48 protein-coding genes and 3 pseudogenes (1 of these 51 running past the window's edge) are annotated in these 56,003 nt (G+C 74.6%); 18 read left to right on the forward strand and 33 right to left on the reverse strand.

The window, feature by feature from the left end:
* Positions 1-166 precede the first annotated feature (166 nt).
* The 11 genes from ACFY0X_RS26230 to ACFY0X_RS26280 form a co-directional block, all read right to left on the reverse strand.
* Positions 167-901, reverse strand: a complete 735-nt coding sequence (locus tag ACFY0X_RS26230; protein WP_387758050.1) for a sirohydrochlorin chelatase — start codon at positions 899-901, stop codon at positions 167-169.
* Positions 902-911: 10 nt separating this feature from the next.
* Positions 912-1,829 carry an ABC transporter permease gene (locus tag ACFY0X_RS26235; RefSeq protein ID WP_387758052.1) on the reverse strand — a complete coding sequence of 306 codons (918 nt, stop codon included), beginning with the start codon at positions 1,827-1,829 and terminating at the stop codon, positions 912-914.
* Complete coding sequence (locus ACFY0X_RS26240; protein WP_387758055.1) at positions 1,816-2,619, reverse strand: ABC transporter ATP-binding protein; 804 nt, start codon at positions 2,617-2,619, stop codon at positions 1,816-1,818. Before ACFY0X_RS26240 ends, ACFY0X_RS26235 begins: the two co-directional genes overlap by 14 nt.
* A gap of 150 nt (positions 2,620-2,769) precedes the next feature.
* Positions 2,770-3,930, reverse strand: coding sequence for an aliphatic sulfonate ABC transporter substrate-binding protein (locus ACFY0X_RS26245; RefSeq protein WP_387758057.1), 1,161 nt, complete (start codon positions 3,928-3,930; stop codon positions 2,770-2,772).
* 244 nt (positions 3,931-4,174) lie between these two features.
* Complete coding sequence (locus tag ACFY0X_RS26250; protein WP_387758059.1) at positions 4,175-5,497, reverse strand: sulfate adenylyltransferase subunit 1; 1,323 nt, start codon at positions 5,495-5,497, stop codon at positions 4,175-4,177.
* A gap of 2 nt (positions 5,498-5,499) precedes the next feature.
* On the reverse strand, positions 5,500-6,438 hold the full coding sequence (gene cysD, locus ACFY0X_RS26255) for a sulfate adenylyltransferase subunit CysD (RefSeq protein ID WP_387758060.1): 939 nt from the start codon (positions 6,436-6,438) through the stop codon (positions 5,500-5,502).
* Positions 6,435-7,016, reverse strand: coding sequence for an adenylyl-sulfate kinase (cysC, locus tag ACFY0X_RS26260; protein ID WP_387758319.1), 582 nt, complete (start codon positions 7,014-7,016; stop codon positions 6,435-6,437). The genes cysD and cysC overlap by 4 nt, the downstream gene beginning before the upstream one ends.
* A gap of 77 nt (positions 7,017-7,093) precedes the next feature.
* Positions 7,094-7,795 carry a phosphoadenylyl-sulfate reductase gene (locus ACFY0X_RS26265; RefSeq protein ID WP_387758062.1) on the reverse strand — a complete coding sequence of 234 codons (702 nt, stop codon included), beginning with the start codon at positions 7,793-7,795 and terminating at the stop codon, positions 7,094-7,096.
* Complete coding sequence (locus ACFY0X_RS26270) at positions 7,776-7,958, reverse strand: hypothetical protein (protein WP_360347684.1); 183 nt, start codon at positions 7,956-7,958, stop codon at positions 7,776-7,778. The genes ACFY0X_RS26265 and ACFY0X_RS26270 overlap by 20 nt, the downstream gene beginning before the upstream one ends.
* A complete protein-coding gene (locus ACFY0X_RS26275) occupies positions 7,955-9,679 on the reverse strand; it encodes a nitrite/sulfite reductase (RefSeq protein WP_387758063.1) in 1,725 nt (574 codons plus the stop codon). Before ACFY0X_RS26275 ends, ACFY0X_RS26270 begins: the two co-directional genes overlap by 4 nt.
* A 198-nt stretch (positions 9,680-9,877) precedes the next feature.
* Complete coding sequence (locus ACFY0X_RS26280; RefSeq protein ID WP_310593185.1) at positions 9,878-9,961, reverse strand: putative leader peptide; 84 nt, start codon at positions 9,959-9,961, stop codon at positions 9,878-9,880.
* Positions 9,962-10,138: 177 nt separating this feature from the next.
* On the opposite strand from ACFY0X_RS26280, the gene ACFY0X_RS26285 reads away from it, so the two are divergent.
* The 3 genes from ACFY0X_RS26285 (at position 10,139) to rsgA (ending at position 14,738) form a co-directional block, all read left to right on the forward strand.
* Positions 10,139-11,587, forward strand: a complete 1,449-nt coding sequence (locus ACFY0X_RS26285; protein WP_387758065.1) for a YihY/virulence factor BrkB family protein — start codon at positions 10,139-10,141, stop codon at positions 11,585-11,587.
* 511 nt (positions 11,588-12,098) lie between these two features.
* On the forward strand, positions 12,099-13,259 hold the full coding sequence (locus ACFY0X_RS26290) for a cytochrome c oxidase assembly protein (RefSeq protein WP_387758066.1): 1,161 nt from the start codon (positions 12,099-12,101) through the stop codon (positions 13,257-13,259).
* A gap of 342 nt (positions 13,260-13,601) precedes the next feature.
* On the forward strand, positions 13,602-14,738 hold the full coding sequence (rsgA, locus tag ACFY0X_RS26295) for a ribosome small subunit-dependent GTPase A (RefSeq protein ID WP_387758068.1): 1,137 nt from the start codon (positions 13,602-13,604) through the stop codon (positions 14,736-14,738).
* 63 nt (positions 14,739-14,801) lie between these two features.
* On the opposite strand, the gene ACFY0X_RS26300 is transcribed toward rsgA, so the two are convergent.
* Positions 14,802-15,260 carry an ASCH domain-containing protein gene (locus ACFY0X_RS26300; RefSeq protein WP_387758070.1) on the reverse strand — a complete coding sequence of 153 codons (459 nt, stop codon included), beginning with the start codon at positions 15,258-15,260 and terminating at the stop codon, positions 14,802-14,804.
* A gap of 158 nt (positions 15,261-15,418) precedes the next feature.
* Between ACFY0X_RS26300 and ACFY0X_RS26305 the strand changes: the two genes are divergently transcribed.
* Complete coding sequence (locus tag ACFY0X_RS26305; RefSeq protein WP_387758072.1) at positions 15,419-17,047, forward strand: DNA-3-methyladenine glycosylase 2 family protein; 1,629 nt, start codon at positions 15,419-15,421, stop codon at positions 17,045-17,047.
* On the forward strand, positions 17,044-17,553 hold the full coding sequence (locus ACFY0X_RS26310; RefSeq protein WP_387758074.1) for a methylated-DNA--[protein]-cysteine S-methyltransferase: 510 nt from the start codon (positions 17,044-17,046) through the stop codon (positions 17,551-17,553). Before ACFY0X_RS26305 ends, ACFY0X_RS26310 begins: the two co-directional genes overlap by 4 nt.
* A 30-nt stretch (positions 17,554-17,583) precedes the next feature.
* Here ACFY0X_RS26310 and ACFY0X_RS26315 read toward each other — a convergent pair whose 3' ends face one another.
* On the reverse strand, positions 17,584-18,105 hold the full coding sequence (locus ACFY0X_RS26315) for a GNAT family N-acetyltransferase (RefSeq protein WP_387758075.1): 522 nt from the start codon (positions 18,103-18,105) through the stop codon (positions 17,584-17,586).
* Between the two features lie 113 nt (positions 18,106-18,218).
* Entirely contained in the window at positions 18,219-18,737 is a 519-nt protein-coding gene (locus ACFY0X_RS26320) for a MarR family winged helix-turn-helix transcriptional regulator (RefSeq protein ID WP_387758077.1), read from the reverse strand.
* 216 nt (positions 18,738-18,953) lie between these two features.
* On the opposite strand from ACFY0X_RS26320, the gene ACFY0X_RS26325 reads away from it, so the two are divergent.
* Positions 18,954-20,492 carry an MFS transporter gene (locus ACFY0X_RS26325; protein ID WP_387758079.1) on the forward strand — a complete coding sequence of 513 codons (1,539 nt, stop codon included), beginning with the start codon at positions 18,954-18,956 and terminating at the stop codon, positions 20,490-20,492.
* A gap of 194 nt (positions 20,493-20,686) precedes the next feature.
* Here ACFY0X_RS26325 and ACFY0X_RS26330 read toward each other — a convergent pair whose 3' ends face one another.
* From ACFY0X_RS26330 to ACFY0X_RS26340, 3 genes are all read right to left on the reverse strand, one after another.
* Positions 20,687-21,421, reverse strand: coding sequence for a DUF305 domain-containing protein (locus tag ACFY0X_RS26330; protein ID WP_387758080.1), 735 nt, complete (start codon positions 21,419-21,421; stop codon positions 20,687-20,689).
* Positions 21,418-22,083, reverse strand: coding sequence for a DUF3105 domain-containing protein (locus ACFY0X_RS26335; RefSeq protein WP_387758082.1), 666 nt, complete (start codon positions 22,081-22,083; stop codon positions 21,418-21,420). Before ACFY0X_RS26335 ends, ACFY0X_RS26330 begins: the two co-directional genes overlap by 4 nt.
* A gap of 102 nt (positions 22,084-22,185) precedes the next feature.
* Positions 22,186-22,665, reverse strand: a complete 480-nt coding sequence (locus ACFY0X_RS26340; RefSeq protein WP_387758083.1) for a hypothetical protein — start codon at positions 22,663-22,665, stop codon at positions 22,186-22,188.
* 376 nt (positions 22,666-23,041) lie between these two features.
* On the opposite strand from ACFY0X_RS26340, the gene ACFY0X_RS26345 reads away from it, so the two are divergent.
* A complete protein-coding gene (locus ACFY0X_RS26345; RefSeq protein WP_387758085.1) occupies positions 23,042-24,676 on the forward strand; it encodes a cell division protein in 1,635 nt (544 codons plus the stop codon).
* 463 nt (positions 24,677-25,139) lie between these two features.
* Here the strand turns inward: ACFY0X_RS26345 and ACFY0X_RS26350 are convergent, their stop codons facing one another.
* The 4 genes from ACFY0X_RS26350 to ACFY0X_RS26365 all read right to left on the reverse strand — a co-directional run bounded on the left by ACFY0X_RS26350 (position 25,140) and on the right by ACFY0X_RS26365 (position 29,330).
* Positions 25,140-25,739: a TetR/AcrR family transcriptional regulator gene (locus ACFY0X_RS26350; protein WP_387758086.1), complete on the reverse strand. Its 600-nt coding sequence runs from the start codon at positions 25,737-25,739 to the stop codon at positions 25,140-25,142.
* A 95-nt stretch (positions 25,740-25,834) separates the two neighbouring features.
* Entirely contained in the window at positions 25,835-26,884 is a 1,050-nt protein-coding gene (locus ACFY0X_RS26355) for an agmatine/peptidylarginine deiminase (RefSeq protein WP_387758088.1), read from the reverse strand.
* Positions 26,885-26,901: 17 nt separating this feature from the next.
* Positions 26,902-28,623, reverse strand: coding sequence for an urease subunit alpha (locus ACFY0X_RS26360; RefSeq protein ID WP_387758090.1), 1,722 nt, complete (start codon positions 28,621-28,623; stop codon positions 26,902-26,904).
* A complete protein-coding gene (locus tag ACFY0X_RS26365) occupies positions 28,620-29,330 on the reverse strand; it encodes an urease subunit gamma (protein WP_387758092.1) in 711 nt (236 codons plus the stop codon). Before ACFY0X_RS26365 ends, ACFY0X_RS26360 begins: the two co-directional genes overlap by 4 nt.
* A 739-nt stretch (positions 29,331-30,069) precedes the next feature.
* Between ACFY0X_RS26365 and ACFY0X_RS26370 the strand changes: the two genes are divergently transcribed.
* Together ACFY0X_RS26370 and ACFY0X_RS26375 are read left to right on the forward strand one after the other, a co-directional pair.
* Positions 30,070-30,456 (forward strand): ATP-binding protein, encoded by a 387-nt coding sequence (locus ACFY0X_RS26370; protein ID WP_387758094.1) that lies wholly within the window; start codon positions 30,070-30,072, stop codon positions 30,454-30,456.
* A gap of 457 nt (positions 30,457-30,913) precedes the next feature.
* Positions 30,914-33,139 (forward strand): SpoIIE family protein phosphatase, encoded by a 2,226-nt coding sequence (locus ACFY0X_RS26375; protein ID WP_387758096.1) that lies wholly within the window; start codon positions 30,914-30,916, stop codon positions 33,137-33,139.
* 50 nt (positions 33,140-33,189) lie between these two features.
* Here the strand turns inward: ACFY0X_RS26375 and ACFY0X_RS26380 are convergent, their stop codons facing one another.
* The 5 genes from ACFY0X_RS26380 to ACFY0X_RS26400 form a co-directional block, all read right to left on the reverse strand.
* Positions 33,190-34,320: a DUF2637 domain-containing protein gene (locus ACFY0X_RS26380; RefSeq protein ID WP_387758098.1), complete on the reverse strand. Its 1,131-nt coding sequence runs from the start codon at positions 34,318-34,320 to the stop codon at positions 33,190-33,192.
* Positions 34,321-34,534: 214 nt separating this feature from the next.
* Positions 34,535-35,518 carry a (2Fe-2S)-binding protein gene (locus ACFY0X_RS26385; RefSeq protein WP_387758100.1) on the reverse strand — a complete coding sequence of 328 codons (984 nt, stop codon included), beginning with the start codon at positions 35,516-35,518 and terminating at the stop codon, positions 34,535-34,537.
* Positions 35,519-35,678: 160 nt separating this feature from the next.
* Positions 35,679-36,521, reverse strand: a complete 843-nt coding sequence (locus tag ACFY0X_RS26390; RefSeq protein ID WP_387758102.1) for a hypothetical protein — start codon at positions 36,519-36,521, stop codon at positions 35,679-35,681.
* Between the two features lie 227 nt (positions 36,522-36,748).
* Positions 36,749-37,597, reverse strand: a complete 849-nt coding sequence (locus tag ACFY0X_RS26395; RefSeq protein ID WP_387758104.1) for a hypothetical protein — start codon at positions 37,595-37,597, stop codon at positions 36,749-36,751.
* 174 nt (positions 37,598-37,771) lie between these two features.
* Complete coding sequence (locus ACFY0X_RS26400; protein ID WP_387758106.1) at positions 37,772-38,413, reverse strand: NTP transferase domain-containing protein; 642 nt, start codon at positions 38,411-38,413, stop codon at positions 37,772-37,774.
* 274 nt (positions 38,414-38,687) lie between these two features.
* Between ACFY0X_RS26400 and ACFY0X_RS26405 the strand changes: the two genes are divergently transcribed.
* Positions 38,688-39,449 (forward strand): HNH endonuclease family protein, encoded by a 762-nt coding sequence (locus ACFY0X_RS26405; protein WP_387758108.1) that lies wholly within the window; start codon positions 38,688-38,690, stop codon positions 39,447-39,449.
* A 91-nt stretch (positions 39,450-39,540) separates the two neighbouring features.
* Positions 39,541-41,127, forward strand: coding sequence for an alpha/beta hydrolase (locus tag ACFY0X_RS26410; RefSeq protein WP_387758110.1), 1,587 nt, complete (start codon positions 39,541-39,543; stop codon positions 41,125-41,127).
* Positions 41,128-41,192: 65 nt separating this feature from the next.
* Here ACFY0X_RS26410 and ACFY0X_RS26415 read toward each other — a convergent pair whose 3' ends face one another.
* Both ACFY0X_RS26415 and ACFY0X_RS26420 read right to left on the reverse strand, forming a co-directional pair.
* Positions 41,193-43,607, reverse strand: coding sequence for a glycosyltransferase family 39 protein (locus tag ACFY0X_RS26415; protein ID WP_387758112.1), 2,415 nt, complete (start codon positions 43,605-43,607; stop codon positions 41,193-41,195).
* Between the two features lie 73 nt (positions 43,608-43,680).
* Positions 43,681-44,802: an alpha/beta hydrolase gene (locus ACFY0X_RS26420; RefSeq protein ID WP_387758114.1), complete on the reverse strand. Its 1,122-nt coding sequence runs from the start codon at positions 44,800-44,802 to the stop codon at positions 43,681-43,683.
* 247 nt (positions 44,803-45,049) lie between these two features.
* Here ACFY0X_RS26420 and ACFY0X_RS26425 point away from each other — a divergent pair, with 247 nt between their 5' ends.
* The 4 genes and pseudogenes from ACFY0X_RS26425 to ACFY0X_RS26440 all read left to right on the forward strand — a co-directional run bounded on the left by ACFY0X_RS26425 (position 45,050) and on the right by ACFY0X_RS26440 (position 48,603).
* Positions 45,050-46,027, forward strand: a complete 978-nt coding sequence (locus ACFY0X_RS26425) for a hypothetical protein (RefSeq protein ID WP_387758115.1) — start codon at positions 45,050-45,052, stop codon at positions 46,025-46,027.
* A gap of 413 nt (positions 46,028-46,440) precedes the next feature.
* Positions 46,441-46,881, forward strand: a pseudogene (locus ACFY0X_RS26430) (trypsin-like peptidase domain-containing protein); the annotation flags it as partial.
* Between the two features lie 204 nt (positions 46,882-47,085).
* Positions 47,086-47,814 (forward strand): annotated as a pseudogene (locus ACFY0X_RS26435) (putative Ig domain-containing protein); the annotation flags it as partial.
* Positions 47,815-47,937: 123 nt separating this feature from the next.
* Complete coding sequence (locus ACFY0X_RS26440; protein ID WP_387758116.1) at positions 47,938-48,603, forward strand: HAD family hydrolase; 666 nt, start codon at positions 47,938-47,940, stop codon at positions 48,601-48,603.
* Here ACFY0X_RS26440 and ACFY0X_RS26445 read toward each other — a convergent pair.
* Complete coding sequence (locus ACFY0X_RS26445) at positions 48,591-49,334, reverse strand: SDR family NAD(P)-dependent oxidoreductase (RefSeq protein ID WP_387758118.1); 744 nt, start codon at positions 49,332-49,334, stop codon at positions 48,591-48,593. The two genes, ACFY0X_RS26440 and ACFY0X_RS26445, sit on opposite strands and share 13 nt — an antisense overlap.
* Positions 49,335-49,437: 103 nt before the next feature.
* Here ACFY0X_RS26445 and ACFY0X_RS26450 point away from each other — a divergent pair, with 103 nt between their 5' ends.
* Positions 49,438-50,292, forward strand: coding sequence for a helix-turn-helix transcriptional regulator (locus ACFY0X_RS26450; RefSeq protein ID WP_387758120.1), 855 nt, complete (start codon positions 49,438-49,440; stop codon positions 50,290-50,292).
* Here the strand turns inward: ACFY0X_RS26450 and ACFY0X_RS26455 are convergent.
* A complete protein-coding gene (locus ACFY0X_RS26455) occupies positions 50,268-51,167 on the reverse strand; it encodes a LysR family transcriptional regulator (RefSeq protein WP_387758121.1) in 900 nt (299 codons plus the stop codon). The genes ACFY0X_RS26450 and ACFY0X_RS26455 overlap by 25 nt on opposite strands.
* A 68-nt stretch (positions 51,168-51,235) precedes the next feature.
* Between ACFY0X_RS26455 and ACFY0X_RS26460 the strand changes: the two genes are divergently transcribed.
* Both ACFY0X_RS26460 and ACFY0X_RS26465 read left to right on the forward strand, forming a co-directional pair.
* The gene (locus ACFY0X_RS26460) at positions 51,236-51,982 is read left to right on the forward strand and encodes an SDR family NAD(P)-dependent oxidoreductase (protein ID WP_387758123.1); all 747 of its coding nucleotides are present in this window, start codon (positions 51,236-51,238) and stop codon (positions 51,980-51,982) included.
* 103 nt (positions 51,983-52,085) lie between these two features.
* Positions 52,086-53,006 (forward strand): aminoglycoside phosphotransferase family protein, encoded by a 921-nt coding sequence (locus ACFY0X_RS26465; RefSeq protein ID WP_387758124.1) that lies wholly within the window; start codon positions 52,086-52,088, stop codon positions 53,004-53,006.
* On the opposite strand, the gene ACFY0X_RS26470 is transcribed toward ACFY0X_RS26465, so the two are convergent.
* From ACFY0X_RS26470 to ACFY0X_RS26480, 3 genes and pseudogenes are all read right to left on the reverse strand, one after another.
* Positions 52,973-53,104 carry a hypothetical protein gene (locus tag ACFY0X_RS26470; protein ID WP_387758125.1) on the reverse strand — a complete coding sequence of 44 codons (132 nt, stop codon included), beginning with the start codon at positions 53,102-53,104 and terminating at the stop codon, positions 52,973-52,975. The two genes, ACFY0X_RS26465 and ACFY0X_RS26470, sit on opposite strands and share 34 nt — an antisense overlap.
* A gap of 71 nt (positions 53,105-53,175) precedes the next feature.
* On the reverse strand, positions 53,176-55,020 hold the full coding sequence (locus tag ACFY0X_RS26475; RefSeq protein ID WP_387758126.1) for a CocE/NonD family hydrolase: 1,845 nt from the start codon (positions 55,018-55,020) through the stop codon (positions 53,176-53,178).
* 219 nt (positions 55,021-55,239) lie between these two features.
* A pseudogene (locus ACFY0X_RS26480) lies at positions 55,240-56,003 on the reverse strand (hydrolase) (its annotated part continues 190 nt past the right edge of the window); the annotation flags it as partial.

The following is a 56,003-nucleotide window of genomic DNA, read 5'->3' on the forward strand; positions in this document are numbered from 1 at the left end:
GGGGGTCCATATGGGGGACTGGTGGGGCGCCCCCGCCCCAACCCCCCCGCCCCCCCCCCGGCCCGCCCCCCCCCCCCCCCCGGGGGCGGGGGGGGCCCCGGCCGCCCGCGCCGTCGGCACTTCCGTGCGCCGTCACCTGCCCGAATGAAGGTGACTGGGTCGGCGTTCAGGCGGTGAGGGCCGGGCGGGCGGAGGCCGAGCGGGCCTCGTCGTAGCGCTCCAGGAGCAGGGCCGCCAGTTCGGGGGCGGGCCCGAGGACGGCGGCCAGCACGTCCGCGCCCGACTCCTCGGCGGCCGCCGCGATGCGGTCCGGGAGGAGGCCCGGGGCGAGCAGGTAGGGGGCGACGGCCGTGCGGGTGGCGCCCGCGGCGCGCAGGGCGGCGAGGGCGTCGGGGACGCGGGGGCCCGCGGCGGAGGCGTAGGCGACCTCCACGGCGGCCCAGCCGCGGGTGCGCCGCCACTCGGCGGCCACCGCGCGGGTCGCGGCGTCGGCCGCGGGGTCGGACGAGCCCGCGGCGGCGAGCACCACGCCGGTACGGGCGCGGACGGCGGGGGAGGAGACGTCCAGGCCGGCCCCGGCGAGGCGGCGGTCCAGGGCGGCGAGCAGCAGCGGCGAGGGCCCGAGCACGTCCGCGACCGGCAGCCGGGAACCGGTGGCGCGCAGGGCGGCGGGGATGTCGTGCTTGGCGTGGAACGCCCGGTTGAGCAGCAGCGGCACCGCCACCGCGTTCGCCAGCCGTCCGACCACCTGCGGGATCCGCGGCGCGCAGTGGTCCAGGTAGGCGGTGGCGACCTCGGTGCCGGGCCGCTGGGCCCGCACCTCCTCCACGAGCGCGGCCACCGTCGCGGCGTGGCGCGGGTCGCGGCTGCCGTGGGCGATGAGGAGGAGGGCGGGCGTCATCGGCGGTGCCTCACTTGGTGGTGGCCAGCAGGCCGCGGTTGCGCAGCACCCGGCGCTCGACCGGGGTGAACACCAGCAGCTCGATGGCGATGCCGACGAAGAGGATGAGGATGATGCCGAGCAGGACGCCGGACATGTCGGAGAACTCGCGCTGGTCCTCCAGGAACCGGCCCAGGCCCCGGCCGAGGTCGGGGGAGGAGGCGACGAGTTCGGCGGCCATCAGCGAGCGCCAGGAGAACGCCCAGCCCTGCTTGAGTCCGGCCAGGTAGCCGGGCAGCGCGGCGGGGATGAGCACGTGCCGGGCGCCGGTGAGGCCGGTGGCGCCGATGGTGCGGCCGGCCCGCAGGAACAGCGGCGGCACCTGGTCGATGCCGGCCACCAGGCCGTTGGCGATGGAGGGGACGGCGCCGAGCAGGATGACGGCGTACATCATCGAGTCGTTGATGCCGAGCCAGATGACCGCGGCGGGCACCCAGGCCACCGAGGGCAGTGACTGCAGGCCCTGCAGGACGGGGCCTATCGCGGTGCGCACGGGCTTGATGCGGGCGACGACGAGGCCGATCGGGGTGCCGATGACGACGGCGAGGAGGAAGCCGGACAGGCCGCGCCAGACGCTGGTCCAGATGATGGAGAGCAGGGTGCCCTGGTACCAGAGGTCCTGCGCGGAGCGCCAGACATCCGCCGGGCTGGGCAGCTTGTAGGAGGACGTGAGCTCCAGGCTGTACGCCCCCTGCCACAGCGCGACCACCACGAGCACGCCGATCAGCGGCGGCAGCGCCTTGGTCCGCAGGGCCTGGCCGAGCGAGCCGCGCTGCGCGGTGACGGCGTCCAGGGCGTCCAGGCCCGCGCCGACGTCGGCGGTGTCGCCGGTGGCACCGCCGGCCGGGGCGCTCTTGTCGAGGACGGGGGTGGTGTCAGTGCTGGCCATGGCGACGGATCTCCCCACGCAGTTCTTCGGTGATCTCGATGGACAGGTCGGCGACGCCGGAGGATTCGATGCGGCGCGGCTGGGGCAGGTCGATCCGCCACTCCCGGGCGACGCGGCCGGGGCGGGAGGAGAGCAGGACGACGCGTTGGGCGAGCCGGACGGCCTCGCGCACGTTGTGGGTGACGAACAGGACGGACAGCCGGCGTTCGGCCCAGATCCGGGTGATCTCGTCGTGCAGGACGTCGCGGGTGATGGCGTCGAGGGCGGCGAACGGCTCGTCCATCAGCAGGACCTCGCTGCCCTGGGCGAGCGCGCGGGCCATCGCGACGCGCTGGCGCATGCCGCCGGACAGCTCGTGCACCCGCTTGCCGTACGCGCCGTTCAGCCGGACGAGTTCGAGGAGGCGCTCGGCCTCGGGGCGGCGCTCGGCGCGGGGCAGGCCGGCGAGCTTGAGGGCGAGTTCGATGTTCTTCCCGGCGGTCAGCCAGGGGAAGAGGGCGTGCTCCTGGAACATCAGGGCGGGGCGGCCGCCGGTCACCTCGATGTCGCCGGCGGTGGGCCGGTCGAGGCCGGCGACCAGGTTGAGCAGCGTGGACTTGCCGCAGCCCGAGGCGCCGAGCAGGGTGACGAACTCGCCGGGGGCGACGTCGAGGGTGATGTCGTCCAGGACGTGGGTCTGGGCTCCGGGGCGGCCGAAGGACTTGTGCACGTGCGAGATCCGGACGGCGGGCGCGCCGCCGTGGGCGTCGGCGCGGGGGGCGTCCGCCGAGGTGGTCAGTGCCGGGGTCATCCGGGCACCTCCTGGTGAGTGGTCTGCGGGGCTGCGGGTCGGGGCCGGGGCCCGGGCCCCGGCCGTCCGGGTGGGCATCGATCGGGATCGACCGGGACGGGCGGGGCACGGACCGCGGAGTCGGGGAACGGGACGCGGGTGCTGCGGGCGCTACTTGGCGCCGAGCCCGGCGTCCGCCACGGCGGCCTGGCCCTGGGCGGCGAGGACCTTGTTCAGCAGGGTGAGGTCGTAGATGCCGTTGAGGTTGGGCTTCTTGAGGAGCCCGGCGGTGACGGCGTGGTCGGCCTCGGCCTGCAGGGTGTACGCCAGCGGGTCGTCCAGGAAGTCGATGTCGGCCCAGGCCGGGTCGAGGATCGCGGGCTCCAGGGCGTTGCCCGCCTCCTTCTTGATCGCCTCGTTGGCGTCGGCCTTGGCCTTCTCGGAGTCGGCCTTGATGAAGGCGTTGGTCTTCACCGAGCCGCGCAGCACGGCCTCCACCACGTCCGGGTGCTCCTTGAGGAACTTCTGCGAGACGATGATGTTGGTGATCACGAACTTCTTGTCCGGCCAGACGTCCTTCTCGTTGAGCAGGACCTTCGCGCCGAGCGTGACCAGCTTGGAGGCGGTGGGCTCGGGCACCCAGGCGCCGTCGATCGAGCCGGACTTGTAGGCGTCGGGGGTGACCTTGTTGTCGGTGCGCACCACCGAGACGTCACCCGCGCCGGAGGCCGCGTCGACCTTGTAGCCCTTGCCCGCGAGGTAGTTGAGCAGCGCCACGTCCTGGGTGTTGCCCAGCTGGGGGGTGGCGATCTTCTTGCCCTTGAGGTCGTCCAGCGAGGAGACCTTGTCCGGGTTGACCACCAGCTTGACCCCGCCGGACGCCGAACCGCCGATGATCTTCAGCGACTTGCCGTCGGACTTGGTGAAGCCGTTGATCGCCGGGGAGGGGCCGATCCAGCCGATGTCGATCGAGCCGGCGTTCAGTGCCTCGATCTCGGCGGGCCCGGCGTTGAAGACCTGGGTCTTGACCTGGGTGGAGCCCAGCTCCTTCTGGAAGAAGCCCTCCTGGAGGCCGACCAGCGGGGTGCCGTGGGTCAGGTTGGCGAAGTAGCCGATCTTCACCGTGTCGGCCGACAGCTTCGCGCCGGAGGCACCGGCGGTGGCCGCCGCGTTCGCCTTGTCGTCGGAGGACTTGTCGGCCTGGGAGCCGTAGCCGCATGCCGACAGCAGGGCCACCGCGGTGAGTCCGGCCGCCGCGGCCGCCGCGGTGCGTCTGATCCGGCCGGCGTTCGGGCGGACGCGGGTATGCGAAGGTGCCTGGTTCGGTGCCATGGTGAGTCCTGTTCGCGGACGGACCGTCAGGAGGCGGTCCCGGGTGGACGGTCGGGAAGGTGGTGCGCGCGGCACATGGGTGCCGGGGCAAGCCGGGCGGCTGTGGGGGGAGACAGCCCGGTGACAGGGCGTTCTCAGCCCTGTCGGCCCGCACATCGGGTCAGGCCGCCCTGGCCGCTGCCGAGGACGCCGCTGCCGATGCGGCCGCCTTCCTTGTCCATGCCCGAGAACGCCTCGCTGGGCATCAGACCCAGTCCTCCTCGTCGGGTGCGTCGGTGGTGCGTACGGTGTCGAAGGCCTCGCCCGCCATGCCGGCGGTGAGGGTGGTGCCGTCGGCCGGGTCGATCAGCAGGAACGAGCCGGTGCGGCGGTTGTCGGAGTAGGCGTCCAGCGCCAGCGGCTCGGCGGTGCGCAGCACCACGTGGCCGATGTCGTTGACGTTCAGCCCCTCGGCGCCGGAGCGCTGTTCGAGCGTGTCGATGTCGATCCGGTAGGAGATCTCCTTGACCAGGGCGCGGACGGTGCGGGTGGTGTGCTTGAGCAGCACCTTGTCGCCGGCGCGCAGCGGCCGCTCGTTGAGGTGGCTGACGGTGGCTTCGACGTCCTTGGTCGGCGCGGGGGGCCGGCCGGCGGCGATGAGGTCGCCGCGGGAGATGTCGAGGTCGTCGGTGAGCCGGACGGTGACGGACTGGGGTGCCCAGGCGATGTCGGTCTCCCGGCCGAGGGCGTCGATGCCGGCGACGGTGCTGGTCAGGCCGGAGGGCAGGACGGTGACGGGGTCGCCGACGCGCAGCACGCCGGAGGCGAGCTGGCCGGCGTAGCCGCGGTAGTCGGGGTGGGTCTCGGTCTGCGGGCGGATGACGTACTGGACGGGGAAGCGGGCGGGTTCGTCGCTGGGGTCGCTGCCGACCGGCACCGTCTCCAGGTGCTCCAGCAGGGTCGGGCCGCCGTACCAGTCCATGTGCGCGGACGGCTCGACGACGTTGTCCCCCGCGAGTGCGGAGATCGGGACGGCGAGGACGTCGTGGATGCCGAGCGAGGCGGCGTAGGCGGTGAACTCGGCGGCGATGGCGGCGAAGACGGGCTCCGCGTAGTGGACGAGGTCCATCTTGTTGACGGCCAGCACGACGTGGGGCACGCGCAGGAGGGCGGCGACGGCGGCGTGCCGGCGGGTCTGTTCGACGACGCCGTTGCGGGCGTCGACCAGGACGACGGCGAGTTCGGCGGTGGAGGCGCCGGTGACCATGTTGCGGGTGTACTGCACGTGGCCGGGGGTGTCGGCGAGGATGAAGCGGCGCCGGGGGGTGGCGAAGTAGCGGTAGGCGACGTCGATGGTGATGCCCTGCTCGCGTTCGGCGCGCAGGCCGTCGGTGAGCAGGGCCAGGTCGGGGGTGTGCTGGCCGCGGTTGCGGGACGCGTGCTCGACGGCCTCCAGCTGGTCGGCGAGCACCGACTTGGAGTCGTGCAGCAGTCGGCCGACGAGGGTGGACTTGCCGTCGTCGACGGAGCCGGCGGTGGCGAAGCGCAGCAGCGAGGTGGCGGTGGTGTCCTGGATGGTGGTGGTCATGGTTAGAAGTACCCCTCGCGCTTGCGGTCTTCCATCGCGGCCTCGGACAGCTTGTCGTCGGCGCGGGTGGCGCCGCGTTCGGTGAGGCGGCTGGCGGCGATCTCGGCGATGACGGCCTGGATGGTGGTGGCGTCGGAGTCGACGGCGCCGGTGCAGGACATGTCGCCGACGGTGCGGTAGCGGATCAGGCGCCGCTCGACCGGTTCGTCGTCCCGGGGGCCGCCCCACTCGCCGGCGGTCAGCCACATGCCGCCGCGGGCGAAGACGTCGCGCTCGTGGGCGTAGTAGATCCCGGGCAGTTCGATGCCCTCGCGCTCGATGTACTGCCAGACGTCCAGCTCGGTCCAGTTGGACAGCGGGAAGACGCGCACGTGCTCGCCGACCGCGTGCCGGCCGTTGTACAGCGACCACAGCTCGGGGCGCTGGCGGCGCGGGTCCCAGGCGCCGAACTCGTCGCGCAGGGAGAAGACGCGCTCCTTGGCGCGGGCCTTCTCCTCGTCCCGGCGGCCGCCGCCGAAGACCGCGTCGAAGCGGTTCTTCTCGATGGCGTCCAGCAGCGGCACGGTCTGCAGCGGGTTGCGGGTGCCGTCGGGGCGCTCGCGCAGCACGCCGCGGTCGATGAAGTCCTGGACGTGGGCGACGTGCAGGCGCAGGTTGTGCTCGGCCGCGACGCGGTCGCGGTAGGCGATCACCTCGGGGAAGTTGTGCCCGGTGTCGACGTGCAGCAGGGCGAAGGGCACCGGCGCGGGCGCGAAGGCCTTGAGGGCCAGGTGCAGCATGACGATGGAGTCCTTGCCGCCGGAGAACAGGATCACCGGGCGTTCGAACTCCCCCGCGACCTCGCGGAAGATGTGCACCGACTCGGCCTCCAGCGCGTCCAGGTGGGACAGCGTGAAGGGGTTGTCGTCGGTGCGCACGTGACGGTCGGTCGCGGTGGTCATGCCAGGCCCCTCTCGGTCAGGAAGGCGTGCAGCTCGGCGGCGGACTCGGCCACCTCGCGGCCCTGCGTGTGGATCCGCAGCTCCGGGGTCTCCGGTGCTTCGTACGGGTCGTCCACGCCGGTGAGACCGGAGATCTCCCCGGCCGCCTGCTTGGCGTACAGGCCCTTGACGTCGCGTTCGGCGCACAGCTCGACCGGGGTGGCGACGTGGATCTCCAGGAACGCGGTGCCGGCCGCCGCGTGCCGCTCGCGGACCGCGGCGCGGGAGTCGGCGAACGGGGCGATCACCGGGGCGAGGACCTTCACGCCGTTGGCGGCGAGCTTCTCGGCGACGAAGCCGATCCGGGTGACGTTGGTGTGCCGGTCCTCGCGGGAGAAGCCGAGGCCCTTGGAGAGGAACTCGCGGATCTCGTCGCCGTCCAGCACCTCCACCTTGTGGCCCTCGGCGCGCAGCCGCTCGGCCAGCGCGAAGGCCAGGGTGGTCTTGCCGGCGCTCGGCAGCCCGGTCAGCCACACGGTGGCGCCGCGCTCGCAGGGTGCGGCCGCGGGGGCCGCCTCTGCGGCTCCGTCGACTGCCAGGGTGTTCGCTGTCACGGGTCTTCCTCACGTGTGGGGGTGTGGTGGGCCGGGCGGGCCGGGCGCGGGGTGGGGGCCGGTCAGAGGTGGATGCCGCACTCGGTCTTGCCGGAGCCGGACCAGCGGCCGGCCCGGGCGTCCTCGCCCTCGGCGGGCTTGCGGGTGCAGGACAGCGGCGAGCAGCCGATCGAGGTGTAGCCCTCCCATAGCAGCGGGTTGAGGAGCACGCCGTTGGCGGCCACGTAGGCGTCCACGTCCTCCTGCGTCCACCGGGCGATCGGAGCGATCTTCACCTTGCGGCGCTTCGGATCCCAGGACACCACCGGGGTGTTCGCCCTGGTCGGCGACTCGTCGCGACGCAGTCCGGTGGCCCAGGCGTCGTACCCGGCCAGGCCGCGGTTGAGCGGCTCGACCTTGCGCAGCGAGCAGCACAGGTCCGGATCGCGGTCGTGGAGGTTCGGCCCGTGCTCGGCGTCCTGCTCGGCGACCGTTCGCAGCGGGGTGAGCGTGATGACGTTGACCGGCATGGTCGCCGCCACCGCGTCACGGGTGCCGATGGTCTCCGGGAAGTGGTAGCCGGTGTCCAGGAACACCACGTCCACCCCCGGGAACACCGAGGAGGCCAGGTGCGCGACCACCGCGTCCTCCATCGACGACGTCACGCAGAACCGCTTGCCGAAGGTCTCGGCGGCCCAGGTCAGGACCTCCTGCGCGCTCGCCTCCTCCAGCTCGCGCCCGGCCCGGACGGCGGCCGCCTCGTGGTCAGTCGCGGTGCTGCTCATGTGACGCACCCCCGTGGTTGGTCGGTGACAGCAGTCCGAGGAACTTCAACTGGAAGGCGCGGCGGCATCCGTGGCACTCCCAGGCGCCGTGGCCGGCCTCGGAGGGACGCAGGTCCTCGTCCCCGCAGTACGGGCAGAAGAACGGCGCGGCCCGCTCGCTCACGACAGCTGCTCCTCGGTCGCCCGGGCCGCCCACTGGGCGAAGCGCTCGCCCTCGGTGCGGTCGGCCTGGTAGCGGGTCAGCACGCGCTCGACGTAGTCGGGCAGGCCCGCGCTGGTGACCTTGAGGCCGCGGACCTTGCGGCCGAAGCCGGCCTCCAGGCCGAGCGCGCCGCCGAGGTGCACCTGGTAGCCCTCCACCTGGTCGCCGTTCTCGTCGGTGACCAGCTGGCCCTTGAGGCCGATGTCGGCGACCTGGATGCGGGCGCAGGCGTTCGGGCAGCCGTTGATGTTGATGGTCAGCGGCTCGGCGAAGTCCGGCAGGCGCTGCTCCAGTTCGTCGATGAGCGTGCGGCCGCGCTCCTTGGTCTCGACGATGGCGAGCTTGCAGTACTCGATGCCGGTGCAGGCCATGGTGCCGCGGCGGAACGGCGAGGGGGCCACCCGCAGGTCGAGCTCCTCCAGGCCGGCCACCACGGAGTCGACGTGCTCCTCGGCGATGTCGAGGATGAGCATCTTCTGCTCGGCGGTGGTGCGGACCCGGTCGCTGCCGTGGGCGGCGGCGAGGTCGGCGATCCGGCCGAGCAGCTTGCCGTCGACCCGGCCGACGCGCGGCGCGAAGCCGATGTAGAACTTCCCGTCCTTCTGCCGGTGGACGCCGACGTGGTCGCGCCAGCGGGCGGCGGGCTCGGCGGGGGCCGGGCCGTCGACCAGCGGGCGGGCGAGGTACTCCTCCTCCAGCACCCGGCGGAACTTCTCCACGCCCCAGTCGGCGACCAGGAACTTCAGCCGGGCGCGGTTGCGCAGGCGCCGGTAGCCGTAGTCGCGGAAGATGCCGATGACCCCGCCGTAGACGTCCGGCACCTGCTCCAGCGGCACCCAGGCGCCCAGCCGCACGCCCAGCTTGGGGTTGGTGGACAGGCCGCCGCCGACCCACAGGTCGAAGCCGGGGCCGTGCTCGGGGTGGACCACGCCGACGAAGGAGACGTCGTTGATCTCGTGCGCGACGTCCAGCAGCGGGGAGCCGGAGACCGCGCTCTTGAACTTGCGCGGGAGGTTGGAGAACTCCGGGTTGCCGATGAAGCGGCGCTGGATCTCCTCGATGGCGCTGGTGCCGTCGATGATCTCGTCCTCGGCGATGCCGGCCACCGGGGAGCCGAGGATGACGCGCGGGGTGTCGCCGCAGGCCTCGGTGGTGGACAGGCCGACGGCCTCCAGCTTCCGCCAGATCGCCGGGACGTCCTCGATCCGGATCCAGTGGTACTGGATGTTCTGCCGGTCGGTCAGGTCGGCGGTGCCGCGCGCGTACTGCTCGGAGACCTCGGCGACCGCCCGCAGCTGGGGGACGGTCAGCCGGCCGCCGTCGATGCGCACCCGGAGCATGAAGTACTTGGCGTCCAGCTCGTGCGGGTCGAGGATCGCGGTCTTGCCGCCGTCGATGCCCTCCTTGCGCTGGGTGTAGAGCCCCCACCAGCGCATCCGGCCGCGCAGGTCGGCCGGATCGATCGAGTCGAAGCCCCGGTGCGCGTAGATCGTCTCAATACGTGTCCGCACATTGAGACCGTCGTCGTCCTTCTTGAACTGCTCGTTGGCGTTCAGCGGGGTGTAGTGGCCCATGCCCCACTGGCCCTCACCGCGGTGGCGGGTCGCCTTGCGGGCCGCCACCGGGCGGCGCTCGGCGGCTCGGTCGGCCGGGGGCTCGACGGTCTCGGGGAAGGTGGCCATGGTGAAGTCCTTCTGGGCAGGTGGCGCTGGCGCCGGATGGGTCGCGGAGCGTGCTCGGCCGTTCGGTGCTGCTCTGACCTGCGGATTCATCAAGGCCTTGAGCGCAGTGACCGGGACCGGGCGGGCGCCTGCGTATCCGCTGCGGCGGGGATGGCGGGGAAGGGCGGCGCCGGGTGCGGTGGTGCGGCGGGGTGGGGCTCAGGTCACCGGACAGATGGCGCTGGACACGCGAAGGAGATCGACGTGGAGTCGACCTACTAGGGTGGTTCCGGCGCTAGGCATGGCAAGAGATTCGCACGGCGCGGGACTCGCGGTCCACTAACATCCGAATGCTGGACGCTGAGGTTTCGTCATGTGGGACATCCGGATGTTCCCGCCGCTCCCCGCCCGGACGTCCGGGCACCCGCCCGCACCACGGGGAGATCAACCGCGCGGCCCCGGCCCGATACGGTTGGCCCTGTGCAAGCAGCAGGCGATACGAGCAGAGCGAACGCCGAGCGGCCCTCCCGGCGAAGGGGCAAGGGCTCCCGGCGCGCGGCCAAACAGGCCACCTGGCGCCGCACGGCGTGGGAGCTGGTGAAGGACACCACCAACACCTGCGTCGAGTACCGGGTCACCGGGCTCGCCGCGGAGGCGGCCTTCTTCACCCTGCTGTCGATCCCACCGCTGCTGCTCGGCCTGGCCGGCACCCTCGGCTACCTCGACGAGTTCCTCGGCGCGGGCACCATCGACCGGCTCAAGCACGACATCGTCTCGGCCTCCGGGACGGTGCTGTCGGACTCCTCCGTCAAGGAGGTCGTGGTCCCGCTGCTCAACCAGGTGTTCGACCACACCCGGCCCGACCTCGTCTCGATCGGCTTCCTGCTGTCGCTGTGGTCCGGCTCCAGAGCGCTCTACATCTTCATCGACACCATCACCGTCATGTACGGGCTCGACGGCAAGCGGGGCATCGTCAAGACCCGCCTGATGTCGCTGGGCCTCTACCTCGGCGCCCTGGTGATCGGCTCGCTGGTGCTGCCGCTGCTGATGGCCGGGCCGGGACTGGTGGAGAACGCCGTGCCGGGCGTGGCCGGGCTGGTCGGCGCTCTCTACTGGCCGGTCGCGATCGTGCTGCTGATCGTCTCGCTGACCACCCTCTACCACCTGGCCGTCCCGGTCTCGACCCCGTGGCGCGAGGACATCCCCGGCGCCCTGGTCGCCCTGGTGGTGCTGGTCTTCTGCAGCGTCGGCCTGCGGCTCTACCTGGTCAGCTCGGTCGAGGGCCCCTCGGTGTACGGCTCGCTGGCGGCGCCGGTGGCGGTGCTGCTGTGGATCTTCGTGGTGGCGCTCGCGGTGCTCATCGGCGCCGCGATGAACGCCGCGATAGACCGCCGCTGGCCCACCCTGGAGACCGCCGACGCGCGCGCCGAGAACGAGCGCGCCCACGAGGAGGCGGCCGCCGCGGTGGTCCGCGAGGTCGCCGCCCGGCGGGCCGTCGAACGGGCCCGGCGGGCGCGCGAACTCGGGCTCGCCGAGGGCGTCGAGGAGGAGTGGGGCGAGGACGAGGGCGAGGGCGAGGACGTGGACGCGCCCTCCGAGTACCCGGAGCGGTGGGCCGACGTGCTGGCCGCCGAGAACGTGCGCGGGCGGCTCACCGCCCGGGGCGGGCCGCATCACCGGCCCGGGCCGCCGCCGCCGGACAGCGACCGGCCGGCGGGGCCGGCGGCGGGAGGGCAGCCTGGGGAGCAGGCGGGGAGTCAGGCGGGGGCGCAGCCGGGTGGGGTGCAGCCGGGCGGGGCTCGGCCCGGGCCCGTGCCGGGGCCGCCGCAGGGGCCGTCGCAGGGACCGCCGGGGCGGCAGGTGCCGGGGTATCCGCCGCGGCCGCCCCGGCCGCCCCGGCCGCCGTGGCCGCCGTGGGACGAGCGGTAGGCGGACGGCAGGAACAGGGGCAGGGCCTCTTCCGCGCATGCGGGGGAGGCCCTGTTGCGTCGGTGGGGGTGCGCACGGTGTCGGCGGTGGGCGGGTCGGCGGTGGCCGCCCCGTCCGGCGCGTCCGGCGCGTCCGGCGACAGGCCGCGCAACGGCAGCTCGGGCGGCATCTGCCGGGGAGAGCCAGGGCGGCGGCGACGTGCCCCGGCGGACGGACTGCGACCGCGGGGGCCGGCAGGGCCGGCTCGGTGGCGCCGCTACCCGGCGGCCTTCGCCGGGTGCCGTGGTCCGTACCTCTTGCCGGCCCCTTGCCGAGCACCAGGCGGGTCTCGCCGACGGGCAGAACTTTGCCTGGGCAAAACACTGTTGGGGCCCGGTAAAGCTTTCCTCAGGTCCGGGTATTGAGCCGGGGCCCGGGTGCGGCGGGGCAGCGTCGGCGGGACACCATGGCCGGGCGCCGGGGTACCCCGGCGGCGGGTGCCCGACGGTCCGGGACCGCCGGAACGAGCGAGGTGAGCGGGCGGATGGACGCGGTGGTGGACGGCGTGGCGGGCGGTCCGGTGGGCCATCTGGTCGGCGGGCCCGCTTCGGCGCTCGCCTACAGCGGGCCGCCCCCGTGGCAGTGGTCCGACCTGGCGACCTCCTGGACGGCCGAGCCGCTGGTGCTCGCGCTGTCGGTACTGCTCGGGGCCTGGTACCTGGCGGCGGTGCGCAAGGTCGACCGGGCGGCGGTGGAGCGGGCCCGGTCCGGCGGTGACCGGTTCGGCGGTGACCGGTTCGGCGGTGACCGGTTCGGTGGCGGCCGGTCCGAAGGCGGCCGGTCCGGCGACGGGCGCTGGCAGCCCACCCGTACCGCCGCGTTCCTCGGCGGGCTGCTGCTGTGGATCTGGTGCACCTGCTCCGGCCTCGGCGTGTACGACCGGATCCTCTTCACCGACCGGGCCGTGCAGGTCGTGCTGCTGCTGATGGTCGTCCCGCTGCTGCTCGCGCTCGGCGCGCCGGTCTCGCTGCTGGTCGAGGCGGCGCCGGCGGTCCGGCGGGGGCGCCTCCTGCGGGCGCTGCGCAGCCGCCCGTCCAAGGTGCTGATGTTCCCGGCGGTCTCCACCGCGCTGCTGATGGCGCCGCCCTGGCTGCTCTACTTCACGCCCTGGTACGAGTGGTCGGTGTCCAGCGGGCTCGGGAACGCGGTGCTGCACCTGGCGCTGGTGCTGCTGGGCCTCGCGTACTTCTGGCCGCGCCTGCAGCTGGACCCGGTCGGGCACGAGTACCCGCACCTGGTCGGGCTGTTCATCACCTTCGCCGAGGTGATCTTCGACGCGGCGCTGGGGATCGTGCTGATCTACGGCGGACACCTGGTCGCCGAGCAGTACTACCTGGCGCTCGGGCGTCCGTGGGGCCCGAGCCCGGCACAGGACCAGACCTGGGGCGGCAACGCGTTCTGGGTGCTGGGGGACCTGGTCGGGCTGCCGTTCCTGGCCGCGCTGGTGCGGCGGATGGTGGTGCGGGGGCGGGAGGAGGCCGAGGCGGTGGACGCCGAGCTGGACGCCCGCTTCGCGGCGGCGGCCGCGCGGGCGCGGGCGGCGGGGCGGCCGGAGGAGGAGACGGAGACGGAGGCGGAGATGCGGCCGTGGTGGCTCGACGACCCGAACCTCAAGCACCGGTACGGGGGGTAGGACGCGCGGGCCGGCGGGTCGACTGGCGGCGGCCGGGTGCACGTGGGTTGGGCGGGCCAATTTTGGTCCGCCAAGGCCTTCCTGACGCCCCCCGTGCCGCATTTCCGCAGGTCAAAAATAGGTTGGCCCGGATCCCCCGGTCCGCTAGCGTGTGACACGTCCGGTTCGGGGGCCATTGGGCCGCCCGAGGAGTAGAGAGCAGGAGGTGAACCCCGTGGTCGTTGTCGCCCCGATAGCTGCCCTGGGCAGCACTCGCGTTCACCTCCTTTTCCCGGCCGCCGGCTGAGCCCTTCGCGCCAGCCGTAGCCCGCCGGGACCATCTCCTCCCGAAGGGCCACTGCGTTGTTCAACGCTGCCTCCGTTCCGTCGTTCTCTTCTTCCTCTTCCTCCTCCTCGTTCTCCGACGAGGCCTCCGCGCTGACCGGCTACGGCTGGACGGCCGAGCTCGCGGAGCTGTTCACCCCGCTCGGCGAGGCCGGGCTGCTCCCGGCCCGGATCGTCCGGGTCGACCGCGGCCAGTGCGACGCCGTGATCGCCGACCCGGAGACGGGCGAGCCCCGTACCGTCCGGTTCGACACCCGGCCGGTGGGCGACGCCGACATGATCAACTGCCCGTGCACGGGCGACTGGGCGGCGGTCGACCTGTACGCCCAGCCGATGGCCTCCGTCGTCGCGCTGCTGCCGCGCTCCACCGCGATCATCCGCAAGGTGGCCGGCAAGCGCTCCGACGGCCAGGTGCTGGCCGCCAACGTGGACACCGTGCTGATCGCGTCCTCCCTGGCGACCGATCCCGACCTCGGGCGGATCGAGCGCTTCCTCGCCCTGGCCTGGGAGTCCGGCGCCGAACCGCTGGTCGTCCTCACCAAGGCCGACCTCGTCGACGACGCCGACTTCATCCGGGCCGACGTCGAGGCGGTCGCTCCCGGCGTCACGGTGCTCGTGGTGAGCGCCGAGACGGGCGAGGGCATGGACGTGCTCCGCGCCTGCACCCCCGGCACCACCGCGGTGATAGGCCAGTCCGGTGTCGGCAAGTCCACGCTCACCAACGCGCTGGCCGGCTCCGTGGTGATGACCGTCCAGGAGGCCCGCGAGGTCGACCAGAAGGGCCGCCACACCACGACCACCCGCGAGCTGATCCCGCTGCCCGGCGGGGGCGTGCTGATCGACACCCCCGGGCTGCGCGAGGTCGGCCTCTACGGTGGCGAGGGCGTGGACCTGGCCTTCGCCGACATCGCCGAGCTGGCCGAGGAGTGCCGCTTCCACGACTGCGGTCACCGTACCGAGCCGGGGTGCGCGGTGCAGGAGGCGCTGGCCGACGGCACCCTGCCGCAGCGCCGGATGGACAGCTACCTCAAGCTCCAGCGCGAGAACGAGTGGATCGCCTCGCGCTCGGACGCCCGGGTGGCCAAGGAGCGGCTGCAGAAGTGGAAGACGATCACCAAGTCGATGCGAGCCGCGGGAGGTCCGGTGAAGCGCTGAGCCCCGGCACCGGCCGGCCGCCGCGCAACGGCCGCCGGCCGGCCTCCGCCGGGCCCGCCCGGCTCAGCGGAGGTCGGCCACCACGCGGAAGCGCTGCAGGACCACCGGAGTGGTGTCGTCCACGGTGAACCCCGGGTCATCGAGGGCGTCGAGCATCTCCGGACTGCGCCAGAACCGCTCGTGCACCGCACGCCATTCGGCCACGCTGGTGCACCCCTCGCCCTCGTCCAGGGCGTGCTGGAGGTCGACCTCCGCGAGCGGGACCACCCGGACGTCCGTGGTCTCGATCACGGCGACCCTGCGCTCGTCCGAGTCGACGACCGCGGAGCGCTCCCCGGGCAGCGGCAGGGGATCGCCCTCGTGCTCGTAGTCGGCGACCAGGCCGGTGGTGCTGGTCTTGGCACCGTCGAGGATCGCGGCGACCAACTGGTCCCGCAGCGGACCGGGGAACGCGAACTCGGCCGGAGGCAGGGCGACGACGCGCGGGTCGTCCGGACCGGTGTAGGGCTGCTGGTCGCTCATGCCGCGAGAGTAACGGCGCGACGGCCGGCGGGCTCGCGAATTTCGGGCCGGGCGGCTCGTCGCGGGGAGCCGCGGGTTCCTCGGGTTCTCGGGTTCCCCGGGCGAGGTGGGTGGTGGGTGGGGGAGGGGGAGGGCCCCCGGAGGAGCGATCAACGGCGATGTCCGATTCCCGCCAGTCACCCCCCGCCCCGTGCCGCAAACTGGACAACGTGATCGACGACGACATCCGGTACCGAGCCGTGGACAGCCGCGACTCCCGCTTCGACGGGGTCTTCTTCACGGCGGTCACCTCCACCGGCATCTACTGCCGTCCGAGCTGCCCGGCCGTGACCCCCAAACGCGTCAACTGCGTCTTCTACCCCAGCGCCGCGGCCGCCCAGGGGGCCGGCTTCCGCGCCTGCCGCCGCTGCCGCCCCGACTCCGTGCCGGGCTCGCCCGAGTGGAACCACCGCGCCGACCTGGTCGGCCGGGCGATGCGCCTGATCGGCGACGGCGTGGTGGACCGCGAGGGCGTCGCCGGTCTGGCCGGCCGCCTCGGCTACAGCTCACGCCAGCTGCAGCGCCAGCTGACCGCCGAGCTGGGCGCCGGCCCGATCGCGCTGGCCCGCGCCCGCCGCGCGCAGACCGCCCGCCTGCTGCTCCAGACCACCGAACTGTCCGTCACCGACGTCGCGTTCGCGGCCGGCTTCGCCTCCGTGCGCCAGTTCAACGACACCGTGCGCGAGGTCTACGACCGCACCCCCAGCGGCCTGCGCGCCGAGGTCGCCGCCGGCCGCCGCACCGCGACCCCGGCCGGTGGGCTGACCCTGCGCCTCGCCTACCGCGGTGCGCTCGACAGCGAGCACCTGATCGACTTCCTCGCCCTGCGCGCCGTTCCCGGTGTGGAGGAGGTCGTCCCCGGCGCGCGCCCCGGCGTGCGCGTGTACCGCCGCACCCTCGCGCTCCCGTACGGCCATGGCATCGCCGAGGTCGACGGCCTGGCGCCGGGGGAGCCCCGCACCCGCGGTTGGCTCGACTGCCGCCTGCTGCTCGCGGACCTGCGCGACCTGCCGACCGCCGTCCAGCGCCTGCGCATCCTCTTCGACCTGGACGCCGACCCGCTCGCGGTCGACGACCAGCTCGGCGCCGACCCGCTGCTCGGCCCGCTGGTCCGCGAGCGCCCCGGTCTGCGCTCGCCCGGCCACGTGGACCCGCACGAGCTCGCCGTCCGCGCCGTCCTCGGCCAGCAGATCAGCGTCGTTGCCGCCCGTACCCTGGCCGGACGGCTCGCCGAGAAGTACGGCACCGCGCTGCCCGAGCCCAGCGGCGGTCTGCGCCTGCTCTTCCCGACCGCGGCGGCCCTGGCCACCGCCGACCCGGAGGACTTCGCGATGCCCGCCGCCCGCCGCCGCGCGCTCACCGGGCTGTGCGCCGCGCTGGCGGAGGGCGTGGTCCGACTGGACAGCGGGGCCGACCGGGAGGAGGCCGCGGCCGCCCTGCTGGACCTGCCCGGCATCGGCCCCTGGACGGTCGGCTACCTGCGGATGCGGGCCCTGGCCGACCCCGACGTCTTCCTCCCGAGCGACGTGGGCGTCAAGCACGGCCTGCTCCGCCTCGGTGCCGCCGGGGACCCGAAGTCCGCCGCCCGCGCCGCCGAGTCCTGGGCCCCGTGGCGCTCCTACGCCGTACACCGGCTGTGGGCCGGCCCGGCGAGCCCCGGCCTCAGCACCGGCGGCAAACTCAGCAGCACCAGCAGTACCAGCAGCACCAGCGAGACCAGCACCGGAACGGAGAACGGACGAGCATGAGCACCACCGTCTACACCACCATGGAGAGCCCCTTCGGCCGGCTGCTGCTCAGCGGGGTGCTGCCCGAGGACGGCGGACCGGCCGCGCTGGCCACCGTCACCGCGCCCGGTCAGAAGTATGCGCTGGCCGAGCCCGCCGACGACTGGGTGCTCGACCCGGAGGCGCTCGCCGAGCCGGTGGCGCAGCTGACCGCCTACTTCGCCGGCAAGCGCACCGGCTTCGACCTCCCGCTCGCGCCCGAGGGCACCGAGTTCCGCCGCCGGATCTGGGCCGCGCTGGACGAGATCCCGTACGGCAGGACCGTCACCTACGGCGAACTCGCCGAGCTGGCCGGGCAGGAGCCGCGCATGGTCCGGGCGGTCGGCGGCGCGGTGGGCGCCAACCCGCTGCTGATCGTCCGCCCCTGCCACCGGGTGCTGGGTGCGAACGGCGCGCTCACCGGTTTCGCCGCCGGCGTGGACCGCAAGCGCTGGCTGCTGGACCTGGAGGGCGGCGCCCTGTTCTGACCTCCGCAGGCGTTCAGCCGCGCCTTGCGCTCAACTCCGCAGGTTCACCCGCCAGTTGTTGCTGCGCATGAGCCGCCCGGGCGGGAACTCGAAGTCCGTCTCGCCCAGCAGCGTGAACCCGGCCTTCGCGCAGACCGCGTTGGAGGCGGGGTTGTCCACCGAGGGGAAGGCGTGCAGGTGGGGGTGCGCGGCTTCGCGGCGGGCGGCCGCGACCGCCGCGCGGGTGGCGGCGACCGCGATGCCCCGCCCCTGGAAGCCGGGCAGCACGTTCCACCCCATCTCGTGGACGGTCCGGCCCTCCCAGGTCCGGGTGCCGTAGCCGACCGTCCCGACCGCCTCGCCCTCGGGCAGCAGCACGATCCGGTACATGCAGCCGAGCCCGGACGGGACGAAGTCCAGGTAGCGCCGGTGCCGTACGAGCAGCTGCTCCGGGCTCTCCGGCCCGCCGACGTGCTTCTTCATCTCCGGCGTGTTGACCCGGCGCAGCAGCGCGAGGTCGTCGTCCGTCCAGGGCTCGATCCGTACCTCTGCCCGTACGTCTGCGGTGGTCATGCCGGGGACGGTAGCGCCGGACGGACCCCGGCCACCAGCGGTTTATCCAGCTTCGGGTCCTGTCCGGCTGCGGCCCCCTGTTCGGCCGTGACTTCCCGCTCGGCCGCAGCCCGCTACTCGGCCGCAGCCCCCTGTTCGGCCCCGGTGCCCGTCCGGGCGAGGGCGCGGGCGAGCTGTTCCAGCGCCGGCAGGGCGTCGACGACCGCCGCCCGGTCGGCCGGGTCCAGGGTGCCGAGTGCGGTGGCGATCCGCCGCTCGTGGGCGTGCTGCCAGTCGTCCAGCTGCCGCCGGCCGGCCGGGGTGAGGGCGATCCGGGCGGTGCGACGGTCGCCGGGGTCGGCCTGGCGGTCGACGAATCCGGCGTCGAGCAGCTTCCCGACCAACCCGCTGACGGTGTTGGGCGCGAGGCGCTGCCGCGCGGCCAGCTCGCCGACCCGCAGCGGTGCGGCGGCCAGCGTCTGGAGGAGTTCGACCTGCGCCATCGGCAGGGACTCCCACGGGTAGTCGGTGCGGATGCTGCTGCGCAGCGCGCGGCGCAGCCGGGTGACGGTGTCGGTCAGCCGCCGGGCGTGCTCGACCGCCGGGTCGGTGCTTCCGGTGGCGGAGTCGGGAACGTGTGGTGACGACGGCATGGCGGACAGCGTATCTCCTGGTGCGGGGCGGTCCGGCGGCCGGTTCGGGGCCCGCGGACGCGCCTGGCCGCGCCTGCTCGCGGCTCCGTCGGGGGTTCCGCCGCGGGCTCCGTGGCAGGCGTCCGTCCGGGGCACCGTCCGTGCCATGGAACGCGACCCGTCGTAGAGCGATCTGCTCGTAGCAGGAACATATCTGTATCCGATATATTCGTGCACATGAACGCCGCCACCCTTGCCTCGCGGCTGCTCACCGAGCGGCCCCGGCCACGCGGCATAGCCGGCTGGCGCCACGCCCACTGGCTCGCCGTCGCCACGGTCTGCCTCGGAGCCTTCCTCGGCCAGCTCGACGCGAGCGTCATCGCCCTGGTCTTCCCCGCCATCGGCCGTGACTTCGACGCGGGGTTCGCCGCGGTCGAGTGGGTCGCCCTGGCCTACCTGCTGGTCCTGGTCGCCCTGCTGGCCCCGATCGGCTGGCTGTCCGACCGCGTCGGCCGCAAGACGATGTACATCGGCGGCTTCGCGGTCTTCGGCCTCGCCTCGCTCGGGGCCGGATTCGCCGGCGGCCTCTGGGCCCTCGTCGGCTGCCGCGCCGTCCAGGCGGTCGGCGCCGCGATGATGCAGGCCAACAGCGTCGCCCTGGTGGCGCGCGGCGTCCCCGAGCGCGCGATGCGGCGCGCGCTCGGCATCCAGGCCTCCGCCCAGGGCCTCGGCTTGGCGCTCGGACCCAGCCTCGGCGGACTGCTGGTCGAGCACGCCTCGTGGCGCTGGGTGTTCTGGGTCAACGTGCCGATCGCGGTCTTCGGCATCGTGGCCGGCTGGTACCTGCTGCCCCGCACCCGCACCTGCGCGTCGGCCGCCCCGGCCGTTCCGGCCGCCGTCCCGGGCCCCCGCCTCGCCGGCGCCGGCCACAGCGAAGCCCGACTCTCCGAAGCCCGACTCTCCGAAGCCCGCCACAGCGAAGCCCGCCTCTCCGAAGCCCGACTCGACGGGCCCCGCGAGGACGGCCGCTTCGACTTGCCCGGCATGCTGCTGCTCACCGGGGCGACCACCGCGCTGCTGCTCGCCCTGTCCACCGCCTCCGGACTGCCCCTGCCCGGCTGGGCGGTGGCCGCCCTGCTGCTCGCCTCCACTGCCCTCACCCTGGCGCTGGTGCGCCAGGAACGGCGGGCCGCCCGCCCGATCCTGGCACCCGGCCTCATCAACACCCCGGGCGTGCGCTCCGGCCTGCTGGTGGCACTGATCGGCTACCTGCTGCTGTTCTGCCCGCTGGTGCTGGGCCCGGTGCTGCTCACCGGCGCGGGGGTGTCGACGGCCCACGCGGGCCTGGTGGTCACCCTGTTGCCCGCCGCGTTCGCGTTCGCCGCGACGGTCGGCGGCGGGCTGCTGCCCGGTGCCTGGCGGGACGCGACCAGGTGCCGCTTCGGCGCACTGCTCGCGGCCGCCGGACTGTTGCTGTTCGCCCTGCTGCCGGCCTCGGTCGCGGCGGCGCCCCCGCTGCTGGTCGCCGGGTACGGGCTGGGCCTGCTGCTGCCCGCCAACAACGCGCTGGTGATGCGGACGATCCCGGCGCAGTGCTCGGCGGTCGGCGGCGGCATGGTGAACATGGCCCGCAGCCTCGGTACGGCCCTCGGCATGGCCCTGTCCGTCCTCGGCGTCCACCTGGCGGGCGCCGAGTCCGGTGGGCGGACGGTCCTCCTCATCCTCGCCGCCGTCGCAGCCGCGGCCGCGCTCCTCACCCGGCCCACCCGGGCCTGAGGGCCACGGCTGGGAGGAACCGGCAGAACGGCGGACGGCCGGGGCGCGGCGGGGACGGTACGGGACCGTCCCCGCCGACGCCCCGGCCGTCCGGGGAGAGCGCGGGGCACACGGAGCACACGGACCTGCGGAACGCCCGCAACGCCCGGAGCGCGCCCGAGGCGCCCCAGCCGCCGAGCGTGCGGAGCGGCCGCTCAGGAAGCGGGTACGCCGGGGGCGGCGCCGCGCTCCTTGAGCATGTCGGTCATCAGCTGGAGCTCGGAGGTCTGGCCGACCACCATCGACTGCGCGAGCCGCTTCTCCGTCTCGTTCCCGGCCTTGTCGACGTAGCCCTGGGCCATCTCCACGCCGCCCTTGTGGTGCTCGATCATCAGCTGGAGGTAGTACACCTCGGCGTCCCGCCCGCTGAGCGTGCGCAGCTTCGCGATCTGGGTGTTGGTGGCCATGCCGGGCATCAGCGAACCGTCGTGGGCCTGGTACTCGTGGCCCATCTTCATCCACGCCATCGGCGTGGCGGTCGCGTGCTGGGACAGCCCCCACTGGTCGAGCCAGCCCATCATCATCCCGCGCTGGTTGGCCTGGGTGTTGATGATGTCGAAGGCCAGGGTGCGGGTCGGCTCGTCGGCGGTGCGGTCCCGGACGACGAACGACAGGTCCACGGCCTGCTGGTGGTGGGTCGCCATGTCGCGGGCGAACCCGGCCTCGGGGGAGTCGTCGGCCGGGACGGACAGCGTGGACGAGCCGGACGCGGAGGTCCCGCTCGCCACCAGGGCCGGCACCCCGAGCGCCAGCGCCACGGCGGCGGCCAGCGCGGCCGGCCACCACATCCGGCGGCGGCGCGAGGGCCCGCCCTCCTCGACGGCGTCCGCCTCGGCGTGCGCGGCGTCCTCCGTCAGGGCCCCGTCGGGGCGGCCCGGCTCGGCGGTCACATCTGCCCCATCGTGCAGGAGGCGCCCGGCTCCTGGGTCTGCTTGCCCTGGACGTACTTGGTGAAGAACTGCTCCACCCGCGGGTCGCTGGCGCTCTCCACGATCAGCTGGGTGCTCCAGGCGTTGAGGGTGATGGTGCCCTCCTCGTCCGGGTACGGGCTCATCAGCGAGTACGGGGTCTTCTTGACCTTGTCGGAGAGGGTCTTGAGGTCGTCCGGCGTGGCCTTGCCGTTGTACGTCACCCAGACCGCGCCGTGCTCCAGCGAGTGGACGGCGCGCTCGTTCTCGACCGGCTGGTCGTAGACGTGGCCCATGCAGTCCAGCCAGATCGCGTTGTGGTCGCCGCCGACCGGCGGGGTCATCGGGTAGGTGACCTTGTCCTTGACGTGGGTGCGGCTGAGCTCGCCGAAGGTCTTCACGCCCGGGATGTCCGCGTTGGCGGCGGTCTCCTTGTCCTTCTTCTTCTGGTTCTGGTCCATGACGACCCAGGTGCCGGTGGCTATCGCACCGATCACCAGCACGCCTGCCGCCACCGAGGCGAAGATCTTGTTGCGGCGGTCGCGGCGCTGCTCGGCGGCGCGCAGCTCGGCGATCCGGGCGCGGCGGTCGCCGCCGGCCTGCTTGCCGCCGGGCTTGTTGGACTGCTTGGAAGCGGAACCCATGGTGGTCGTCCTTGTCCCCGCCGCACCGGGTCGGTGGCGGCGGTCAGCTGGAGTGAGAGGAAGGTCGGATCCGTCGGCGGTCGTGCCGACGGCGGGTTCCACTCAGGACCGGTGGACCTGGAGTTCGTGCAGGTCGGGAACCGGGTGCGAGCCGTCCAGCAGACCGGTCGGCACCACCCGGGGCAGCGCCTCGGGCGCGGCGGGGGTCAGCGGTGACACGGCGGGCTGCGGCTGCGGCGGCGGGTTCGGCAGCTGGGCGTCCTGCGGGCAGTACGGGTGGCTGGAGCAGCCGTTGTTGCGCGGCGGCTGGCCGTCGGCGGTGCAGAGGATCCAGTGCCCCTGCTCCTCGGCCGTCCGGTGGTGGTCCGAGGACTGCGCGGACTTGGTGACCTTCGCGGCGCGGCCGCTGTGGGAGGTCTGCCCGGTGGCGACCTGGACATTGACCACACTGACGACGGTGACGGCGCCGACCGTGGCCGGGGGCGGCGCCGGGTGTCCGGAGCCGTCCGCCGCCTTCGCCGGGCCCGCGCAGGGCAGCAGCGTCAGCAGCGCGGCGAGCAGCAGGACCAACAGCCGACCCACCGGGCGGCCCGCGGACGCGGCCCTCCCCGGTCGGGGTGAACTGGGGGCCGACGCGGTCATGCGCACATTTAATCAGCCGAACGAGTGATGCGATGCCCCCCATTGGCCCCCATTTTCGGCGGCCAGGACACCCGGATGGCCAGGAAACGCCCTGCTCCGGACACATCCGGCAAGCGCGGACGGAACGGAAGCGGTCGAACCGATGACGTATCCGGCGCCGGTCCGGCGAACCGGCTGGTGAGCGCGGTGGCCGGGACCTTCCGGTGGGTGACCGGTTGTCGCCGAAACCCGGACAGGGTCGTCGCGGGTGGAGAACAATGTCGTCAGCCCGGCCCGCCGGGGGCGGCGCGACCACGGAACGACCAGGAGCCGTCAGATGAGCAAGCAGGGTGCACCCGCACAACCGCACCGGCCGGACGACGGCTGGTGGGACGCCGTCTACGACGGTCCGACGGGCACCCTCCCGGACACCCCGCACGCCGACCCGGGGGACGGCAGTGTGGACGACTGGTTCGACACGGCGGTCGGGCTCATCGGGCAGCAGCGGTCGGCGGAGCCGGAGCCGGAAGCGCAGCCTGAACCGGAAGCGGAGGCGAAATCCGAGCCGGAGACGCCCGGTGAGCCTGACGGTTCCGAGGGGCCGACGGGCTCGGCGGGCCCGGTGGGCTCCGAGATCTCGGCGGGCTCGGACAACCGGGACAGCATCGACGACTGGTTCGACACCGCGGTCGGCGTGATCGGAGGCACGGAGGGGATCGGGCGTCAGCGGACCTCCACCGAGACCCACCAGTTCCCGGCCCCCGCCTTCGCCGACGACGCACCGAAGGCGGCACCGAAGGCGGCACCGGAGCCGGAGGCCGTACCGGTCTCGGACCCGGTCTCCCTGGAGAAGCCGACCCCGCCGCCCACCCCCGAAACGGGGCCCGAGCCCGAGCCCGTCGTCGAAGCACAACCCGAACCCGAACCGGAGCCCGAGCCCGTCCACACCCCGGAGCCCGATCCCGATCCCGACCCCGACCCTGAGCCCGTGGTCCAGGCCGCGGCCGCCCCCGATCCCCGCCTGGCCGTCCGCGCACCGCTCGCCGACGGCGGCGCCGCCGTCCCCCACGTCGGCGAACGCCCCCCGACCTACGGACCCGAGCCGACGGCCGTACCCGAGGCGGACCCGGGCGCACTGCGCGCGCTCGTACCGGACACCGTGCTGGACGGCGCCCAGTACGGATCGTCCGTGCTGCGCGCCGCCTCCGTGCGGGGCGACTCCTCGCGCTACCGGGGCGAGCCGCGCCGCGACTCCCTGTTGGTCACCCGTTTCGGCGAGGGGCCCGACGGCCTGCTGCTCGCCGTCCTCGGCGGCTTCGACCGTACGGGCGGGACCGCCGAGGAGGAGGCGGTCACCGCGGCGGCGGTCGCGGCCGCCACCGGGGATGCGTGCCACCAGCTCGCCGCCGCGATCGGGCGCAGCCGGGCCGGACTGGCCGCCGACCTGCGCGACGGCGCCCGCGACCGGCTCCGCTACGGCCTCCAGCGCCTGGCCACCGGCGCGGCCGCCCCGCTGCGCGCCCTGGCGCCCCGGGCGGAGGGGGACGACAGCCCGTCACCGGCCTCGCTGCACTGCCTGATGGTGTCGCTGGACCCGGAGGCCGGCTACCGCGCGGCCTTCGGCGTCGGGCCGGGCGGGCTCTACCTGCTGCGTTCCGGCCACTGGATCGACGCCTACGCGGCCCGACTGCTGCACCACCCGGACGGTCAGCCGCCGGTCCCCGAGGCTCCGGCCCCCGGCCCGCGCCCGTTCCGCTTCCGGCTCGTCCCCGCGACGCCGGGCGACATCCTCCTCCTCTGCGCCCCCGGCCTGGCCCGCCCCATCGCCGACGAGCCGGCCGTCGCCCACTTCCTCTCCTCCCACTGGGCCCACCCGCACCCCCCGGGCACCGTCGACTTCCTCCGCCAGGTCCAGGTCCGTGCCAAGGGCTACGCCGACGACCGCACGGCCGCCGCCATCTGGACGGAGTGACCCCGACCCACCCCGCGACCCCACCCCCGCACGAAAAGTCGGCCCGGCCGACTTCTCACGCCCCGCCCCCCGTGTCCCCTACCGCACACAGGAAGTCGGCCCCACCGACTTCCTGTGTGCGGTGCCCGGGCACGATTCCCGCACCTGCGCGAGAAGTCGGTCTGGTCGACTTCTCGTGTGCAGGCGTTGAGGTTGCCGCCGCCGGGAGGGGGTCGGTGGGTGTTCGGGTGGAACGATATGTAGACCGGTCTGCATATTTTTGCGACGGGGGATGTGAAGCGCTTGCACAGGAAGGCGGCTGGGTCGACTTCCTGTGCGCGGGTGCCTGAGCGGGTGCGAATAAGTAGACCGGTCTGCATATTTGCCCGGGTGGCTGGTTGGGTGCCTGCGCGAGAAGTCGGGGGGCCGACTTCTCGCGCAGGGCCAGGGCCACGGCCACGGCCGGCGCAGGGGCGCAGGTGGGTCAGGTGCGGAGGAGGATGGTGGTGACGGCGGTGGCCTGGGTGAGGGCGGCGGGGTGGTGGGCGTCGGGGAGGCCGATGGCGATGGGGACGGCGAGACCGTCGAGCAGGGCGCGGATCTGCACCGCGCGGTCGGCGGCGGGGCCCGGGGTGAAGTGGCCGGCGGCGGTGCCCTCCTCGATGAGGGCGACCAGGTCGGCCTGCCAGGGTGCCTCGATCTCCTGCTGGCCCTGGCGGATCTCGGCGCTCGCCGGGGAGCGGCCCCACACCTCGACCCAGAGGATCCAGCGCGGGTCGCCGGCCCCCTCCGGCAGGTAGAGGCGCAGGTAGGCGTCGAGGCGCTGCCAGGGGTCGAGGGCGCGGTCGGCGAGGGCCTCGCGGCGGCGGGCGCCGAGCTGGTCCTCGCTCCAGCGGAGGGTCTCCAGCAGCAACTGGTCCTTGCTGCCGAAGTAGTAGAGCAGGTGCCCGGCGCTCATCTGGAGCTGCTTGCCGAGCCCGGCCATGGTGAGTCCGGCGAGCCCGTGTTCGGCGATCGCGGCCCGGGCGGCGGCGAAGACCTCCTCGCGGGGTCGGGCCGGCCGGCGCGGGCGGGGGTCGGCCATGTGCGGATCTCCTCGGTGGCACGGCGCTCGGAAGGCGGCCCGGCGCTCGGAAGGCGGCCCGGGTGGGAGCGCGCGGCTCCCACCCGGGTGGGGCGTCAGAGCGCCTTCGGCTGCTGCTGGGTGATGCAGTGGATGCCGCCGCCGTTGGCGAAGATCTCGCGGGCGTCGACGAGTTCGACGGTGCGCCCCGGGTAGGCCTCGGCGAGGATGTCGGCGGCCTGCTGGTCGCGCGGGTCGTCGAAGGCGCACAGGATCACGGCGCCGTTGGCCACGTAGTGGTTGATGTACGAGTAGTCGACCGGCTCGCCGTCCTCGTCCAGCAGGACGGTGGGGGCGGGCAGTTCGATGACCTCCAGCGGCCGGCCCTGGGCGTCGGTCGAGGCCCGCAGGACGGCGACCAGTTCGCGGCAGACCTCGTGGTCCGGGTGCGCGGGGTCGGGCTGGACGTGGGCGACCACGACGCCGGGGCGCACGAAGGAGGCCACGATGTCGATGTGCCCCCGGGTGCCGAACTCGTCGTAGTCGCGGGTGAGCCCGCGCGGCAGCCAGATCGCCTTGGTGGTGCCGAGGAAGGCGTGCAGCTCGGCCTCGACCTCCTCCCTGGTCCAGTCCGCGTTGCGGCCCTCGCCGAGCTGGACGGTCTCGGTGACCAGCACCGTGCCCTCGCCGTCGACGTGGATGCCGCCGCCCTCGTTGATCAGCCGGGAGGCGAAGCGCCGCGCCTGCGTCAGTTCGCCGATGTGCTCGGCGATGTGCTGGTCCTTGTCCCAGCGGGCCCAGGACTGCGCGCCCCAGCCGTTGAAGATCCAGTCGGCGGCGGCCAGCGAGCCCTTGCCGTCGATCAGGAAGGACGGGCCGATGTCGCGCATCCACGCGTCGTTCAGCGGGCGCTCGACGATCTCGACCCGCTCGGAGACGTACTTGCGCGCCTCCGCGGTCTCACCGGTGTTGACGACCAGCGTCACCGGCTCGTACCCGGCGATGGTGTCGGCGACGGCGGCCCAGGCCTGGCGGGCGGCGTGCAGCTGCTCGGGGCCGTCGAAGGTGGGGTTGGCGGTGGGGAAGGCCATCCAGGTGCGGTCGTGCGGGTGCCACTCGGCGGGCATCCGGTAGCCGAGCGAGGCGGGCGTGGGGGTGGTCATCATCGCGTCCTAGGGGAGGGTCAGAGGAAGTAGAGGCGGCTGAGCGAGACGCTGTCGGCGGGCTCGGAGCGCAGCGGCGAGCCGTCCAGGGAGACCAGTCCGGTCTCGGTGACCTCGACGTGGCCGACGCGGGCGTTGCGCACCATGTCGCGCGGCCCGATGCCGCGGGTGTTCCGCACGCCGACCCGGCGGCGGCGGGTGGGCAGCCCGTCGGCGGCCCGGTCGAGGTAGGCGCCGTCGGCGGCGGCCTGGGCGACGAAGGCCACCGAGATGTCGGCGGCGGTCGCGCCGTGGGCGCCGAACTGGGGCCCCAGGACGAGCGGTTCACAGCGGTCGGTGGAGGCGTTGGGGTCGCCGACCACGCCGTACGCCGGGAAACCGGCCTTGAGGACCAGCTGCGGCTTGGCGCCGAAGTGGTCCGGGCGCCACAGCACGATGTCGGCGAGCTTGCCGACCTCGATCGAGCCGACCTCGTGCGAAAGTCCGTGCGCGATGGCCGGGTTGACGGTGAGCTTGGCGATGTAGCGCAGCACGCGCTCGTTGTCGTCGCCGCTCTCCGTCGTCCCGTACGAGCCGGTGCCGTCGAGCGGGCCGAGTTCGGCCTTCATCTTCCCGGCCATGGCGAAGGTGCGGCGCACCGTCTCGCCGGCCCGGCCCATGCCCTGGGCGTCGGAGGAGGTGATGCCGATGACCCCGAGGTCGTGCAGCACGTCCTCGGCGCCCATGGTGCCGGCCCGGATGCGGTCGCGGGCCATCGCGGCGTCGCCGGGCAGGTCGGGCTTGAGGTCGTGCGCGGAGACGATCATGTCGTAGTGCTCGCCGAGCGCGTCCCGGCCGAACGGCAGGGTGGGGTTGGTGGAGGAGCCGATGACGTTCGGCACGCCCGCCATCTTGAGCACGTTGGGGACGTGCCCGCCGCCGCAGCCCTCGATGTGGAAGGCGTGGATGGTCCGGCCCTCCAGCACCTTCAGGGTGTCCTCGACCGACAGGCACTCGTTCAGGCCGTCGGTGTGCAGGGCGACCTGGACGTCGTACTCCTCGGCGACCCGCAGCGCGGTGTCCAGGGCGCGGGTGTGCGCGCCCATGTCCTCGTGCACCTTGAAGCCGGACGCGCCGCCCTCGGCCAGCGCCTCGATCAGCGGGGCCTCGTCGGAGGACGAACCACGGCCCAGGAAGCCGATGTTGACGGGCCAGGCGTCGAACGCGTTGAAGGCGTGGCGCAGCGCCCAGGGCGAGTTGACGCCGACGCCCCAGACCGGGCCGAACTCCTGGCCGATGATCGTGGTGACGCCGGAGGCCAGCGAGGCCTCCATGATCCGCGGCGAGAGCAGGTGGACGTGGGTGTCGATGGCGCCGGCGGTGGCGATCAGGCCCTCGCCGGAGACGATCGTGGTGCCGGTGCCGACGACCACGTCGACGCCGTCCAGGGTGTCCGGGTTGCCCGCCCGCCCGATCGAGGCGATCCGGCCGCCGATCAGGCCGATCGAGGTCTTGCGGATGCCCTGGACCGCGTCGATCACCAGCACGTTGCTGATCACCACGTCGCAGGTGTCCCGGACGGCGGCGGGCTTGAGGTGCAGGCCGTCGCGGGCGGTCTTGCCGAAGCCGGCCAGGAACTCGTCGCCGGGCGCCTGGGAGTCGGACTCCACGCGGACGATCAGTCCGCTGTCGCCGAGCCGGACGCGGTCCCCGGCGCGCGGGCCGTGCACGGAGATGTAGTCGTGGGGAGAGATCGCCGTCACGAGGGCACCTCCGAGTCGTCGAAGCTGGTCAGGTAGCCGGTCGCGCGGGCCTTCGCGAGGGCGGCCTCCTTCGCGCCGGGCGCGTCGAGGGGACCGTCCACGAGCCCCGCGAAGCCGATCGCGACCCGCTCGCCGCCGATCGGCACCAGGCCGACCTCCACGGTGCTGCCCGGGTCGAAGCGGACCGAGGAGCCGGCCGGGACGGCCAGGTGGGTGCCGTAGGCGGCGGCCCGGTCGAAGGCCAGACGCGGGTTGGCCTCGAAGAAGTGGAAGTGCGAGGTGACCGAGATCGGCACCCCGGAGGTGTTGTGGACGGGGAGCAGCAGGGTCTCCTCGACCGGGTCGTAGCCGGTGCCGTCACCGATCAGCGCGCCGCCGGGGGCCTCGTCGCCGAGCGAGCCGGCGCCGCGGAACGGGTCGTTGACGACGGCGAGGCGGGTGCCGTCGTCGAAGACCGCCTCGACCTGGACGACGGTGACCACGTCCGGCACGCCGGGCAGCACGTCCTCGGCGGTCAGCACGGAGCGGCCGGCCTCGATGGCCTCGGCCAGGCGTCGGCCGTCGCGGGCGGCCTCGCAGACGGTGTCCGCGATCAGGGCGGTGGCCTCGGGGATGTTGAGGCGCACGCCCCGGGCGCGGCGGGCGCGGGCCAGCTCGGCTGCTGTGAAGATCAGCAGCCGGTCCCGCTCGGTGGGGGTCAGTCGCACGGTTCCTCGCTCGCGGTCGCCGGGGGAGGGGGTCGGCTCGGGGCCTCGGAAGGGGTCCGGTCCCGGAAGGGGGCCGGGGCTCGGATGCTCCGGGGGCGATGTTAGAACGTCGTTCAAACATCTCGGGTCATTGAACCCGCACCGGGCCGCCCTGTCCAGCGTTGCCGCTGCGCGGGCGTTCGGCTTGCTGGGCGGGGGATGGGGGTGAGCGGCCCGGACGGGACAGGATGCGCCCGCGAGAGCCCCAGTCCCGACGCCCGGCCCCCGGCGCCCGGCCCCGGCGCGTCCCGGCGCTCCCCTCGCCCCCGGCGCGCGGCGGGTGCGGGGGAGGGGCGCGCAGGCGGGCGCACGGTCCGTACGGGCGCCGGGTGTGCGCGGGCTCGGGCGGGGGCGTCCTCGAAAACGGCCTCTGCGCTTCGCAAACCTGTCCGGCGCGGGCAGTTGGATCACGCGAACCACCCCGTGCCCCTTTCACCCCACGTGATCGGACGCACACTGTTGCAAACGCCGTCAACTGGGCATGAGGATGAGTGGTCAGATCGAGGGGGCCACCCGGCCGGCGGGGGATCCGGAGGCGGGGGCCTGGGATTCAGGGCGGGGGCATGGGTTGATGGACGGTCAGTCGCGATTCCCGCGGCAGCGGACGAGTTCCGGCGACGCCTACCGGTCCGGGCCGGTCCAGGGGCCGGTCGGCGGCACCGGGACGACCCTGCCGGGCTCACCGGCTCCGGGTTGTGCCGTGCACCGCCGGCTGCACCTGGCGCTCGACCCGGCGGACCTGGTCGGGGTGGGCGCGGTCCGGCGGCGGCTGCGGTCGGCGCTGAGCCACTGGGGGGTGCCGGAGCTGTCCGACACCGCCGAGCTGCTCACCTCCGAGCTGGTCACCAACGCGCTGCTGCACACCGGCAAGGGCGCGGTGTTCGACGCGGTGCTCGGCTCGGACCACCGGCTGCGGGTCGAGGTGCAGGACGGCACCAGCAGACTGCCCGGTCGCCGGCGCGATCCGGAGGCCGAGTACGCGACCTCGGGGCGCGGCCTGCTGCTGGTGGAGGCGCTCGCGGACTCCTGGGGCGTGCAGCTGCGCGGCGACGGCAAGGTCACCTGGTTCGAGCTCGCCACGCCATGAGCCGGCGCGGTCGTCCCGGCGCCACCGGCCGGCCCCGGCCCGGCACCGGCCGCCGGGTCGTACGATGGTTCGCCGTCGATTGATTCGCCGTCGAAGGAAGCCCTGAACAGAAGGCGGAACGGAAGATTTCCGGCCCGTTGGCATTGCCGCTCGGCCGAACATTGGCCAGGATGGTGGGAATGTGTGTCCACGTGCGGGAAGCAGCGGGGAGACCGAACCTCGACTGGCCACCGTCCGTCGCACCGTCCTATCCAGCACGACCCATCACACCGCCACGCGGCCCGTCCGGACGGTCGGCGCGGTCCGCCACGGCAGCGGCAGGAGCAGCATGCCCACTGAGCCCGAGTCGCCGGGGCCGGCGCTTCCTCCCGGCGCGGCGCCCACCGTCGAGCCGCGAGCGGTAGAGCCGCGAACCGTGGCCCCCCGGACCACGGCCTCCCGGACCGTGGAGCCGCGCGTGGCCGAGCAGCCCGGCCCCACCGGCACCGGCCGGGCCCGCCCGCCCGCCCAGCCCTCGCGCCGCGGCTCCGTGGTGCGCCCGTCCCCGAGCCTCGCCGCCGCCCGGCTGGCGCCCGTGCTGTCGGGCGGGCTGCCGCCGTCCTCCGCGGACACCATGCCGGACTGGCTGGAGCCCGCGATGGCCGCCAACGGCATCGGCTCCTTCGACTGGGACATCCGCCGCGACGTCCTGGAGGGCGACCAGCGGGCCTGCGCCATCGTCGGACTGGACGCCCTGGAGCACGGCCGCTTCGACCGCACCGCCGCCTCCTTCCTGTCCCTGCTGCACCCCGAGGACGCGCCCGTGGTGCGCCGCCGGGTCGAGCGCGCGGTGGCCGAGCTGGGCCAGTGCGGCGCCTACTACCGCACGGTCGGGGCGAAGGGCGGCATGCGCGCGGTGCGCTTCCGCGGCCGGGTGCTCGCCGACGCCTTCGGCCGGGCCTCCCGGATGGTCGGCTTCGTCTGGGACGCCACCGTCGAGCTGCACAAGCGCGACCACGCCGACCGGATGGCCCTGCTGCGCGAGGAGCGCTCCCGGTTCATCAAGGAGGCGGCGCGCGCCCTCTCCGAAGCCGTCACTGTGCGTGACGTGGCCCGGGTGTTCACCGAGCTGCCGCTGCCCGGGCTGCCCCCGGACGGCCTGGTGCTGGCCTCCTTCGAGGCCGGACGGGCGCAGATCCTCGGCGCCTCCGGCTACCGCGCCGACTCGCTGGCGGTCTGGGACCGCACCGTGCTGCCGGCCGGCCACCCGGCCGCCGAGGCGCTGCGCCACCGCGCGCCGGTCTTCGTCTCCACCCGCGAGGAGTTCCGCGAGGGCTACCCGGAGGTGTGGGAGCCGACCAGCCGCACCGGCCGCAGCTCCTGGGCGTACCTGCCGCTGGTGGCCAGCGGTCGGGCGATCGGCGTCTGCGTGGTCAGCTTCGACGACGAGCGCGAGCTGGACGCGGACGAGCGCACCCTGCTGTCCACCCTGGGCGGGCTGGTCGCCCAGTCGCTGGCCCGGGCCCGGCTGCACGACGCCGAGCACGAGCTCGCGGCCGGCCTCCAGCGGGTGATGCTGCCGCGCACCGTCCCGTCCATCCCGGGCGTCAGCACCGCCGTGCGCTACATCGCGGCCGGCTCCGGCCTCCAGATCGGCGGTGACTGGTACGACGTGGTGCCGCTGCCCGGCGGGCACGTCGGCCTGGTGATCGGCGACGTCCAGGGCCACGACGTGCACGCCGCCGGGATCATGGGCCAGCTGCGGATCGCGCTGCGCGCCTACGCGGCCGAGGGCCACCCGCCCGCCGCCGTGATGGCCCGCGCCTCCCGCTTCCTCGCGGACCTGGACACCGACCACTTCGCGACCTGCACCTACGCCGAGGTCAACGTGGACTACGGCGTGGTCTACGCCGTCCGGGCCGGCCACCTCGACCCGGTGGTGCGCCGCGCGGACGGCACCGCCGCCGTGGTGCCGGTGGCCGGCGGGCTGCCGCTGGGCATCGACCCGGACCAGGAGTACCGGGTCACCCGGTTCAGCCTGGACCCGGGCGAGACCGTGCTGCTCTGCACCGACGGCCTGGTCGAGGCGCGCGGCATGGACCTGGACGAGGGCGTCGCCCGGCTCACCCGGGTGCTCGCCCGCCCGCTGCCGGACGCGGCGGAGGCCGCCCGCGACCCGCTGGAGGAGTTGGCCGACCGGATCTCCTCCCAGGCCGCCGACTCCGGCGAGCGCGAGGACGACATAGCGCTGCTGCTCCTGCGCTGGGACGGCCCGGCCGGCGGTCTGGCCGCCCAGCAACTGCGCCGCCGGATCGGGCAGGCCGACCTGGCGCGGGTCGCCGAGGTCCGGGCCGAGCTGCGCGACGCGCTGCGCCGCTGGGGCGTGGCCGAGTTCATCGACACCGCCGAACTGCTCTCCTCCGAGCTGGTCACCAACGCCATCCGGCACACCGACCGGGACGCCATGTTCACCGCCCGGCTCTACCGGGAACCGGAGGCGGACGGCGGCCGGGCCCGGCTGCGGGTCGAGGTGGAGGACGAGTCGGACCTCTGGCCGACCCGCCGGACGCCGGGGGAGCAGGCCTCCTCCGGGCGCGGGCTGATGCTGGTGGAGGCGCTCGCGGACTCCTGGGGCGTGGAGCCGCGCGGCTCCGGCAAGCGGATGTGGTTCGAGCTCAGCGGACTGGCGGCGGCCGCGGCCTGATCCCCCGTCCGGACCCCCGCGGCACCGGCGTGCCGCCCGGGCCCGGGCGGTCAGCCGAACTGCTGCTCCAGGTCCTTCAGTTTGCGCTCCAGCGAGTCCAGCCGGGGCAGCGTGACGGTGTCGTCCTCGGTGGTGAGGTCGACGGTGCGCCGCTCCGGACGGGCCGGCTGGCCCGGCTGGACGACCGCGTCCTCGGCCGGTGCGGTCGGGACCCGCTCCGCCCCGGCCCGCTCCGCCCCGGCCCGTTCCGCGAGCGCCGTCCGTTCCGCGACCGCCCGTTCCCTCACCGTCCGTTCCGCGACCACCCGTTCCGTTCCGGGAGGTGCCGTTCCGGCGCCCGTCGCGGGCTCCGGTCCGGAGGTCAGCTGCCGAGCCGCGCCGCCGCCGCGCCGCCAGGCGCTGTGGGAGCGGTTGATCGCCCGGATCTCGGCCCGCTCCCGGCGCCCGGCCAGCTTGCGGCGCTGCTTCTCGACGGCCCGCTCCCGCTTCTCCTCGCGCACCTCCTCGACCGCCTCGTCCAGGCTGCGCACCCCCTCCAGCAGCATCAGCGACCAGGCCGCGTAGGTCTCGCGCGGGGCGCGCAGCCAGCGGACGACGCGGATCTGCGGCAGCGGACGCGGCACCAGGCCCTGCTCGCGCAGTGCGGCCCGGCGGGTCTGCTTCAGCGCCCGGTCGAACAGGATCGCCGCCGAGATCGACATGCCGGAGAAGAACTGCGGGGCGCCGGCGTGGGTCAGGCCGCGCGGGGCGTGCACCCAGTTGAACCAGGCCGAGGCGCCGGCGAAGAGCCAGACCAGCAGCCGGGAGCCGAACGCCGCGTCGCCGTGGCTGGCCTCGCGGACGGCGAGCACCGAGCAGAACATCGCGGCGCCGTCGAGTCCGAACGGGACGAGGTACTCCCAGCCGCCGGACAGGCCCAGGTTCTGCACCCCGAAGCCGACCAGGCCGTGGAAGGAGAGGGCGGCCGCGACGCCGGCGCAGCAGAACAGCAGGGTGTAGGACGCGCCGCCGTACAGGGATTCCTTGCGGCGGCGCCGTTCCTCGGAGCGCTCCCAGGAATCCGTGCCGGTGGTGGCGGAAGTGGATCCCCGGCTGCGGAGCAGGGCCACCAGGAGCGCGCTGACCAGCAGCCCCACGACCACGGTGATCGCCCATCCGAGCGGTATGTCGGACAATTTCATCGCCGGAATCGGCCTCGCTTTCCTGCGTCGCTCTCCTGCGTCCTGACGGCGGGGACCATCATGGCGGATGCTCGACGGGGGAACGGCTGATTCTCCGTCAATGCGCTGAGGAGAGGGATTTCTGACCCGGCTACCATCGCATTGTCATATGAATTTGATGTGGATTCTTCCCGCAATCCCAGGCTTTTCGGACCTGCCCTCGGACGGATATTCGTCAACGTCGCGTGACGCGCGGGCAGCCGGCGCACATCTCCCGCGGATCCGCGGTGTAGACGAGGCAGCAACTGGCCCGGGACCGCTCCGTGCCCGGAGCGCCGCCGTCCCCGGGTGCCGGGGGCGCGAAACCGGCGCCCGGGGTGAAGGGGGCCGGGGCCAGCGCGGGGCGGGCGCCCGTGCCGGGCGGGTGCGCGGGGTCGAGGGGCTCGCCGGGCGCCAGCAGCGCGGACAGTTCGGTGCGCGCCCGCTCCTGCTCCCCGAGCAGCCCGGCCGCGTACCAGAGCCCCTCCACCACCGCGTCGGTGGCCATCGCCCACAGCACCCGGGGCCCGCGCCGGGCCTCCGGGCCGAAGGCGGTGAGCACCGGGGCCAGGAAGGCCCCCAGCGCGGACCGCAGGGCGGCGGCCAGCGCCCGCTCGTCCGCCACCGTCCGGGCCTGCCCCGGGCCGACCGCCAAGCCGTCCGCCGACCCCGCCGCCGACCCCGCCGCCGAGCCGACCGGCGGGCCGGCTGCCGACCCCGCCGCCGGGTCGTCCGGCAGACAGGCGAACCCCGCCGGGCGGACCGTCAGTTCGACCCCCTCCGGACGCCGGCGCAGCGCGACGTCCCCGAGGGCCGGCAGCGGGACCCGTCGCTCCAGGAACCACGGCAGGGTGAACAGCAGCGAGACCGGCCAGACGAAGCGGTGCAGCCCGAAGCCGGCCGCGACGTCCGGGCGCAGCGGCTGCCCGTAGCGGGCGAGGCCCTGCCGGGCGTCGTGGGCGATCAGCTCGCGCACCGCCTCGGGGCGGGTGGCGAGGTCGGCGGCGGGCAGCCAGCCGTCGCCGCGCCGGGGTGGGGCGCAGCGCACCGTGAGGACGGGGGTGAGCCCGGACAGCCGGTGGTACGAGGGGGCGCCCGGGGTGGTGGGGCCGGGGGTGCGCGCCGCGGTGGTGCGGGGGGCGCGCGGCCGGGGGCCGGGCCGGGCGCTGCTCACGGTCATGGGCGGCCCCATCGGGTCGACCGGGGCGCCCATGGTCCGCCCGGCGGGGCCCGGTGCAGCGGCGGCGCCGGACGCGGCCGGACCGGGGCATGGCGGTGCCCGGGGAACGGCAAGGCGACCTGGCCGAGGTACTGCTCTCCCCGGCCAGGTTAGCCTCACCTTAGCTGATGCCGCCCCCGGTCTCGCTCACGATGCGCCCGTCCGGGGGAGGCCCCGGCGTGCGGACGGCGCCCAGCTGCCGCGCGAGCCAGACCGGCACCCCGCCCAGGGCGGCCACCAGCCGGCTGGCCTCGGCCCGCAGTCGCGCGGCCTCGGGCGGCTCGGACACCTCGGCGAGCGCCGCGAGCGCCGGCGCCACTCCCACCGTGAAGCCGAGTTGCTCGCGCAGCCGCAGCGAGGCGTCGAACCCCTCCCGGGCGTTCCCGAGGTCTCCGCGGGAGAGCGCCAGCGCGCCCAGGTGCCGCCAGGTGTACGAGCGCAGCAGTTCGTCCCCGCGCTCGCCGGCGCCCTCGTGCGCCCGGCGGTAGGCGATCCAGGCGGCGCTGCGGTCGCGCAGCAGGTTCTCGGCGACCAGCCCGCGCCGGAAGTCCAGCAGCGGGCGGCCCGGGGCGTCCGGCGGCAGCAGGGCCGAGGTGCGGCCGAGCGCGGCCTGCGCCTCGTCCAGCCGGTCCCGCGGGCCGAGCACGCTCGCCACGTACGCGAGGAAGCCGCGGGCGCAGGCGGCGGCCGCGCGCTGCTCGGTGCCGGAGGCCAGCGCCTCCGCCAGACGCAGCGCCTGCTCCGCCTGGGTCCAGTTCGCGGCGGTGAACAGGCACTGTTCGATGAGGAGTTCGGCTCGTCCGAGGGCCGCGTCCGGGTCGTGCTCGGCGGCCGGTCGCAGCAGTTCGGCGGCCTCCTGCCAGCACCCCCGGGACCTCAGCCGCCACACGGTGTCACCCGGCTCCTCCGCTGCCGCCCTCCCCCGCCCGACCGGCCCGCTCGGGTCCCATCCGTGCTCCGACAACGCCACCTCCTTGTGTGCGCCATCCGGCAAGGGCGCGGACCTGCCCCTGGGGCCCTGCCGTCACGACCCGTGCGCATGACGACGGCAGGGCGAAAGGCCCGCGCTGTGGCGGCAATTCAACACGGGGGTGAGCTTGTGCACCAGATCACGAGCGAAGGTTGTTGCTTTTGGAAGAAGGATGATCTAGAGGAGGCGGAGCGGGGCGGTCCGGTGGGCCGCCCGGTGGGTCAGGACGTCCAGCCGGTCTCCATCAGGGCCTCGGCGGCGCCGTTCGCGGGCTGCGGCACGCCCGCCAGGTCCAGGCTGAACAGGGCGACCAGCAGCTGTTCGCCGCGCACGGTGGCCTGGTGCGAATAACCCGCGAGGGTGAACATCGCGGCGGCCGTCTCCTCGGCGTGCAGGGTCTGCAGCCACAGGCACTCGACCGACTTCACGTCGGCGGGCTCGGTCCAGGTGTCCACCTGGGCGACCATCCGGCTGCCCAGCAGGGTGACCCCGTCGCGCTCCTGGGCCTCGGTCAGCTCCAGGTCGTCGAAACCCAGCCACTCCAGGTAGCGGGCGGCGGTGAACACCGCGTCCTGGGAGGTGCGCACCGGGTGCGGGCGGAACGGCGCGCGGTGGCGGAACGGGCGGGAGCGGCCGGCCGAGGGCGGCGCGGGCGGGGCCGGGGCGGGCGCGCCCGCCGGGTGGGCCGGGTACGGGCGGGCGGCGTGCGGGCCGGGGGCGGCGAGCGGGGCGGCGGCGCCGGTGCCCAGCCGGGTGGTGCGGTCCACCGGCAGCCGGACGGTGGCGCCGCAGTTGCAGGTGAACTCGGGCTGCGGCCACTGGTCGGAGCGGCCGCAGTGCGGGCAGCGCATGCTCAGCCAGGAGTCCTCCCAGGAGCGGAAGCGGACCTGCACCGGCACCCCGCCGCGCAGCAGCGGCACCTTGAGCGAGGCCCCGCACGGGCAGGGCAGGGAGGGCGGTTCGTAGAGGTGCTCGCGGCGGCAGGCGGGGCAGCGGATCGCCCGGGCGCCACCGCCCGGCCCCGGCCGCGTGGGGTCGTGTCCGGTGAAGTCGTCGGGCAGTCCGGCCATCGCGGGCTCCGTCCGTCGGTGTCGGGTGGGTGGGACGTCTCCCATGCTCCCCGAAATGTCCGGCGCCGGACGCGGAATGGGGCAATCCTCAGGGACGGATCAGGGGATCCTGCCCGCTCTGGTAGGGGCGGAATCCTTCCCGAGGGGGATGCTCGGCCGGCCGCGCCGGGACGCTCAGCCGGCGGACCAGCGGGCCAGGTCGGCGGGGGTGTCGAGGTCGTCCGGGACGGCGACGTCGGCGCACTCGACCAGCACCAGCTCCGCCGCGTGCGCCGCCAGCAGGGCGCGGGCCCCGGCGTCGCCGCGGGCGCCCGCCGCCGCCTCGGCGAAGTGCCGGGCGCCGATCAGCACCGGGTGCCCGCGCCGCCCGCCGTAGGCCGCCGCGGCCAGTCCGGCGCCGGCCCGGTGGGCGGCCAGCAGCCGGGCCACCGCGGCCGGGGTGACGCCCGGGGTGTCCACCAGCATCACCAGCGCCGCCGAGACGTGCGGCGGCAGTGCGGCCAGGCCGGCCCGCAGCGAGGAGCCCATGCCCTGCGCCCAGTCCGGATTGCCGACCAGCCGGCAGCCCGGCAGGTGCGCGGTGGCCCGCACCCGCCCGGCCTCCGCGCCCAGCACTACCGTGACGTCCGCGCAGCCGCCGGCCCGGACCACCGCCACCGCGTGCTCCACCAGCGGCCGCCCGCCGTACCGGAGCAGCGCCTTGGGCCGCCCGCCGAGGCGCCGCCCGCCCCCGGCGGCGAGCACCAGGGCGGCGACCGGGGCGGCGGCAGGGGTGGGCCCGGGGGCGGGTCCGGCGGGTGTCGGCGTGGTCTGCATGGGGACAGCGTGCCCGGTCGGGGCCGGGGCGCGCATGGTGGGAACCCGCAGTGCCGCCCCGTACACGGGGGCCGTGCCCCGCCGGTCCGGCTGCTCCGGCGGTTCCGCCGCCGGGGCGGGCCCGGCCCGGCCGGGCCGGGGTCAACGGCGCGGGACCTGAGCGGGTGTGAGCTTCGACATGCTCCCGGGGCGCCGCGTGGCGTCGCCTTGACCTGCCTCAGGGCGGCTGATCTGCTGGTTCGCCGTCAACCCATCCTGATCCCGGGAGTCCTCCGTGCCCGCCCGCCGCACCACGCTGTCCGCCGCCACCGTGTTCCTGATATGCGCGCTCGCGCTGGTCGGCTGGCTGATCGGCGGCCGCGACCACCAGCCGAGCGACCCCCGACCCGGCGGCACCGCCGCCGCGGGCACCAGCCCGCTGCAGAACCCGGACGGCACCAAGCCCGGCCTGGCGCCGCTGACCACCCCCGAGGACCGGAAGGCCGGCCGGGACGTCATCGCCAGGGTCGCCACCGCCGCCGTCGGCACCAAGGACGGCTACGACCGCGACGAGTTCGGCCCCGCCTGGACGGACAACGTCGCGGGCGTCCCGTTCGGCGGCAACAAGTGCGACACCCGCAACGACCTGCTCGCCCGGGACGGCACCGCCGTCGAGCACAAGGACGGCTCGGCCTGCACGGTCACCGCGATGACCATCTGGGACCCGTACACCGGCAAGAGCGTCCAGTGGACCAAGCAGCAGGCCTCCAGGATCCAGATCGACCACGTGATGCCGCTCTCCTACGACTGGCAGATGGGCGCCGCCAAGTGGGACAAGGCCAAGCGCGTCCAGATCGCCAACGACCCGCTCAACCTGATCCCCGCCGACGGCTCGCAGAACGCCTCCAAGGGCGACTCCGGCCCGGCCGCCTGGCTCCCCGCCAACACCGAGATCCGCTGCGCGTACGCGGTGCGCTTCGCCCAGGTCTCGCTGAAGTACCAGCTTCCCGTCACCGAGGCCGACAAGAAGGCCATGCTCCAGCAGTGCGACGGCTGACGAACCGCCGACCTCCGGCGGAGTGCTGACGCCCGGCCGGGAAGGCGGGTGCGGTGTGCCCCGGTCCGGGGCCGGGTGGTATTCGTGGGCGGTGGCCCCGAAGACTCCCCGGCACCGCCGGTCGCCCAGGCACGCCGTGCCCGCCCTCGCCGCCGCGCTCGCCCTCGCGCTGGCGGGCGGCTGCACGGGCGCCGACCGACCGACCGACCGACCGGCCGACCGGCCGCCGCTGGACGAGCGGGTCGCCGCCACCGCCGCCCCCGCCCTGCGCGCGCTCCACGACCAGCGGATCGACTGGCACCGCTGCCCCGGCGACGACGGCACCGACCCGGACCGGGCCGCGGTGCGCTGCGCCACCCTCAGGGTCCCGCTGGACTACGCCGACCCGGGCGGCCGCACCCTCGACGTGGCCCTCGCCATGGTGCCCGCCGCCGACCGGAAGCGGCGGCTCGGCGCCCTGCTGCTCAACCCCGGCGGCCCCGGAAACTCCGGTGTGGAGACGGTCCGTTGGGGATGGAAGGGCTACCAGGGGCCGCTGCACGACCGGTACGACCTGGTCGGCTTCGACCCGCGCGGCGCCGGCGACACCACCCCCGTCCACTGCCTGGACGACCGCACCCGCGACCAGTGGAACGCCACCGACGACCCGGCCCACGACCGCGCCCGGATCCTCGCCGAGGCCTGCCGCACCCGGCACGCCGAGCTGCTCGGGCACCTCGGCACCCGCGACACCGCCCGCGACCTCGACGTGCTGCGCGGCGCCCTCGGCGAACGCCGGCTGGACTTCCTCGGCTACTCCTACGGCACCCACCTCGGCGCCCGCTACGCCGAGGAGTTCCCCGAGCGCACCGGCCGGCTCGTCCTCGACGGCGCCGTCGACCACAGCGCCCCCGCTGCCCGGCTCGGCATCGAACAGGCCGCCGCCGCCGAGGCCGGACTCCGGGCCTTCGCCGCCGCCTGCGCCACCGAGGACGGGACGGCCTGCCCGCTCGGCGCCGACCCGGCCGCCGCCCCGCAGCGCCTCGCCCGCTTCCTCGACGGCCTGCGCGACCGCCCGCTGCGCACCGCCGGCGGCCGTACGCTCACCGCCGCGCTCGGCTGGGACGCCGCCCTGAACGTGCTCGCCGACGGCCACCGCTCCTGGCCCCGGCTGCGCGCGGCCCTCGACCCGGCCGTCACCCGGGGTGCGGCCGACGGCCTGCTCGCCCTCGCCGACGGCGCCGCCGGCCGCGGCGAGGACGGCCGCTACCGGACCGCGGCCGACGCGTACGCCGCCATCTCCTGCGCCGACGGCCCGCCGCCGCCCACCGAGGCGGAGCTGCGCCCGGCCCTCGCCGAACTCGCTGCCCGCGCCCCGCTGACCAGCGGACACGACCCGGTCGGCACCCTGCTCGACCCGGACTGCCGCCCCTGGCCGTTCCGCACCCCCGAACCGCCGCGGCCCGTCCGGGCGCCGGGCAGCGCGCCGCTCCTGGTGATCGGCTCCACCGGCGACCCGGTCACCCCGTACGCCTGGGCGCAGCGGCTCGCCGGCGGGCTGGAGCACGGCGTGCTGCTCACCCGGGACGGCGACGGGCACACCGGGTTCGACAAGAGCGGCTGCGTCCGGGACGCGGTGACCGCCTACCTGGTGGACGGCCGGCTGCCGGCGGCGGGCACCCACTGCCCGTCCGACTGATCGGGCCGGGGGCGCGGAAGGGGGCGTGTCGCGCGAACGCGGCACGCCCCCTCGGGGGTGCGGGCTCAGGAGGTGGGGGCGGTCAGGTCGTAGAACGGGGTCGAGCCGATGGTCTTCGCGGTGAAGTGGGCGGTCACCCAGGACTCGATCTGCGCGGACTCGTTCTGCTGCCCGGCCGCGCCGCCGCCCGCGCTGCCGCCGAAGCCGCGTCGGGAGCCGCCCGCGCCGATGAACCAGTGCACCTTGCCCTCCCGGACGTACTTCTGGAAGCCGGCCAGGGTCAGTGAGGGGTCGGTGCCGTTGAAGCCGCCGAGGGCCATCACCGGTTCGCCGGTGGCGAGTTGGTAGCCGGCGGCGGTCTGGGAGCCGATCGCGGCGGCCGCCCAGGTGTAGCGGTCGGCGTTCTCCTTGAGCAGGGCGGCGACCTCGTCGGTCACCTTGGGGCCGTCGAGCAGACCGCCCATGCCACCGGGGGGCGGGCCGCCGGCCGTCCCGCCGCCGGAACCGCCGGCCGTGCCGCCGCCCGGGAAGCCCTGCCGGCCGTCCCGGCCGCCCTGGCCCGCCGGACCGCCCTGGCCGCCCGGGCCGAACCAGCGGCCGTTGCCACTGCCGTCGCCGCCCGGGAAGCCCTTGGCGCCGTTGCCGCCCTTGCGCCCCGCGCCGCCCGGCCCGAACGCGCCGGCCACGCCCGGCCCGGCGGTCACGATCGAGCCGGTGTGCGGGGTGTTCACGGTGTCCACCGCGTACGCCGCCGGGCCGCCGAGCGCCGCCGCCAGGCCCAGCAGGCCCGCCGCCGAGGCGATCCGCGCGCCGGTCCGGCCGGAGAGCCGCCCGGCCGCGGCCCCGGCAGAGCCGGTGGCGGAGGGCCCGGCGTCCGAAGGCCCGCCGACGGACGGCCCGGTGACCGACGACCCGGCGAGCAGCGGCCCGGCGGCCAGCGCGGCCGCCGCCACCAGCCCGCCGACCAGCACCGCCCAGCGCAGCCACGGCAGGAAGTCCGGGCTGCGGCCGAGCAGCACGAACGCCCACACCGCCGTCACCGCGAGCGTCCCGGCCAGCACCAGCGCCCACGGCAGCCGGTGCCGGGCCCGCCACAGCCCGTCCACACCCATGCCGACCAGCGCCGCGACGGCCGGGGCCAGGGCCACCGTGTAGTACTGGTGGAAGATCCCGGACATGAAGCTGAAGACCAGCGCGGTGGAGAGCAGCCAGCCGCCCCAGAGCAGGAACGCCGCGCGGGCGGTGTCGGTGCGGGCGTGGCGGCGGGTCGCCCAGAGGCCGACCAGCAGCAGGATCAGCGCGGCCGGCAGCAGCCAGGCGATCTGCCCGCCGATGTCGGTGCCGAACATCCGGGTCAGTCCGGTCTCCCCCCAGCCGCGCCCGCCGCCGGGCGCCCCGCCGGGCACCGCGCCGTTCGGCAGGTCGAGCCCGCCCGGCAGGTCGAGCCCGCCCGGCATCCGGCCGCCGCCGCCCACGCTGCCGGTCTCGTCACCGTTGAGCCGGCCGAGGCCGTTGTAGCCGAAGGTGAGCGAGAGGAAGCTGTCGTCCTGCGAGCCGCCGACGTACGGGCGGGCCGAGGCGGGCAGCAGCTCGACGACCGCCACCCACCAGCCGCCGGCCAGCACCATGGCCGCGCCCGCGAGCAGCAGCTGCCGCACCCGCCGCCACCGGTCGGTGGGCGCGACGGCCAGGTAGACCACCGCGAAGGCGGGCAGCACCAGGAAGGCCTGCAGGGTCTTGGTGAGGAAGGCGAGGCCGAACATCACCCCGGTGAACACCAGCCACCGGGTGCCCGCCGCCTCGACCGCCCGCACCAGCCCGTACGCGGCCAGTGTCAGCAGCAGCACCAGCAGCGCGTCCGGGTTGTTGAAGCGGAACATCAGCGCCGCGACCGGGGTGAGCGCCAGCGCGGCGCCCGCCAACAGGCCGCCGAGCGGGGAGAACCGGCGACGCACCGTCGCGTACAGCACGCCGACGGTGGCCGTGCCCATCAGCACCTCCGGGACCAGCACCGACCAGGAGGAGAGGCCGAAGACCCGCGCCGAGAGCGCCATCGGCCACAGCGCGGCCGGGGGTTTGTCGACGGTGATGAAGTTCGCGGCGTCCGAGGAGCCGAAGAAGAACGCCTTCCAGTTCTGGGAGCCGGCCTGGACGGCGGCCGAGTAGAAGGAGTTGGCCCAGCCGGAGGCGCTCAGGCCCCACAGGTAGAGGAGGGTGGTCGCGGCCAGCAGCGCCAGCAGGGCCGGGCGCACCCAGCGCGGGTCGTCCGCGCGACCGCGCCAGGCGCGGGCCGGGAGGGTGCGCAGCCGGCCGGACCAGGAGGCCGGGCCCTCGGGGCCGGCGGGCGGCGGGGGCTGCTCGGGGAAGAGCGGTGCCGGGTCCGGCCGGGCCGGACCCGGCCGCGGCACCTCCGGCGGCGGGTGGTTCGCGGCCTCGGGCCACGGTTCGCCGGCCGGAGGGGAGTAGCTGCTCGTGGTCATGCGCCATACGGTCGGTGGCGCTACTGAGAGAACGGTGAGACGGACCTGTGAGGCGGGTGTGATCTGCCGGACGTCACGCGGACGGCGGCATGGTGATCTGCCGGCCGAGCCACTCCAGGGCCGGCGGGATCTCCCGGGTCCAGGTGTGGAAGTTGTGGCCGGCGGTGTCCAGGGTGATGGTGGACATCTTGGTGGGGGCCTTGAAGGCGGCGACCATGGCCTTGGTCTCGTCGTAGTTGTTCTCGTCGTACGCGGTGGTCAGCAGCAGCGAGACCGGGGCCGGGGGCTGGTTCTTCAGCCGCCACAGCAGGTCGTTCTCCTGCTTCAGCTGGGCGCTGCCGCCGAACAGGTCGCCGGTGGTCGGGTCGTGGGCGGCGCTGTAGTAGCCGGAGAGCGCGACGGCCGCGCGGTAGGAGTCGGGCTTGCGCAGCGCGAACTTGAGCGCGCAGTAGCCGCCGGTGGAGTTGCCGATCACCGCCCGGTTGGCCGGGTCGGTGCCGATCCGGTAGGTGGTGGCGAGGGCCTTGGGCAGGTCGGAGGTGAAGAAGGTCTCCACCTGGGGGCCGTTCGGCACGTCCACGCACTCGGTGTCCCGGTCGCCGACCAGGGTGGGGCGGGTCATCACCAGGACGGTCGGCGGCAGCTTCTTCTGCTCGATCGCGCTCAGCGTGGACGCCGGGTACTGCATCAGCGAGATCAGCTTCTCCGGGGTGCCCGGGTAGCCGGTGAGCACCAGGGCCATCGGGAAGCGCTGCTTGGCGTAGTCCGGCTGGAAGTACTGCGGCGGCAGGTAGACGTACGCCTCGGTGGTCAGACCGCTGCCGGCTCCCCTGACGTCGACCTTCTGGATCAGGCCGGAGCGCTCCGGGTCCGAGCCCTGGGAGGAGTAGAACTTCTCCTCCCCGGTGACGGCCACCCCGGAGGCGTTGGGCTGGTGGTCGACCACCGTGCCGAGGCCGCCGCTGGTGCCGAGCAGGTCGGTCCACGAGCTGTAGAAGCCGAAGTAGCTGTTGGCGATCAGGCCCATCGCGGCGAGCACCGACACCTGGGTCGCCAGGAACGCGCCGATCCGGCCCAGCCAGGCCTTCCAGCCCCTCCCGCCGAACCGCGGCCAGAGCCACATGGTGGCGGCGAAGACGGCGATCGCGAGGACCGAGGCGATGATCTGGAGCGGGAGTCCAGTGAGACTGAGCACGGGCCCGATCGTAGTTGACCACCTGGGAGCTCCCTGGACGGGCCCGTCCGATGATCCGCTGATCGCCTCGGTGGGGCCGGCCTGGACGGTATGAAGGCCACCCGGCCGACTGCGGGCACCGCCCCCGAGCCGTAACCCGGCGGGGTGACGGCCGGGAATCGGGTTGACGCTGTGGTGCGGGCTCGGGACCATGTGTGCCCGTGCGGCTGCGCGGTGTGCGCGCAGGGCGGGTTCCCGGGGGTGGGGCATGAGGTTCGTGAGGTCCGAGCGGTTCGTGGGGAAGGCCGGTGTGGCCGTGGGCGCGGCGCTGGTGCTGGCGGCCTGTTCCGGTGGCGGGGGCGGTGGTTCGGCGGGCGGCTCGGCCGCGTCGGGGCCGGCGGGGGCGGCGGGTTCGTCGGCCGCCGCGAAGCCGACCGCGACGCCGACGCCGACGCCCACCCGGGTGCCGTACGGCCCGGTGCTCAGCGCGAGCGTCGACCCGGTCACCACCGCGCTCGCCCAGGTGGCCGGCGCCAAGAGCGTGGCCGACCTCGACACCGTGCTCGGCGGCATCGTCACCAGCGCCCAGGGCGCCGCCAAGTCGCTGGGCAGGGCGGACGAGCCGCCCGCGGCCACGGCGGCGCAGACCGAGCTGGTGGCGGCGATGTCCTCGCTCGCCACCGACGCGGGCAAGGTCCGCAGTGACATCACGTCCCACAAGGTCTGCGCCCTGAGCTCGGCCGAGGCCGAACTGGGCAGCTCCCAGGGCCTGGCGGCGGTGTCGGCGGCGCTCACCAAGATGACCGCGGCCGGCTACCAGACCACCTTCGCCGTCCCGCCGCTGCCCCAGCAGCAGTCCCGCTCGCTGGACAACGGCACCATGGTCCGCAAGGGGAAGCTGCGCGGCGAGGGCGTGTTCAAGGTCGAGAACGGCGGCCGGACGGACGCGGTGGTCTCGCTCGCGCTGAACGGCAAGGCCGTGCACTCGGTGTTCGTGGGCAAGGGCCAGAACGCCGACGTCGAGGGCGTGGAGGACGGGACGTACGAGGTCTTCGTCTCCGGGGGCGCGGACTGGGACTCCGACGCCAAGGCCTTCACCCAGAACTGCCACTTCACCAAGTTCGAGGACACCTTCCCGTTCGAGACCGGGCGGACCGCGACCTCCTGGGAGATCACCCTCCAGCCGGTGGCCGACGGCAACGCCAAGACCAGCGACGTGGACCCGAACGCCTTCCCGCAGCCGTAGCCGCAGCCGCAGCCGCGGCCGTCGCGGTTGCTGTGGCTGGAGCCCCGTCCCGCTCCCCGGCGCCGGCCCGTAACGGGCATACCGGGACGGGTCGTTGCCGTCGGATGGCACGCCCCGTCCCGGACAGTGCGAGTTCGGTCAGAGTGGTTGACCGCTTTGAAGTGACCATGGCACTTTCGTGCGGCGTGGGCGTCGACGACCAGTCGTACACCCCGCGATCCCCCACAAGGAGAGCCATGTTCAAGAGACTTGTCGCGGTGGCCGGTACGAGTGCCGTCGTCGCGGGCGGCCTGGCCTTCGCGGCCGCCCCCGCGCAGGCCGTCCAGGCGGCCGACCTGACGTCCACCATCGCCCTGAGCAACTGCTCGGCCTCGCTGGTCCGTTACCCCACCTCGGTGGCCGGCGACCGGGCGATGATGCTCACCAACGGACACTGCCTGCCGACCATGCCCGCGGCCGGGCAGGTCATCCAGAACACCACGGCCAGCCGCAGCGGCACCCTGCTCAACGCCTCCGGCGGCAGCCTGGGCACCGTCCAGGCCGACAAGCTGCTCTACGCGACCATGACCGGCACCGACGTCGCGCTCTACCAACTCACCGACACCTACGGGTCGATCAGCTCCAAGTACGGCGCCGCCGCGCTGACCATCAGCGACACCCACCCGACCGACGGCGCGTCGATGTACATACCCTCGTCGTACTGGAAGCAGGTCTGGAACTGCTCGGTCAACGGCTTCGTGCCGACCCTGCGCGAGGACGAGTGGACCTGGCACGACTCGCTGCGCTACAGCTCCGGCTGCAACACCACGCACGGCACCTCCGGCTCGCCGATCGTCGACTCCGCCAGCGGGCGGATCATCGGCATCAACAACACCGGCAACGACGACGGCGCCATGTGCACCCTCAACAACCCGTGCGAGGTGGCCGCCGACGGCACCACCAAGGCCTACAAGGGCCAGAGCTACGGCGAGCAGACGTACTGGTTCACCACCTGCCTGAACTCCAGCCGGGTCATCGACCTCAACGTCTCCGGCTGCCTGCTCACCAAGCCGGCCGGCAGCGGCGCCGTGTCGGTGACCAACCCGGGCAACCAGTCCACCGCCGTCGGCGGCGCGGTCAACCTCCAGATCAACGCCTCCGGCGGCACCGCCCCGCTGTCCTACGCCGCGACCGGCCTGCCCGCCGGCCTGTCGATCAACTCCTCCACCGGCGTGATCACCGGCACCGCCTCCACCGCGGGCAGCGCCACCGTGACCGTCACCGTGACGGACGCCGCGGGCAAGTCGGCCTCGACCTCCTTCACCTGGGCGGTGACCGGCGGCGGTGGCGGCACCTGCACGCCGGCCCAGCTGCTGGGCAACGCGGGCTTCGAGTCGGGCACGGCGACCCCGTGGACGGCGTCGAGCGGCGTGGTGGACAACAGCTCCTCGCAGGCTGCCCACGGCGGCTCCTGGAAGGCGTGGCTGAACGGCTACGGCTCCACCCACTCGGACTCGCTGTCGCAGACCGTGAGCATCCCGGCGGGCTGCAAGGCGACGCTGAGCTTCTGGCTGCACATCGACACCGCCGAGTCGGGCAGCACCGCGTACGACAAGCTGACCGTGACGGTCAACGGCACCGCGCTGAAGACCTACTCCAACGCGGACGCCGCGGCCGGCTACCAGCAGCGCACCTTCGACCTGTCGGCCTACGCGGGCCAGACGGTCACCGTGAAGTTCGCCGGGACCGAGGACGCCTCGCTCCAGACCAGCTTCCTGATCGACGACACCGCCGTCCAGACCAGCTGAACCGGTAGCGTCCCGAAGGCCCGGCGGCCGTAACCGCCGGGCCTTTCCGGTTCTGCCGCCGCCGACTCCCGTACACCGTCCGGAAGTCGGCGGAGCGGGCCGGGGCCGCCCTATGCTGGGCGGATGATCAAGCCGATTGAGCTGGTGATATTCGACTGCGACGGCGTCCTGGTGGACAGCGAGGTGATCGCCGTCCGGGTGCTGGTGCGGCTGGGGGAGGAGTACGGCTGGCCGCTGACCGCCGCGGAGGCGATCGAGCGGTTCGTCGGGCGGTCCGAGGCGGTGAACCGGGCGACGGTCGCCGAGCGGCTGGGCGGGGACACCGCGGCGGTGTGGAGCAAGCGCTTCGTCGAGCTGCACGCCGAGGAGGTCGACGCCGGGCTGACCCCCGTGAACGGCCTGCCGGAGGCGCTGGCGGCGATCACCCTGCCCACCTGCGTGGCCTCCAGCGGCACGCACGAGAAGATGCGCCACACCCTGGGCCGGACCGGCCTGTACGACCGCTTTGCCGGGCGGATCTTCAGCGCCACCGAGGTCGAGCGCGGCAAGCCCGCACCCGACCTCTTCCTGCACGCCGCGCGCTCGATGGGCGTCGACCCGGCCGCCTGCGTGGTCGTCGAGGACAGCCGGCCCGGCGTCGAGGCCGCCCGCGCCGCCGGGATGCGCGCGCTCGGCTACGCGGGCGGCGTCACGGCGGCGGAGCGGCTGGCCGGGCCGGGCACGGTGGTCTTCGACGACATGCGGGCCCTGCCCGGGCTGATCGCCGCCGGCGCGGTTCACCAGGGGTAGGTGCCGCCCTCCGGGTGGAAGAACGACCCGCTCGCCCCGGCCGCCGCCTCGCCGAGCTGCCGGGCGATGCGGCGGCCGCCCTCCTCGGCACTGGCGGGACCGCTGTGCTCGTTGAGGTCGGTCGCGCAGTAGCCCGGCTCCAGCGCGCTGACCTTGATGCCGGAGTCGCGCAGCACCCGGGCGTACACCAGGGTGACGGCGTTGAGCGCGGCCTTGGAGGAGTTGTAGGCGAGCAGCGCCGCGTGCTCCCACATCGGGTCCTGCGGGTCGCCCAGGAAGGAGAAGCTGCCGAGGCGGCTGGAGACGTTGCCGATCAGCCCGGCCGGCGACCTGCGCAGCAGCGGCAGCATCGCGTTGGTGACGGTGACGACGCCGAACACGTTGGTCTCGTACGTCTCGCGCACGGCCTCGACGGGCAGCTCCTCCGGCGCCCGCTGCCAGTCCCGGGCCACGCCCGCGTTGTTGACCAGCGTGTCCAGCCGGCCGTACTCGGCGTCGATCAGCTCGGCCGCGGCGGCGGCGGTCGCCGGGTCGGTCACGTCCAGGCGGACGAAGCGGGCGTCGAGGCCCCGGGCGGTGAGTGCGGCGGCGGCCGCCGTGCCGCGCTCCGGGTCACGGGCGCCGATCAGCACGGTGTGCCCGGCGCGGGCGAGCTCCCCGGCGGTGGCGAGGCCGATGCCCTTGTTGGCGCCGGTGATCAGGGCGATGCGGTGCTGCGCTGAAGTGGTCATGGCCCCACCCTGGCCGGGTGCGGCGGGGGCCGGGAGAGCCCTGTCGAGGGTGGTACCGGCGGTCCCATGGTGGCGGGGGCCGGTGTCGGGGCAGACTGGCGGCGTGGAACACGTCGACCGGGCGGAGCTGGCCGCCTTCCTGCGGCGCTGGCGCGCCCGCGTCCAGCCGGCCGATGTCGGCCTGCCGGCCGGCGGGCGGCGGCGCACTCCCGGCCTGCGCCGCCAGGAGGTCGCGCAGCTCGCGGGCATGTCAGTGGAGTACTACATCCGCCTCGAACAGGGCCGGGGGCCGCGGCCGTCCCGGCAGATGATCGGGGCGATCGGCCGGGCGCTGCGGCTGTCCGACGACGAACGCGCCCACCTGCACCACCTGGTGGGCGAGTCGCCGCTGCCGCCGCCCGGACCGGTCCGGGACGTGCGGCCCGGCATCCTGCACCTGCTCGACCGCCTGGACGACACCCCGGCCATGGTCTGCAGCGCCACCCGCGAGGTGCTCGCCTGGAACGCCATGGCGGCCGCGCTGCTCGGCGACTTCTCCGCCCTGCCGCCGGCCGACCGCAACCTGGTCTGGCGGTTCTTCACCGACCCGGTGGCCCGCGCCCTGCACGATCCCGAAGGCGCCGCGGCCTTCGCCTGCGGGGCGGTCGCCGACCTGCGCTCCGCCACCGCCCGCTACCCCGCCGACAGCGGGCTGCGCGCCCTGGTCGACCGGCTGCTCGCGCACAGTGCCGAGTTCCGGGAGCTGTGGGCACGGCAGGACGTCGAGGTCCGCCGTTCGACGAGGAAGCGGATCATCCACCCGGTGGTCGGCCCGCTCGACCTCGACTGCGAGGCGCTGCACGACCCGCACCGGGACCAGTGGACGATCTTCTACACCGCGGCTCCCGGGACGCCCTCGCACTCGGCGCTGCGGCTGCTGAAGGTGGTGGGCGGTCAGGACCTCGCGGTCCGGGGCTGACCGGCGGTGCCTGCCCGGACGGGCGTGGCGGCGGGCGTGGGGCCGTCCGCCAGGGGCGCCCCGCCGGGCGGCGGGCGCAGGGTGGCGGTGGCGATGTCCAGGAAGGCCGCCACCGGGCCCGGGCGGTCGCCCTCCGGCACCGCCAGGCAGATCCCGACCGGCAGCGAGTCGGTGACCGGCAGGTAGACCAGGCCGGGGCGGGAGTACGAGCCCGCGACGCTCACCGGGACCAGCGCGATGCCCTGCCCGGAGGCGATCAGCTCGAACTTCTCGTCCAGCGAGGAGGTCCGACGCGTCCGGGCGTCGAGGACCGGCTCGCCGTCGAGGTCGGCCGTGGTGAGGGCGGTGCGGCCGGCCAGCGGGTGGGTGACGGGCAGGCAGGCGACCTTGGCCTCCTGTCCGACCGGGACGGTGCGCAGCCCGGTGTCGTCGAACGGCCGGCGCAGCAGCCCGAGGTGCGCGCGGCCGTCGCGCAGCGGGGCGTCCTGCTCCCACCAGCGCAGCGGCAGGACGTCCACCGCGACCTGCGGGTGGCGCGCGGTGAACGCCCGGATCGCCTCCGAGACGTGCAGGCCGGGGGAGAAGGCGACCACCAGCCGCTGCTCGCCGCGCGCGGCCTCCCGGACGCGGCGCAGGGCGGTGCCGACCACCGTGCCGATCAGCGCCGCCTCCTGGTACAACTGCCGCCCGGCCTCGGTCAGTTCGACGGTGCGGGTGGTCCGGGTGAACAGTCGGCAGCCCAACTCCCGCTCGAACGAACGGATCTGCCGGCTGAGCACCGGCTGGGTGATGAACAGCTCCTGCGCCGCCCGGCCGAACTGCCGGTGTTCGGCCACCGCGACGAAGTAGCGGAGCTTGCGCAGGTCCAGATCCATGCCCGCACGGTATCAACGCGTCCGGAAGGGCATTGGACGCCCGCTCCCGGCGCTCCGAGACTCGACCCATGACCCACACCACCGACCGCACCGACCGCACCGACCGCACCGACCGCGCCGACGCCGGCCGCACCGGGACCGCCCTCGTCATCGGCGCCTCGCGCACCCTGGGCCTGGGTATCGCCGCCGAGTACCTCCGCCTCGGCTGGGATGTCATCGGCACCGTGCGGGGCGCCGAACGCACCGGCCTGCACGAGCTCGCGGAGACCGCCGGCGGACGGCTGACCGTGGAGTCCCTGGAGATGACCGACCCGGAGCAGACCGCGGCCCTGCGCGAGCGGCTGGCCGGGCGCACCCTGGACCTGCTCTTCGTCAACGCCGCCGTCACCCGCGGTGACCTGCCGATCGGCGAGGTGCCGACGGAGATGTTCACCGAGGTCATGGTGACCAACGCGCTCAGCCCGATGCGCGTCGTGGAGTCTCTGGGCCCGCTGGTCGCCCCGGCCGGGACCATCGGTGTGATGTCCTCCGACCAGGGGAGCGTCTCCCTCAACACCGAGGGCGGGCAGGACCTGTACCGGGCCAGCAAGTCCGCGCTGAACCAGCTGATGCGCTGCTACGCCGTCCGCCAGGCCGGCAGCGCGCGGTCCCTGCTGCTGATGGACCCGGGCTGGGTGCGCACCGAACTCGGCGGGCCCGACGCCGAACTCAGCGTGGAGCAGAGCGTCCCCGGGGTGGTGGCGACGATCGAGCGCCACCGCGGCCGGCCCGGCCTGCGGTTCCTGGACCACGAGGGGAACGCGGTGCCCTGGTAGCGGTCGCTCCGGTGGCCAAGGTGCCCAGGCGGGCCCCGAGGGCGGGGCGCCCGGCGCCAATTCGGTTGCCGGGCCCGCCCGTCCGGTGGCAGGGTCGGGCCCCATGGCCTCCTCCCGCAAGCTGCACCCGGACGAACTGGACATCGACGAGGCGCTGGTGGGCCGGATGGTCGCCGAGCACTTCCCGCAGTGGGCCGGCCTGCCGGTCGAGCCGGTGCTGCCGGCCGGGACCAGCAACGCGATGTACCGGCTGGGGCCGGAGCTGGTGGTGCGCGTCCCGCGGATCCCCGGGGTGGTCGAGGAGATCGCCAAGGAGGACCTCTGGCTGCGGCGCCTGGCCCCGCGGCTGCCGGTCCCGGTGCCCGTCCCGCTGGCCGTGGGCGGGCCGGTGGACGGTTGCCCCTGGCCCTGGTCGGTGCTGCGCTGGCTCGACGGCACGACCCCGGACCCCGGGCGGATCGCCGAACCGCTCCTGCTGGCAGCCGACTTGGCGGCCTTCGTGACCGCCATCCGGCGGATCGACCCGACCGGCGCCCCCGCCGCCTACCGCAGCGAGTCGCTGGCCGAGCGCGACGCCGCGACCAGGACGGCGGTCGCGGCCGTGCCCGACCTGGTCGACGCCGCCGCCGTGACCGCCGCCTGGGAGCACGCCCTGCGGGCGCCCGCACCCGCCGGCCCGCCGGTCTGGATCCACGGCGACCTCCAGCCCGGCAACCTGCTGGTGGACCCGGACGGCCGGCTGGGCGCCGTCATCGACTTCGGCTGCGCGGGCCTCGGGGAGCCGGCCGTCGACCTGATCCCCGCCTGGTACGTCCTGCCCGCCGCCGCCCGCACCGCCTTCCGTACGGCCGTGGCCGCCGACGACGCGACGTGGGACCGGGCCCGCGGCTGGGCCCTGTCCATCGCCCTGTTGGAGGTGGCCTACTACCGGGACAGCGACCGGAGGATGACCGGCATCGCCCGCCGGGTGGTCGCCGAGGTGCTGGCCGATCACGCCTCCCCGTCCGGCAGCCGCCACTCGTAGGGGAACAGGTGAGCGTCGGACCCCTCGGTGTCGAAGGAGTATGCCAGTCGGTCCGGCGGCGGCACGCCCTCGGTCCGGTACACCGTCTCGTCCAGCACGCTCGTCCTCCCCGGCCCCGTGCTCCTGGTACGGGCGTTGTCACACCGCGAACGGCCCGTGCCCGGTCCGGCTACCGGGGCACCCGGTGCTGCCACTCCCGGGCGAACACCACGGAGCCCGCCTCCAGCGCCCGCAGCTGGACGACGCTGATGAAGTGCCCGGCGTCGCAGCGCAGTTGGGTGCGGGTCTGGACGGTGACGTCCCAGCCGATGTCGGGCCGCTCCAGCCGGACGGTGTGGTCGGTGCGGGCCTGGGCGCTGAGCGGGGCGCCGGTGAGCACCCGGTAGGCGGTGACGGTGTGCTCGTCGCGGACCAGGCCGTCGGGGTGGGTGCGGGTGCCGTCGGTGGCGGGGGAGAGCTCGGTGCGCCACTCGCGGCGGCCGATGTCGTGCACGGTGAGGTGCTCGGGCCGGGCGGTGAGCGGCTCGGTGAGGTGGACGTCGAGCGGATCGGGCAGCGCCGGGGCCTCGAAGGTGAGCGGCGGGGCGCCGACGTCGGCGGCGAGGTGGCGCACCGGCAGGCTCAGCACGGAGCGGGACGGGTCGACGCCGTACCCGGTGTCCTCCGCCGGGGGCCACACCCAGGGCCAGTAGACCGAGGAGAGCGCCAGCCGCAGCCGGTGTCCGGCCGGGACCGCCCGGGCGCAGGCCGCGAGCTCGACCTCGGCGTCGGGCCCCTCGGCGACCAGGACGCCCCGGGTGACCAGCTCCGAGGTGCCGTCCGGGCCGACCGCGCACAGCCGTACCGCGACCTGGACGGGCGCCCCGTCCTCGCGCAGCCGCAGCCGTACGGTCGGGGTGCCGAGCAGCTCGACCGGCTCGGGCAGCGGCTGGGAGTCGAAGCAGACCGAGCGGCCGTCCTCCTCGCGCTGGTCCGGCGGCAGGTCGGCGGGGCGGCCGTGCGGCACGTACGCGCCGGCGTTGAGGCCGGTGTGCTGGGGGGAGCGGACCCGGACGTACCGCTCGTCGGAGGCGGTGCCGGCGGCGCGCAGCGGCCCGTCCAGGCCGTAGTGGATCTCCCGGACGTCGGGGGAGGGCCAGGCCTCGTCGCCGGTCCAGCGGTCGCCGAGCCGGCTGCGCAGGGCGGGCTGCTTGAGGGCGTCGGTGTCGGCGCCGCGCAGCCAGTGGTCCCACCAGCGCAGGGCGTCGGGCAGGGCGTCCTCGGGCAGGCCGTGCGGCCAGGGGCCGATCAGGGCGCGCGCGGTGGGGGACTCGGCGAGCAGCCGCAGCACGAAGGAGCAGGACGGGTCGCCCCAGCCGGCCACCGCGAGGGCGGGCACGGACACCGGGACGGTGCTCTCGCCGGCCGCGAGCCAGTCCTCGACGGGCGGGCGCAGCGACTCCAGCCGGGCCAGCCAGCCGGCCCGCCAGGCGTCGCCGACGTGCCGCGGGTCCGGCGGCAGGGCGGCGTCGGCGACCAGGGCGGTGAGCCGGGTGTGCAGGTCGGCGGCGAGCACGGCCCCGCCGAGCCGGTGGCCGCCCTCGGGGCAGGCGGTGACCACGGCGCCGACGGTGTCGGGGGTCCGGGCGGCGAGCCGCAGGGCGGTGGTGCCGGCCGCGCCGACGCCGAGCAGGCCGAGCCGGCCGTTGCACCAGGGGCGGCGGGCGAGCCAGTCGACCACGGCGGCGCCGTCGGCCAGCTCCTGGTCGCCGCCGGGTTCGCCGGGGACGCCCTCGGAGTTGCCGTGCCCGCGGGTGTCGACCCGGACGGCGGCGTAGCCGTGGCCCGCGAACCAGGGGTGGCGGCGGGCGTCCTCGGCGGCGGTCCGGTCGGTGAGGCGGCCGCCGGAGTACTCCAGCACCGCGGGGCCGGGCTCGTCGCCGACCGGCCGCCACAGCCGGGCGGCCAGCCGCGTCCCGTCGGGCAGCGGGATGCGCAGGTCCTCGCGGGTGGTGTGGAAGGGGTAGGACGGCATGGCCGCTCCCATCGGTCCCGGGCGTCGGTAATCCGACAGTAGGGGAGGGAGCGGACCTTTTCCTGATGAGGGGGCCTGGTGAACGCCTGGTGAACGGAGGCCCCGCCGGGGCTCCCCGGCGGGCGGTTCCCCGACGGGCGGCTTCCCGGCGGGCGCGCCCCTCCCGCCGAGCGGCGGGCGGTGAGGGGCGCGCGGCGGGGGCGCGGCCGGTCAGGCTCAGGCCTTGCTCAGCCAGGCGGTGGCGTTGAGGGCGAGCGCGGCGTTGGTGCCCGCCGGGTCGTCCCAGCCGTTGAAGAGGGTGTTGCCGGACTGGCCGGTGCCGTCGTCGGCCGGGGAGCTGTCGCCCCAGATCGCGACCCGGCCGGAGCCGAAGGTGCTGGTGACGAAGAACGCGCCGGTGTTGCCGCTGTAGCCGGTCCGGTAGACCAGGCCCTTGACCGTCGGGTTGTCGGCGGGCTTGAGGGTGAAGGTGGTGCCGCTGCGCAGGATCGAGCCGGTGACGGTGCCGAAGGTGCCGTGCAGCACGGGGTCGGTGGCGTCGCTGGTCGCGCGCGGGTTGTCGGTGGAGATGTTGAGCAGGTCGACCGAGAAGCCGAAGGGGTCGTTGTTGTTCACCCCGTTGCTGGTCAGCAGGTCGTTGATGATCTTCGGGGAGTCCCAGCCGTCGTTGTTGCGGTCGCTGTTGAGGTGGTCGGAGATCAGGAACAGCCCGCCGCCGTTCTGCACGAACTTCATGATCGCGGTCTTCTCGCTCGCGCTGAACCGGATGTTGGGCTCCGGGATCACGAAGGTGTCGAAGTTGGCGAGGTCGAGCGCGGCACCGGTGCCGTAGCTGATGGTGGAGCCGGCCGGGAGGGTCTTCAGGCTGTACTGGCCGGTCTTCTGGAGGGCGACGCCCCAGGCGGACAGGGCGCCGGTCCAGCTCTTCTCCGTGGTGGGGGCGGCGTTCTGGGCCAGCGGGTCGGGCTGGCTGGTGCTGATGA

This window comes from Kitasatospora sp. NPDC001547, assembly GCF_042894165.1.
Lineage (GTDB): Bacteria > Actinomycetota > Actinomycetes > Streptomycetales > Streptomycetaceae > Kitasatospora.

Excerpts from the sequence above, each read along its gene's own strand:
- ACFY0X_RS26230 (WP_387758050.1), bottom strand. The coding sequence starts at position 901 with ATGACGCCCGCCCTCCTCCTCATCGCCCACGGCAGCCGCGACCCGCGC.
- ACFY0X_RS26235 (WP_387758052.1), bottom strand. The coding sequence starts at position 1,829 with ATGGCCAGCACTGACACCACCCCCGTCCTCGACAAGAGCGCCCCGGCC.
- ACFY0X_RS26240 (WP_387758055.1), bottom strand. The coding sequence starts at position 2,619 with ATGACCCCGGCACTGACCACCTCGGCGGACGCCCCCCGCGCCGACGCC.
- ACFY0X_RS26245 (WP_387758057.1), bottom strand. The coding sequence starts at position 3,930 with ATGGCACCGAACCAGGCACCTTCGCATACCCGCGTCCGCCCGAACGCC.
- ACFY0X_RS26250 (WP_387758059.1), bottom strand. The coding sequence starts at position 5,497 with ATGACCACCACCATCCAGGACACCACCGCCACCTCGCTGCTGCGCTTC.
- cysD (WP_387758060.1), bottom strand. The coding sequence starts at position 6,438 with ATGACCACCGCGACCGACCGTCACGTGCGCACCGACGACAACCCCTTC.
- ACFY0X_RS26265 (WP_387758062.1), bottom strand. The coding sequence starts at position 7,795 with ATGAGCAGCACCGCGACTGACCACGAGGCGGCCGCCGTCCGGGCCGGG.
- ACFY0X_RS26275 (WP_387758063.1), bottom strand. The coding sequence starts at position 9,679 with ATGGCCACCTTCCCCGAGACCGTCGAGCCCCCGGCCGACCGAGCCGCC.
- ACFY0X_RS26280 (WP_310593185.1), bottom strand. The coding sequence starts at position 9,961 with ATGCCTAGCGCCGGAACCACCCTAGTAGGTCGACTCCACGTCGATCTC.
- ACFY0X_RS26300 (WP_387758070.1), bottom strand. The coding sequence starts at position 15,260 with ATGAGCGACCAGCAGCCCTACACCGGTCCGGACGACCCGCGCGTCGTC.
- ACFY0X_RS26305 (WP_387758072.1), top strand. The coding sequence starts at position 15,419 with ATGTCCGATTCCCGCCAGTCACCCCCCGCCCCGTGCCGCAAACTGGAC.
- ACFY0X_RS26310 (WP_387758074.1), top strand. The coding sequence starts at position 17,044 with ATGAGCACCACCGTCTACACCACCATGGAGAGCCCCTTCGGCCGGCTG.
- ACFY0X_RS26315 (WP_387758075.1), bottom strand. The coding sequence starts at position 18,105 with ATGACCACCGCAGACGTACGGGCAGAGGTACGGATCGAGCCCTGGACG.
- ACFY0X_RS26320 (WP_387758077.1), bottom strand. The coding sequence starts at position 18,737 with ATGCCGTCGTCACCACACGTTCCCGACTCCGCCACCGGAAGCACCGAC.
- ACFY0X_RS26325 (WP_387758079.1), top strand. The coding sequence starts at position 18,954 with ATGAACGCCGCCACCCTTGCCTCGCGGCTGCTCACCGAGCGGCCCCGG.
- ACFY0X_RS26335 (WP_387758082.1), bottom strand. The coding sequence starts at position 22,083 with ATGGGTTCCGCTTCCAAGCAGTCCAACAAGCCCGGCGGCAAGCAGGCC.
- ACFY0X_RS26345 (WP_387758085.1), top strand. The coding sequence starts at position 23,042 with ATGAGCAAGCAGGGTGCACCCGCACAACCGCACCGGCCGGACGACGGC.
- ACFY0X_RS26350 (WP_387758086.1), bottom strand. The coding sequence starts at position 25,739 with ATGGCCGACCCCCGCCCGCGCCGGCCGGCCCGACCCCGCGAGGAGGTC.
- ACFY0X_RS26355 (WP_387758088.1), bottom strand. The coding sequence starts at position 26,884 with ATGATGACCACCCCCACGCCCGCCTCGCTCGGCTACCGGATGCCCGCC.
- ACFY0X_RS26380 (WP_387758098.1), bottom strand. The coding sequence starts at position 34,320 with ATGAAATTGTCCGACATACCGCTCGGATGGGCGATCACCGTGGTCGTG.
- ACFY0X_RS26385 (WP_387758100.1), bottom strand. The coding sequence starts at position 35,518 with ATGACCGTGAGCAGCGCCCGGCCCGGCCCCCGGCCGCGCGCCCCCCGC.
- ACFY0X_RS26395 (WP_387758104.1), bottom strand. The coding sequence starts at position 37,597 with ATGGCCGGACTGCCCGACGACTTCACCGGACACGACCCCACGCGGCCG.
- ACFY0X_RS26400 (WP_387758106.1), bottom strand. The coding sequence starts at position 38,413 with ATGCAGACCACGCCGACACCCGCCGGACCCGCCCCCGGGCCCACCCCT.
- ACFY0X_RS26415 (WP_387758112.1), bottom strand. The coding sequence starts at position 43,607 with ATGACCACGAGCAGCTACTCCCCTCCGGCCGGCGAACCGTGGCCCGAG.
- ACFY0X_RS26425 (WP_387758115.1), top strand. The coding sequence starts at position 45,050 with ATGAGGTTCGTGAGGTCCGAGCGGTTCGTGGGGAAGGCCGGTGTGGCC.
- ACFY0X_RS26440 (WP_387758116.1), top strand. The coding sequence starts at position 47,938 with ATGATCAAGCCGATTGAGCTGGTGATATTCGACTGCGACGGCGTCCTG.
- ACFY0X_RS26445 (WP_387758118.1), bottom strand. The coding sequence starts at position 49,334 with ATGACCACTTCAGCGCAGCACCGCATCGCCCTGATCACCGGCGCCAAC.
- ACFY0X_RS26455 (WP_387758121.1), bottom strand. The coding sequence starts at position 51,167 with ATGGATCTGGACCTGCGCAAGCTCCGCTACTTCGTCGCGGTGGCCGAA.
- ACFY0X_RS26460 (WP_387758123.1), top strand. The coding sequence starts at position 51,236 with ATGACCCACACCACCGACCGCACCGACCGCACCGACCGCACCGACCGC.
- ACFY0X_RS26465 (WP_387758124.1), top strand. The coding sequence starts at position 52,086 with ATGGCCTCCTCCCGCAAGCTGCACCCGGACGAACTGGACATCGACGAG.
- ACFY0X_RS26475 (WP_387758126.1), bottom strand. The coding sequence starts at position 55,020 with ATGCCGTCCTACCCCTTCCACACCACCCGCGAGGACCTGCGCATCCCG.